This window comes from Streptomyces sp. MBT53, from assembly GCF_016654115.1.
Lineage (GTDB): Bacteria > Actinomycetota > Actinomycetes > Streptomycetales > Streptomycetaceae > Streptomyces.
In genome coordinates, this window is sequence record NZ_JAEQAZ010000057.1 from 1 (window position 1) to 42,970 (window position 42,970).

General features: G+C 69.9%; 38 protein-coding genes. 20 read left to right on the forward strand and 18 right to left on the reverse strand.

The window, feature by feature from the left end:
- The first annotated feature begins 354 nt into the window (after positions 1–354).
- On the forward strand, positions 355–984 hold the full coding sequence (locus tag JHN45_RS22065; RefSeq protein ID WP_200715369.1) for an XRE family transcriptional regulator: 630 nt from the start codon (positions 355–357) through the stop codon (positions 982–984).
- Between the two features lie 16 nt (positions 985–1,000).
- On the opposite strand, the gene JHN45_RS22070 is transcribed toward JHN45_RS22065, so the two are convergent.
- Entirely contained in the window at positions 1,001–2,026 is a 1,026-nt protein-coding gene (locus tag JHN45_RS22070; protein WP_200715370.1) for an ATP-dependent 6-phosphofructokinase, read from the reverse strand.
- Positions 2,027–2,249: 223 nt separating this feature from the next.
- On the opposite strand from JHN45_RS22070, the gene pta reads away from it, so the two are divergent.
- From pta to pyk, 3 genes are all read left to right on the forward strand, one after another.
- Entirely contained in the window at positions 2,250–4,349 is a 2,100-nt protein-coding gene (gene pta / locus JHN45_RS22075; RefSeq protein WP_201050171.1) for a phosphate acetyltransferase, read from the forward strand.
- Entirely contained in the window at positions 4,346–5,557 is a 1,212-nt protein-coding gene (locus JHN45_RS22080; protein ID WP_200715372.1) for an acetate kinase, read from the forward strand. Before pta ends, JHN45_RS22080 begins: the two co-directional genes overlap by 4 nt.
- A 73-nt stretch (positions 5,558–5,630) precedes the next feature.
- Complete coding sequence (gene pyk, locus JHN45_RS22085) at positions 5,631–7,061, forward strand: pyruvate kinase (RefSeq protein WP_201050172.1); 1,431 nt, start codon at positions 5,631–5,633, stop codon at positions 7,059–7,061.
- 78 nt (positions 7,062–7,139) lie between these two features.
- On the opposite strand, the gene JHN45_RS22090 is transcribed toward pyk, so the two are convergent.
- The 5 genes from JHN45_RS22090 to JHN45_RS22110 all read right to left on the reverse strand — a co-directional run bounded on the left by JHN45_RS22090 (position 7,140) and on the right by JHN45_RS22110 (position 12,022).
- Positions 7,140–7,622: a hypothetical protein gene (locus JHN45_RS22090; RefSeq protein WP_201050173.1), complete on the reverse strand. Its 483-nt coding sequence runs from the start codon at positions 7,620–7,622 to the stop codon at positions 7,140–7,142.
- Between the two features lie 92 nt (positions 7,623–7,714).
- Positions 7,715–9,040 (reverse strand): hypothetical protein, encoded by a 1,326-nt coding sequence (locus JHN45_RS22095; RefSeq protein ID WP_201050174.1) that lies wholly within the window; start codon positions 9,038–9,040, stop codon positions 7,715–7,717.
- Complete coding sequence (locus JHN45_RS22100) at positions 9,030–9,644, reverse strand: DUF6114 domain-containing protein (RefSeq protein WP_200715376.1); 615 nt, start codon at positions 9,642–9,644, stop codon at positions 9,030–9,032. Before JHN45_RS22100 ends, JHN45_RS22095 begins: the two co-directional genes overlap by 11 nt.
- A gap of 117 nt (positions 9,645–9,761) precedes the next feature.
- Entirely contained in the window at positions 9,762–10,397 is a 636-nt protein-coding gene (locus tag JHN45_RS22105) for a DUF6230 family protein (RefSeq protein ID WP_200715377.1), read from the reverse strand.
- 647 nt (positions 10,398–11,044) lie between these two features.
- Entirely contained in the window at positions 11,045–12,022 is a 978-nt protein-coding gene (locus JHN45_RS22110; RefSeq protein WP_200715378.1) for a tetratricopeptide repeat protein, read from the reverse strand.
- 229 nt (positions 12,023–12,251) lie between these two features.
- On the opposite strand from JHN45_RS22110, the gene JHN45_RS22115 reads away from it, so the two are divergent.
- Complete coding sequence (locus JHN45_RS22115) at positions 12,252–12,893, forward strand: TetR/AcrR family transcriptional regulator (protein WP_201050175.1); 642 nt, start codon at positions 12,252–12,254, stop codon at positions 12,891–12,893.
- A gap of 333 nt (positions 12,894–13,226) precedes the next feature.
- Here the strand turns inward: JHN45_RS22115 and JHN45_RS22120 are convergent, their stop codons facing one another.
- Complete coding sequence (locus JHN45_RS22120; RefSeq protein ID WP_201050176.1) at positions 13,227–14,927, reverse strand: methylmalonyl-CoA mutase; 1,701 nt, start codon at positions 14,925–14,927, stop codon at positions 13,227–13,229.
- A 211-nt stretch (positions 14,928–15,138) separates the two neighbouring features.
- On the opposite strand from JHN45_RS22120, the gene JHN45_RS22125 reads away from it, so the two are divergent.
- Positions 15,139–15,747 (forward strand): hypothetical protein, encoded by a 609-nt coding sequence (locus JHN45_RS22125; RefSeq protein WP_201050177.1) that lies wholly within the window; start codon positions 15,139–15,141, stop codon positions 15,745–15,747.
- Positions 15,748–15,790: 43 nt separating this feature from the next.
- On the opposite strand, the gene JHN45_RS22130 is transcribed toward JHN45_RS22125, so the two are convergent.
- The 3 genes from JHN45_RS22130 to JHN45_RS22140 all read right to left on the reverse strand — a co-directional run bounded on the left by JHN45_RS22130 (position 15,791) and on the right by JHN45_RS22140 (position 18,062).
- Positions 15,791–16,129 (reverse strand): DUF3817 domain-containing protein, encoded by a 339-nt coding sequence (locus JHN45_RS22130; protein ID WP_200715382.1) that lies wholly within the window; start codon positions 16,127–16,129, stop codon positions 15,791–15,793.
- Between the two features lie 112 nt (positions 16,130–16,241).
- Complete coding sequence (locus tag JHN45_RS22135) at positions 16,242–16,751, reverse strand: MarR family winged helix-turn-helix transcriptional regulator (protein ID WP_200715383.1); 510 nt, start codon at positions 16,749–16,751, stop codon at positions 16,242–16,244.
- Between the two features lie 33 nt (positions 16,752–16,784).
- Positions 16,785–18,062 (reverse strand): MFS transporter, encoded by a 1,278-nt coding sequence (locus JHN45_RS22140; RefSeq protein ID WP_236583936.1) that lies wholly within the window; start codon positions 18,060–18,062, stop codon positions 16,785–16,787.
- Positions 18,063–18,150: 88 nt separating this feature from the next.
- Here JHN45_RS22140 and JHN45_RS22145 point away from each other — a divergent pair, with 88 nt between their 5' ends.
- The gene (locus tag JHN45_RS22145; RefSeq protein ID WP_201050178.1) at positions 18,151–19,134 is read left to right on the forward strand and encodes a DUF5937 family protein; all 984 of its coding nucleotides are present in this window, start codon (positions 18,151–18,153) and stop codon (positions 19,132–19,134) included.
- Positions 19,135–19,823: 689 nt separating this feature from the next.
- A complete protein-coding gene (locus JHN45_RS22150) occupies positions 19,824–20,816 on the forward strand; it encodes a glycoside hydrolase family 6 protein (protein ID WP_201050179.1) in 993 nt (330 codons plus the stop codon).
- A 29-nt stretch (positions 20,817–20,845) separates the two neighbouring features.
- Here JHN45_RS22150 and JHN45_RS22155 read toward each other — a convergent pair whose 3' ends face one another.
- Both JHN45_RS22155 and JHN45_RS22160 read right to left on the reverse strand, forming a co-directional pair.
- Positions 20,846–22,801: a kelch motif-containing protein gene (locus JHN45_RS22155; RefSeq protein WP_201050180.1), complete on the reverse strand. Its 1,956-nt coding sequence runs from the start codon at positions 22,799–22,801 to the stop codon at positions 20,846–20,848.
- Between the two features lie 3 nt (positions 22,802–22,804).
- On the reverse strand, positions 22,805–24,589 hold the full coding sequence (locus JHN45_RS22160; RefSeq protein WP_200713176.1) for a glycosyltransferase family 2 protein: 1,785 nt from the start codon (positions 24,587–24,589) through the stop codon (positions 22,805–22,807).
- 232 nt (positions 24,590–24,821) lie between these two features.
- On the opposite strand from JHN45_RS22160, the gene JHN45_RS22165 reads away from it, so the two are divergent.
- Complete coding sequence (locus JHN45_RS22165; protein WP_201050181.1) at positions 24,822–25,787, forward strand: phosphotransferase enzyme family protein; 966 nt, start codon at positions 24,822–24,824, stop codon at positions 25,785–25,787.
- Here the strand turns inward: JHN45_RS22165 and JHN45_RS22170 are convergent.
- A complete protein-coding gene (locus JHN45_RS22170) occupies positions 25,784–26,077 on the reverse strand; it encodes an MTH1187 family thiamine-binding protein (protein ID WP_019073144.1) in 294 nt (97 codons plus the stop codon). The genes JHN45_RS22165 and JHN45_RS22170 overlap by 4 nt on opposite strands.
- On the reverse strand, positions 26,074–26,433 hold the full coding sequence (locus tag JHN45_RS22175; RefSeq protein ID WP_200713174.1) for a DUF3817 domain-containing protein: 360 nt from the start codon (positions 26,431–26,433) through the stop codon (positions 26,074–26,076). The genes JHN45_RS22170 and JHN45_RS22175 overlap by 4 nt, the downstream gene beginning before the upstream one ends.
- Positions 26,434–26,556: 123 nt before the next feature.
- Between JHN45_RS22175 and JHN45_RS22180 the strand changes: the two genes are divergently transcribed.
- The 5 genes from JHN45_RS22180 to JHN45_RS22200 all read left to right on the forward strand — a co-directional run bounded on the left by JHN45_RS22180 (position 26,557) and on the right by JHN45_RS22200 (position 29,628).
- A complete protein-coding gene (locus JHN45_RS22180; protein WP_201050182.1) occupies positions 26,557–26,880 on the forward strand; it encodes a DUF6191 domain-containing protein in 324 nt (107 codons plus the stop codon).
- A 100-nt stretch (positions 26,881–26,980) separates the two neighbouring features.
- Positions 26,981–27,613, forward strand: coding sequence for an AIM24 family protein (locus tag JHN45_RS22185; protein WP_200713179.1), 633 nt, complete (start codon positions 26,981–26,983; stop codon positions 27,611–27,613).
- A gap of 1 nt (position 27,614) precedes the next feature.
- Positions 27,615–28,265: an AIM24 family protein gene (locus JHN45_RS22190; protein ID WP_200713172.1), complete on the forward strand. Its 651-nt coding sequence runs from the start codon at positions 27,615–27,617 to the stop codon at positions 28,263–28,265.
- Positions 28,262–29,059, forward strand: a complete 798-nt coding sequence (locus tag JHN45_RS22195; protein WP_201050189.1) for an AIM24 family protein — start codon at positions 28,262–28,264, stop codon at positions 29,057–29,059. Before JHN45_RS22190 ends, JHN45_RS22195 begins: the two co-directional genes overlap by 4 nt.
- 92 nt (positions 29,060–29,151) lie before the next feature.
- Positions 29,152–29,628, forward strand: a complete 477-nt coding sequence (locus JHN45_RS22200) for a MarR family winged helix-turn-helix transcriptional regulator (RefSeq protein ID WP_200713170.1) — start codon at positions 29,152–29,154, stop codon at positions 29,626–29,628.
- A 53-nt stretch (positions 29,629–29,681) separates the two neighbouring features.
- On the opposite strand, the gene JHN45_RS22205 is transcribed toward JHN45_RS22200, so the two are convergent.
- The 3 genes from JHN45_RS22205 to JHN45_RS22215 form a co-directional block, all read right to left on the reverse strand.
- Positions 29,682–30,944 (reverse strand): MFS transporter, encoded by a 1,263-nt coding sequence (locus JHN45_RS22205; protein WP_201050191.1) that lies wholly within the window; start codon positions 30,942–30,944, stop codon positions 29,682–29,684.
- Between the two features lie 120 nt (positions 30,945–31,064).
- Positions 31,065–32,021: a methylmalonyl Co-A mutase-associated GTPase MeaB gene (gene meaB, locus JHN45_RS22210; protein ID WP_200713168.1), complete on the reverse strand. Its 957-nt coding sequence runs from the start codon at positions 32,019–32,021 to the stop codon at positions 31,065–31,067.
- Positions 32,022–32,065: 44 nt separating this feature from the next.
- On the reverse strand, positions 32,066–33,268 hold the full coding sequence (locus JHN45_RS22215) for an acetyl-CoA C-acetyltransferase (RefSeq protein WP_200713167.1): 1,203 nt from the start codon (positions 33,266–33,268) through the stop codon (positions 32,066–32,068).
- Between the two features lie 149 nt (positions 33,269–33,417).
- Here JHN45_RS22215 and mce point away from each other — a divergent pair, with 149 nt between their 5' ends.
- The 3 genes from mce to JHN45_RS22230 all read left to right on the forward strand — a co-directional run bounded on the left by mce (position 33,418) and on the right by JHN45_RS22230 (position 39,044).
- A complete protein-coding gene (gene mce, locus JHN45_RS22220; RefSeq protein ID WP_019073152.1) occupies positions 33,418–33,858 on the forward strand; it encodes a methylmalonyl-CoA epimerase in 441 nt (146 codons plus the stop codon).
- Positions 33,859–34,066: 208 nt separating this feature from the next.
- Positions 34,067–37,915: a polarized growth protein Scy gene (scy, locus tag JHN45_RS22225; RefSeq protein WP_201050193.1), complete on the forward strand. Its 3,849-nt coding sequence runs from the start codon at positions 34,067–34,069 to the stop codon at positions 37,913–37,915.
- Positions 37,916–38,108: 193 nt separating this feature from the next.
- A complete protein-coding gene (locus tag JHN45_RS22230; protein ID WP_019060749.1) occupies positions 38,109–39,044 on the forward strand; it encodes a cellulose-binding protein in 936 nt (311 codons plus the stop codon).
- Between the two features lie 53 nt (positions 39,045–39,097).
- Here the strand turns inward: JHN45_RS22230 and JHN45_RS22235 are convergent, their stop codons facing one another.
- Complete coding sequence (locus JHN45_RS22235) at positions 39,098–39,664, reverse strand: TetR/AcrR family transcriptional regulator (RefSeq protein ID WP_201050195.1); 567 nt, start codon at positions 39,662–39,664, stop codon at positions 39,098–39,100.
- 97 nt (positions 39,665–39,761) lie between these two features.
- Here JHN45_RS22235 and JHN45_RS22240 point away from each other — a divergent pair, with 97 nt between their 5' ends.
- The 3 genes from JHN45_RS22240 to JHN45_RS22250 are packed head-to-tail and all read left to right on the forward strand — an operon-like array spanning position 39,762 to position 42,879.
- On the forward strand, positions 39,762–41,126 hold the full coding sequence (locus JHN45_RS22240; RefSeq protein ID WP_201050197.1) for an MDR family MFS transporter: 1,365 nt from the start codon (positions 39,762–39,764) through the stop codon (positions 41,124–41,126).
- Positions 41,127–41,135: 9 nt separating this feature from the next.
- Positions 41,136–42,107: an ABC transporter ATP-binding protein gene (locus JHN45_RS22245; protein ID WP_201050199.1), complete on the forward strand. Its 972-nt coding sequence runs from the start codon at positions 41,136–41,138 to the stop codon at positions 42,105–42,107.
- A gap of 1 nt (position 42,108) precedes the next feature.
- A complete protein-coding gene (locus JHN45_RS22250; RefSeq protein ID WP_201050201.1) occupies positions 42,109–42,879 on the forward strand; it encodes an ABC transporter permease in 771 nt (256 codons plus the stop codon).
- Positions 42,880–42,970: the final 91 nt, after the last annotated feature.

A 42,970-nucleotide genomic window follows, 5' to 3' on the forward strand; every position in this document is an offset into this window, starting at 1 on the left:
CCACACACCCGAGGCCGGCAGAACCACCCCCACCCCCTCGGCCAGTGCCCGCCACCCACGCAAATGGCAAGGTAGATCGGCATATTCACCGCCCCTCGGCGACCATCCGGCACCCTCGGCCGCCACGCACCGTGACCGCGCGCGCCGGCCCCAGCCGCGTTCGGGCTCCTCCTCGCGACCGGATCCGTACGTTCATACAATCCGTAATCCTGGCCGAACAGACCGTAGTCACCGCACTCGGGCGCCCCTAGCTTGTGCCCCGTGCGCCGACCCCCAGCTCAACACAGCCAGTCCACGCCGCCCACTCCGCCGTTCAACGCCCCCGCCGCCCGCAGGCTCCGGACCGCTCTTGACATGGGTCCCGAACACGTCGCGTACGGGATGCGTGTGTCGTTCGGGCTGCCCTATGTCACGCCGGACCTGGTCATCGCCTGGGAGCGTGGGCTCACCGCGCCGTCCGGTCCCGAACTCACCGCGCTCGCGGGCGTGTTGTGGTGTTCCGCGAGTGAACTCATCGGCAAGCCACGCACGCTGCGTGAGCACCGTCTCGCCTGTGGCCTCGCGCCGGAGGACATCGCCCGTGGCGTCGGGCTCGAACTCCTCGTGTATTTACGGATGGAGGAGAACGACGAGTGGCGCGGCACCGAGCGCCAGTCCGCCGCGCTCGCCGATCTGCTCGACCTCTCGCTGCCCGACTTCATCAGCGTCACCGGACGCGACGCGAAACTCGCGGAGTTGCTGCGCGGCGCCATGACCACTCGCTGGCAGGCCGCCGTACGGCCGATCGGAAAAATGGTGCCCCTGGACCGGCACGTCCTGGAGGAGTCTCTGAAGGAGCTGCACCAGGAATACCAGGGGCGGATGGTCGCCACTCTCAGCTGGGCCGGCGGCAACTCGCCCGGCGACGCGAGCGAGGCCGGGCGCGACTTCCTCGACCAGATCATCAGCCGTTTCTGGGCCGTGGTCGAGAGGAGTACCTACTGAGCGAGCCAGAACAGACCTAGAAGACCGACTCCGCCTCGTCCATGCGGTCCTTCGGGACCGTCTTCAGCTCGGTGACCGCCTCCGCCAGCGGGACCATCACCACGTCCGTGCCGCGCAGCGCCGTCATCCGTCCGAACTCGCCCCGGTGCGCGGCCTCCACCGCGTGCCAGCCGAAGCGCGTCGCCAGCACCCGGTCGTACGCGGTCGGTACGCCGCCGCGCTGGATGTGGCCGAGGATGACCGGCTTGGCCTCCTTGCCGAGGCGGCGCTCCAGTTCGTACGCCAGTGCCGTGCCGATGCCCTGGAAGCGCTCGTGGCCGAACGCGTCGATCTCGCCCTTGCCGTAGTCCATGGAGCCCTCGGCCGGGTGCGCGCCCTCGGCTACGCACACGACGGCGAACCGCTTGCCGCGGGCGAAGCGTTCCTCGACCATCTTGACCAGGTCGGCGGGGTCGAAGGGGCGCTCGGGCAGGCAGATGCCGTGGGCGCCCGCCGCCATCCCGGACTCCAGCGCGATCCAGCCCGCGTGCCGGCCCATGACCTCGACGACCATCACTCGTTGGTGGGACTCCGCCGTGGTCTTCAAACGGTCCATCGCCTCCGTGGCGACGCCCACCGCCGTGTCGAAGCCGAAGGTGCGGTCCGTGGCCGAGATGTCGTTGTCGATCGTCTTGGGGACGCCCACCACCGGCAGCCCGGCCTCGAACAGCATGTGCGCCGCCGTGAGCGTGCCCTCGCCGCCGATCGGGATCAGCGCGTCGATGCCGAAGGCCTCGACCATGTCCTCGGCCCGTTCACAGGCCTCGCGCAGCCGGTCGCGCTCCAGCCGGGAGGAGCCGAGGATGGTGCCGCCGCGGGCGAGGATGCCGCTGACCGCGTTCAGGTCGAGGGTGCGGTAGCGGCTCTCCAGCAAGCCCGCGTAGCCGTCCTCGAAGCCGATCACCTCGTCGTCGTAGTGATCGACCGCTCGGTGCACGACCGATCGGATCACTGCGTTCAGGCCGGGGCAGTCGCCGCCTGCGGTGAGAACTCCGATGCGCATCGTGCTGTGTCTCCTGCTCGCTGTTGATACCGGTGAGCCGGATCCGATTGTTTCACGTCCCTCAGGGCGATGCCGCTCCCGCCGGACCGAGGGGCGCCTTAACCACCCCCGGAGGTATTGTCAAGAGGGTTCTGCTCACCTCGGTGGGCGATTTTTATGACCACCGAAACAGCCACCGAAACAATCACCGAAACGACCGCCGAAACGAAGCGAGGTAGCACGCGTGACCCGCAGCGTGTACGTGACCGGGATCGACCGCGGCGACGGCCGTCAGGTCGTCGAGCTGGGGGTCATGGAGCTCCTGACCCGCCAGGTCGACCGGGTGGGGGTGTTCCGTCCCCTCGTCCACGACGATCCCGATCGGTTGTTCGAACTGCTGCGCGCCCGCTACCGGCTCTCCCAGGACCCGGCGACCGTCTACGGCATGGACTACCACGAGGCGTCCGCCCTCCAGGCCGAGCAGGGCACCGACGAGCTGGTGTCGACGCTCGTCGAGCGCTTCCATCTCGTCGCCCGGGACTACGACGTCGTCCTCGTCCTCGGCACCGACTTCGCGGACACCCAGTTCCCGGACGAGCTGGCCCTCAACGCCCGTCTCGCCAACGAGTTCGGCGCGTCCGTGATCCCCGTCGTCGGCGGACGCAAGCAGACCTCCGAGTCCGTGCTCGCGGAGACCCGCAACGCCTACCGCGCCTACGACGGCCTCGGCTGCGACGTCCTCGCCATGGTCACCAACCGGGTCGCCCGCGAGGACCGGGAGGAGATCGCCCAGCGCCTCACCACCCGGCTGCCGGTGCCCTGTTACGTCGTACCGGACGAGCCCGCGCTCTCCGCGCCGACCGTCGCGCAGATCACCCACGCCCTCGGCGGCCGGGTGCTGCTCGGGGACGACTCGGGGCTGGCGCGCGACGCGCTGGACTTCGTGTTCGGCGGGGCGATGCTGCCCAACTTCCTCAAGGCGCTCACCCCGGGCGCGCTGGTCGTCACCCCGGGCGACCGCGCCGACCTCGTCATCGGGGCGCTGGCCGCGCACAGCGCCGGCACCCCGCCGATAGCCGGCGTCCTGCTCACCCTGAACGAGGTGCCGAGCGACGAGATCCTCACCCTCGCCGCCCGCCTCGCCCCGGGCACCCCAGTCGTCTCGGTGACCGGCACGTCCTTCCCGACCGCCGCCGAACTCTTCTCCCTGGAGGGGAAGTTGAACGCGGCCACCCCGCGCAAGGCGGAGACCGCGCTCGGTCTCTTCGAGCGGTACGTCGACACCGGCGACCTGCTCCGGCGGGTCTCCGCGCCGAGCAGTGACCGCCTCACCCCGATGATGTTCGAGCACACGCTCCTGGAGCGGGCCCGCTCCGACAAGCGCCGCATCGTCCTCCCCGAGGGCACCGAGCCCCGTGTCCTGCACGCCGCCGAGGTGCTGCTGCGCCGGGGCGTCTGCGAGCTGACCCTGCTCGGCCCCGAGGACCAGATCCGCAAGAAGGCCGCCGACCTCGGCATCGACCTCAGCGCCGCCCAGCTGATCGATCCCCAGACCTCCGAACTCCGCGACCGCTTCGCCGAGAAGTACGCCGAACTCCGCGCCCACAAGGGCGTGACCGTCGAACTCGCCTACGACGTCGTCGCCGACGTGAACTACTTCGGGACGTTGATGGTGCAGGCCGGGCTCGCCGACGGGATGGTCTCGGGCGCCGTGCACTCCACGGCCGCCACCATCCGGCCCGCCTTCGAGATCATCAAGACCAAGCCGGACGCCGACATCGTCTCGTCGGTCTTCTTCATGTGCCTCGCCGACAAGGTGCTGGTGTACGGCGACTGCGCCGTCAACCCCGACCCGAACGCCGAGCAGTTGGCCGACATCGCCATCCAATCCGCCGCCACCGCCGAGCAGTTCGGGGTCGCCGCGCGGATCGCGATGCTGTCGTACTCCACCGGTACGTCCGGCTCGGGCATCGACGTCGACAAGGTGCGCGAGGCCACGGAGCTGGTCCGGCTGCGGCGGGCCGATCTGCGGATCGAGGGGCCCATCCAGTACGACGCCGCCGTCGAGCCGAGTGTCGCCGCCACCAAGATGCCGGAGTCCGAAGTCGCGGGCCGCGCAAGCGTGTTGATCTTCCCCGACCTCAACACCGGCAACAACACCTACAAGGCCGTGCAGCGCTCGGCCGGCGCGATCGCCGTCGGGCCGGTGCTCCAGGGGCTGCGCAAGCCGGTCAACGACCTGTCCAGGGGCGCTCTTGTCTCCGACATCGTGAACACCGTGGCCATCACGGCGATCCAGGCCCAGAACCCGAAGATCTCGAACGAGAAGGCCTCCCAGCAGTGACCGCGACCCGTGTCCTCGTCCTCAACTCCGGCTCATCGTCGGTGAAGTACCAACTGCTCGACATGCGCGGCGGCGAGCGGCTGGCCCTGGGGCTCGTCGAGCGCATCGGCGAGGAGACCTCCCGGCTCAAGCACACCTGCGTGACGACCGGCGCCGTACGGGAGTTGACCGCCCCTGTCGCCGACCACGAGGCCGCCCTGAAGGCCGTAGCGGAGCAACTCGCCGCGGACGGGCTCGGGTTGGACTCTCCCGAACTGGCGGCCATCGGGCACCGGGTCGTGCACGGCGGGATGACCTTCACCGCGCCCACGGTCATCGACGACACCGTCCTCGCCGAGATCGAGCGGCTGATCCCCGTCGCTCCGCTGCACAATCCGGCGAACCTCGTCGGGATCCGGACCGCGATGGCGTTGCGGCCCGATCTGCCGCAGGTGGCCGTGTTCGACACCGCGTTCCACACGACGATGCCGGAGTCGGCCGCGCGGTACGCGATCGACGTGGCGACCGCGGACGCGTACCGGATCCGGCGGTACGGGTTCCACGGGACCTCGCACGCGTATGTGTCGCGGGCGACGGCGAAGCTGCTGGGGAAGGCGCCCGAGGACGTGAACGTCATCGTGCTGCATCTCGGGAACGGGGCGTCCGCGTCGGCGGTCAGAGGTGGGCGGTGCGTGGACACCTCCATGGGGCTGACGCCGCTGGAAGGGCTGGTGATGGGGACCCGGTCGGGAGACCTGGATCCGGCCGTCATCTTCCATTTGATGCGTGTTGGCGAAATGTCCACCGATGAGATCGACACTCTTCTCAACAAGAAGAGCGGTCTGATCGGGTTGTGCGGGGACAACGACATGCGCGAGATCCGGCGCCGGATCGACGAGGGCGACGAACGGGCGGAACTCGCCTTCGACATCTACATTCACCGTTTGAAGAAGTACATCGGTGCCTACTGCGCGGTACTCGGCCGGGTGGACGCGGTCGCCTTCACGGCGGGGGTCGGGGAGAACGCGGGCGCGGTGCGGGAGGCCGCGGTGGCGGGCCTGGAGCTGCTGGGGCTGGAGGTGGACGGGGCACTGAACGCCGTACGGAGTGACGAGCCGCGGCTGATCTCGCCGGAGTCGTCGCGGGTCGCGGTCGCGGTGGTGCCGACGGACGAGGAATTGGAGATCGCCACACAGACCTATGCACTGGTCGGAAATTACAACGCCTGAGCGCATGCCCGCCCATTTGTATCTTCCGCCAGACGGAATATTCCGTAGCGAAACAAACCGATAGGATCGTCCCATGCGCCGTTCGAAAATCGTCTGTACTCTCGGCCCCGCGGTCGACTCCCACGAGCAGTTGGTGTCGCTGATCGAGGCCGGCATGAATGTGGCCCGCTTCAATTTCAGCCACGGCACCCACGCCGAGCACCAGGGCCGGTACGACCGCGTCCGTGCCGCGGCCAAGGAGACCGGCCGTGCCATCGGCGTCCTCGCCGACCTGCAGGGCCCGAAGATCCGCCTGGAGACCTTCGCCGAGGGTCCCGTCGAGCTGGTGCGCGGTGACGAGTTCACCATCACCACCGAGGACGTCCCGGGCGACAAGACCATCTGCGGTACGACGTACAAGGGCCTGCCCGGTGACGTCTCCCGCGGCGACCAGATCCTGATCAACGACGGCAACGTCGAGCTGAAGGTGCTGAGCGTCGAGGGCCCGCGGGTGAAGTCGATCGTCATCGAGGGCGGCGTCATCTCCGACCACAAGGGCATCAACCTGCCTGGCGCGGCCGTGAACGTGCCCGCGCTGTCCGAGAAGGACGTCGAGGACCTGCGCTTCGCGCTGCGGATGGGCTGCGACATGGTCGCCCTGTCCTTCGTGCGCGACGCGAGCGACGTGTACGACGTCCACAAGGTGATGGACGAGGAGGGCCGCCGGGTCCCCGTCATCGCCAAGGTGGAGAAGCCGCAGGCGGTCGCCAACATGGAGGCCGTGGTCGCGGCCTTCGACGCGGTGATGGTGGCCCGTGGCGACCTCGCCGTGGAGTACCCGCTGGAGAAGGTCCCGATGGTGCAGAAGCGCCTGGTGGAGCTGTGCCGGCGCAACGCCAAGCCGGTGATCGTGGCGACCCAGATGATGGAGTCGATGATCACCAACTCCCGCCCCACGCGCGCCGAGGCCTCCGACGTGGCCAACGCGATCCTGGACGGCGCGGACGCGGTCATGCTCTCCGCCGAGTCCTCGGTGGGCGCCTATCCGATCGAGACCGTGCAGACGATGTCGAAGATCGTCCAGGCGGCCGAGGAGGAGCTGCTCAGCAAGGGCCTGCAGCCGCTCGTGCCGGGCAAGAAGCCGCGGACGCAGGGTGGTTCGATCGCGCGTGCCGCGTGCGAGATCGCCGACTTCCTCGGCGGCCGGGCCCTGGTGGCCTTCACGCAGTCCGGTGACACCGCCCGCCGGCTGTCCCGCTACCGCGCGGCCCAGCCGATCGTCGCGTTCACCACCGACGAGGGCACCCGCAACCAGCTGACGCTCAGCTGGGGCGTGGAGTCGCACGTGGTGCCGTTCGTCAACAGCACGGACGAGATGGTCGACATGGTCGACGGCGAGATCGCGAAGATCAACCGCTTCAACCCGGGCGAGACCGTCATCATCACCGCCGGTTCGCCCCCTGGTGTGGCCGGCACGACGAACATGCTCCGCGTCCACCACCTCGGCGGCGGCGAGGGCAACTGACGTACGCCTGAAGGATCTTGTACGGCGCTGAGGGTGTCCCCTGTGATCAGGGGGCGCCCTCGGTTCCTGTCTGTCGGATCAGGCCGTCGACGGTGCTCCGACCGTCTCGCGCAGCCATGTGTGGGCGCGCAGCTCCGGGTGGGCGGTGGTGATCAGCCGGTACGCCTCGGCCTTGGCCCGGTCGGTGAGCTGCCGCAGTTCGGTCCAGGTCAGCTCCGCCACCCGCGGCGCGTAGTTCGTCGTGAGGGTGACGGTCTCCCCTCCCCGGCTCAGCGAGAACACGTGACCGGACACGCTCGTCTCCACCGCGATGTCGCCGCGGGTCTCGAGCTCTCTTCTCGCGTACTCCAGCATGAGAGCGAAGTCGACGACGGGCAGTCCCCGCGTGCTCAGGCCGAGATCCACGCCGTGGACGACCAGCCGTACGTCCGCCCGGAAGAAGCTGACGGAGAAGTCCGCGCCGGTCAGCTCCGGGTGTTCCGGCCGGTACGGGTGCTCCAGCGGATGCGCCGGGGACCAGAAGGGGTCGTCGGCGTGGGGCACGAAGGAGAAGGCGATCATCTGTCCTCCCGTCGAACGGAGCAGTGCCCCGCCGAGACGTACTCGGCGGGGCACTGCTCCTTCGCGGCTCCCGAACGGGCTTGTGGACGGGCTCAGTTCTGGTAGCTGCGCAGACCGGGGACGGTCAGCGTGCCGCCGAACTGGCCGGCCTGGACCACCTTCACGTTGGTGAAGTAGATCAGCGGGATGTTCAGCGGCGGCGGGTTGTCCGGGTCGAACGTGATCGGGATCAGTCCGAACAGGTTGCCCGAGATGGACTCCGTGTACATCACGGTGTCGCCGTCGCGGATCGTGGAGGTCGAGCCGGAGGCCGCCTGCACGTGGTACGTCTTGCCGGACTGCTTGTCGTCCACCGTCTGGTGCAGGTCGCCGATGTCGGTGCCACCGGAGATGACGTACTTCAGGACCTTCTTGACCTTGCCGCTGGCGGTCTTCACCTCGACGATGCCCTTGTAGTCGGCGCCCTTGAGCAGCAGCGAACTCGCGTTCAGGTACCAGGGGTCGTCGGGCAGCAGCACCTTGTTGTCGACGCCGCTGAGGTCGTCGGTGGCGACCGGGCAGTCCGAGGTGTCGGTGCTCGCGCTCGCGGACGGGCTCGCCGTGTCCGAAGCGGTGGCGGTGGACGTGGCCGTGTCCTCGGCCGCCTTCGTCGCCGTGTCGGTCGTGTCCTTCACGGTGTCGTCGACCGTGTCGGTGACCTTCTTCGTCGTCTCCTTGACGGTGTCGGACGCGCTGGAGGAGTCGTCCGTGGACGTGTCCTTCGTGGCGCTCGCCGAGGCCGACGCGGTCGGCGTCGGCGTGGCGGTCGCCGTGGCGTCCGAACTCGACGAACCGCCGGTGAGGATGCCGGTGATCGCGTCGCCGATGGTGTCCAGCAGGCTTTCGCTGCTCGCGGTCGCCGAGGGCGTCGCGGTGGCGGTGGAGCCGGACGAGGTGGTGCCGGACTCGGTCGACTTGCTCGCCGAGGCCGAAGCGGTCGGTGTGGGCGTGGACTTGTCGTCGGAACCCGAATCCGACGAGGACGTCGTGCCCGAGTCCTTCGTGGCGGAGTCCGTCGCCGTGGCCGACGGTGTCGTCTCGTCCTTGGTCGAGTCCGAGGACTCGCTCGCGGACGCGGACGGCGTGGCCGAGGCGCTCTCCGTCGACTTCGCGAGAGCCGCGACACAGTCCTTGTACTCGTCGGCCGTCAGACTCTTCGACGACGGCGAGGTCGTCGAACCGTTGTCGGCGAGAGCGAGCGAGGACGTGAAACCCAGCCCCACGATCACGGCGGTCGGCATCGCCACCGTGGCTATCGCCTTGCCGGCGGGCATGTGGAGCCTGGTGAGCAACGGCTTCTTGGGCGCCGCGTGCCGCGGCCCGGTTCTCACACGGGACGCGTCCACGTCAGTCCCGTGGGTCACCTCGTCAGCCGGCACTGTGCCTCCCGTTCGCCCCGTTGTTCACCGGGCTCGTTCCTGACAGATCCTTGGGCTCGTCCGCGTCGTCGGCGGACTCGTGCGGCACAGACTCGTGAGGCGCGGCTTCGTAGTACGACGCGGACTCGTGCGGTGCGGCCTCGTGCGGTGCGGCTGCGGGTGCGCCGCCTTCTCCCTGTGTGTCCTCCACTGCCGCCTGCGGCTGCGGCGGTGCGCCCGGCGCCCACGACACGGCCAGCGCTCCGCCGACCATGGCGAAGAGGAAGCCGATGAGGAAGCCGCCGAGGTTGGACACGGGGATGGACACCAGCGCCAGCAGAATCGCCGCGACACCCGCGAAGGTGCGCACGTGCTTCTGGAACCAGAGACTGAAGCCCAGGACGACGAGCAGCACGCCGATGATCAGGGACCCGGCGCCCGCGGTGGTGGCCATCGCCAGCGTCAGATGCCCGATCTGGAGATGCGCGTACGGGAAGTAGGCGATCGGGAGTCCGCCGAGCATGACGTACAGACCGGCCCAGAACGGCCTTGTGCCACGCCAGGCGCGGAACTGCAGCCTCCGGCGGGTGAACTGACCGGGTGCGGCAGGAGTCTCGGCGCTCATGGAAAACAGCTCCCTGGTACGGCGTTGCTGTGGTGGAGAGTTGCACCTCGTGTGAAGGTGCGGGTGGAAGGTGGACGGGCGGGGGCGCCACCGGCTCCCCCGCCCGCCGTCAAGTGCCTAGTAGCACTCGTGGGTGCCGGTCGAGACCGACATCTTCAGCCCGCTGAGCTTGAAGGTTCCGGCAGTGGTGGCCCACGCCGTCTGCTTCACGTCGGTCAGCGTGGCCGACTCGGCCTGCTGCGCGAATCCGTACGGGTTGGCAGCCTCGCTGCCGCCCTTCATGCCCGGACCCTTGGTCGCGCTTCCGGCGGCCACACCGATGTCGATGTTGTGGAACACCGCGTCGGCGGCGAGGTCCTGGACGTCGATGTACAGGTTCTCGGCCTGGACGGGCGTACCGCTGCCGCCCGCCTTCAGCATGAGGCTGACCGATCCGAAGATCGGGATGTTCGGGGTGACCACCGACTGGCACATGTTGGTGATCGAAGCGGACTTGAACGCCGAGACGGCGACGGGGTGAGCCGTCTTGCTGCCGTCCAGGTTGTAGCCCGAGTCCAGGGCTCCGTACTGCGTGAAGCCCGTGCCGTCGAGCTGGTCGGCCGTCACCTTGAACGACTGGCCGGAAACTGCGAACGACGCGGCAAGAGCGCCCTGCGCGAGGGCGACACCTATACACGCCGTAGCGGCGACGCTGGGCACCATGACCACAGCGAAGCGCTTCCATCTCGTCCCGCCACGCACCTGGGACTCCATATTTCCTCCTTCTCGGACGTACATCTCCTGGCCCTGACTGCCCCCAGATGGCGGCTCAGCCGGGCAGGGATGGGAGAAGTGCTACGTCCTCGGGAAGGGGAGCGCCTGTACCCGGAGGCGCGAACCCGCGCACCGATCACCGGCGATCACCCCCGAGCGACAACCACTGGTCGCGCCTGACGCACATCACGCACAACCTTGCTGGACAGGCTCCGCCTCGCGGCGAAGACCCCCCTGCCCAAGAGCCGACTCCATTGTTTCCGGCTCTACTCGGTGGGGACCCAGGAGACCCCGTCGACCCGACCGGCTGTCGGGGTACGGAAACGGACCGAGCGTCGCCGATCGTGGTGCATTCTCGCCGCCCGCACAAGGGGCTTCGTTACTGGGTAGTAACGACCGGATAACCGAACAACGACCCGCCGGTATCGGCTGACGACGCTGGGTGTCATCGTGGGCCAGGACAAAACCGTTGATCTTCGGACGGAATCCGACAGAACAACGGCTCCGGCTTACTCCAAGTAACAGCGACCGCGATTACCAAGATTTGGTAAAGCGCGGTCGCAGTGACACTCCGTCGGCAAATATTTCACACCGGCAACACCGTTCCCGAGGTTTACCGACTGGTCAGAACCGGCCTCGCGCCCCGCTCAGAACAGCGCCCGAGCCAGCGCCCGCCGGGCCGCCGTCACCCTCGGGTCGTCGGCCCCGACGACCTCGAACAGCTCCAGCAGCCGCAGCCGTACGGTGTCCCGGTCGTCACCCACCGTGCGGCGCACGGTGTCGATCAACCGGCCGAAGGCGTCCTCGACATGACCGCCCACCAGATCCAGGTCGGCGGCGGCGATCTGCGCCGGCACGTCACCCGGCTTCTCGGCGGCCTCGGTCCGCACCTGCTGCGGGTCGAGCGTCGACACCCGCTGCAGCAACTCGGCCTGCGCGAGCCCGAGCTTGGCCTCCGAGTTGGCCGGGTCGTCGCTCAGCACGTTCCTGTAGGCCTGTACGGCCCCACCGAAGTCCCCCGCGTCCAGGGCCCGTACGGCGGCTTCCAGCAGCCCGTCGTAGGGTCCCGCCGGCACCTCGGAGACGGCCTCGGGGCGGTCGCCCGGCACGGCGTCCGGGTCGACGGTCAGCCCGGTGAGACCGAAGCGCTGCTCGGCGACCTGGATCAACTGGTCGAGGGTCTGGCGGATCTGCGGCTCGGTGGCGGCCCCCTGGAAGAGCGGCAGCGCCTGCCCGGCGACCACCGCGAAGACGGCCGGGATGCCCTGCACCCCGAACTGCTGCATCAGCATCTGATTGGCGTCGACGTCGATCCTGGCGAGGACGAAGCGTCCGTCGTAGTCGAGGGCGAGCCGCTCCAGGATCGGGCTCAGCTGCTTGCACGGCTCGCACCACTCGGCCCAGAAGTCGATGACGACCGGGACCTCGGTGGACCGCTGCAGGACCTCGCTCTCGAAGCCCGCCTCATCTACGTCGATCACAAGGTCGGCCGGCGAGACGGCTCCGCCACCGCCCTGCCTGGCGGATTCGGCGCGCGCCTGCTCCGCCTTGGCCTTGGCCTCCTGGGCCGCCTTCACCGCGGCGAGGTCGACGACTCCGCTCATGGACATGTTCCGTGGCTGCATGCGTCTATCCTCCCCCGTCCGCCCGTGTGAATGAAAAGCGTTGTGAAAGCCGGTCCGGTCAGTGCTGTTCGGTCGGTGTTGTTCGGCAGGTGCTGTCCGCGTCGGGTCCCCACCCCACGCCCATGGTTTCGCTACGGGTCGTAGCGTAATCGTGCCGGGTGCCTCGCGGAAAGGGATACCCCGTGATCTCCCTCACTGCACCACAGGAACCGCCGGTTATGGTCAAGGGATGCAGAGCCGCACTCCCGTCCCACGCGCCGCGGGCCGCCCCCGCAGCACCACCGCGGACACCGCGATCCTCGCGGCCACCCGGGAGGCCCTGGTCGAACTCGGCTGGTCCAAGCTCACGTTGGGAGACGTGGCGACCCGCGCCGGGGTTGCGAAAACGACCCTCTACCGCCGCTGGGCGGGCAAGAACGAACTCGTCGTCGACGCCGTCGCCGAACTCTTCGACGAACTGGAACTCCCCGACCGCGGCACCCTGGCCGCCGACATCGAGGGCGTCGTCCTCCAGTTCGCGGCGATCCTGGCCCGCCCGGAGGCCAAGAGCGGACTGATGGCGGTGGTCGCCGAGTCCGTCCGCGACGACGCCCTGCGCGAACGCATCCGCGAATCGATCGTCGACCGGCAGAAGTGCCTGGTCGTGGAGGGCCGGGCCCGCGCCCAGGCCCGCGGCGAACTGCCCCCCGAATCAGACCCCTTGGAAGCCGCCCGCACCGCCGACCTGATCTTCGACGTGGTCGCCGGCGCGGTCGTCCACCGCACCCTGGTCAGCGCGGAACCCGCCGACGAGGACTGGGTCCGCAGCTTCACCCAGGTCCTGCTGCTGGGCCTCACCTCACTGAGCGGGGCTCAACCGCCTTCACGCTAGCGCCGGTCCGGCAGCACGGCAGCTCAGGTGCCGCACGTGGGCAGTGGCTGTCGCCGCGGGCGATGCGACGGGGGCGGTCCCCGCGCGAGGCCGCCCGAGCACGGAGAAGCCGACGAGCGACGGCAACGCCACCCCGGTCCGGCAGATCAGACCGCAGGAAAGCAGCAGCTGACGCCCCGCGCGACGCGAGGGACCCCGCGAGGCCGCCCGAGCGCGGAGAAGCCGACGGGTGACGGCAACGCCGCGCCGGGTCCCCCGCGCCCTCAAGGCAGTTGAGGAGCGCGGCCGACGACCCGCCGCTGCGGCAGGATCCGCAGGACGGGCCCTGGCGCCCTAGAAGCCGGCGGGCTCGGTGTAGACGCCCCACTCCTCCCGCAGCACCCCGCAGATCTCGCCCAGCGTCGCCTCGGCCCGCGCCGCGGCCAGCATCGGTCCGATCATGTTCGACCCGTCCCGCGCGGCGGCGAGCATCGCCTCCAGGGCCGCCCCTACGGCCGCCTCGTCCCGCGCGCCCTTCCGCGAGCCCAACTCCCGGATCTGCTCCCGCTCCACCTCGTGGCTGACCCGCAGGATCTCCAGGTCACCGGTGACCGATCCGTGGTGCACATTGACGCCCACGACCCGCTTGTCGCCCTTCTCCACGGACCGCTGGTACTGGAAGGCGGCCTCGGCGATCTCACCGGTGAACCAGCCGTCCTCGATACCGCGCAGGATGCCCGAGGTGATCGGCCCGATCGGGTGCCGCCCGTCCGGGTGGGCGCGCAGCCCGCGCTCCCTGATCTGCTCGAAGATCTTCTCGGCGTCCGCCTCGATCCGGTCGGTGAGCTGCTCGACGTACCACGAACCGCCCAGCGGATCCGCCACGTTGGCGACCCCGGTCTCCTCCATCAGCACCTGCTGCGTGCGCAGCGCGATCTCCGCGGCCTGCTCGCTGGGCAGCGCGAGGGTCTCGTCCAGGGCGTTGGTGTGCAGCGAGTTGGTCCCGCCGAGCACCGCCGCGAGCGCCTCAACTGCCGTACGGACGACGTTGTTGTACGGCTGCTGCGCGGTCAGCGAGACACCGGCGGTCTGGGTGTGGAAGCGCAGCCACTGCGCCTTGTCGGACCGCGCGCCGTAGACGTCCCGCATCCAGCGGGCCCAAATCCTGCGCGCGGCACGGAACTTGGCGATCTCCTCGAAGAAGTCGACGTGCGCGTCGAAGAAGAAGGACAGGCCGGGCGCGAACACGTCCACGTCGAGGCCCCGGGACAGGCCGAGTTCGACGTACCCGAAGCCGTCGGCGAGGGTGTACGCCAGCTCCTGCGCGGCCGTGGAGCCCGCCTCGCGGATGTGGTAGCCGGAGACGGACAGCGGCTTGTAGGCGGGGATGCCGGTCGCGCAGTACTCCATGAGGTCGCCGATGAGGCGCAGGTGCGGCTCGGGCTGGAAGAGCCACTCCTTCTGGGCGATGTACTCCTTGAAGATGTCCGTCTGGAGCGTGCCGTTGAGGACGGCGGGGTCGATGCCCTGGCGCTCGGCGGCGACCAGGTACATGCAGAAGACGGGGACGGCGGGCCCGCTGATGGTCATCGAGGTCGTCACGTCGCCCAGCGGGATGTCCTTGAACAGGACCTCCATGTCGGCGGCGGAGTCGATGGCGACCCCGCAGTGCCCGACCTCGCCCAGCGAGCGCGGGTCGTCGGAGTCGCGGCCCATGAGGGTCGGCATGTCGAAGGCGACGGAGAGCCCGCCGCCGCCGTTGGCAAGGATCTTCTTGTAGCGCTCGTTGGTCTGCTCGGCGTTCCCGAACCCGGCGAACTGCCGGATCGTCCAGGTCCGCCCCCGGTAGCCCGTGGCGTGCAGCCCGCGCGTGTAGGGGTACTCACCGGGCCACCCGATCCGCTCGAAGCCGTCGTACGTGTCCCCGGGGCGTGGACCGTACACCGGCTCGACGGGGTCCCCGGAGAGCGTGGTGAAGTCGGCCTCACGCTTACGTGCGGCGTCGAACCGGGCCTGCCAGCGTCGGCGGCCCTCTGCGATGGCGTCAGCGTCCATGCTTCGAATTTACTAGGACGTCCTAGTAAATGTCGAGGATCGCCGTCGCGACGGTCCGCACACCTTCGCCCGTGGCTCCCGGCTCCGGGCTCCGGGCACCGGGCACCGGCGCGGGACCCGGACTCTGGCAGGGTTGCTTCGGCCAGGCGCGCCCTCGGCAAGGCCCACTGGCCGGACGCGGGCGTGAAGGATGAAGGGGAGGCCAGGCGCGGTGCCGCGTTTTACGGAGTTCGAGTTCGGTGTGTCGTGGGTGATGGGGTTCTTCCACCAGGACTGGACCCACGACGGGGACACGGCCGCCGAGGTCGTCGCGAACCACCTCGCGGGGTGGAGCGACGAGGCGGCCCTGGCGGTGCGCCGTGACGCGCGGACCCTCGGCAACCTGCCCTCGGAGACGCTGGAGGTGCTCTGGAACGCCGGGGCGGAGTACCTGCCGAGTTTCGAGACACGGCTCGGCAGCGGGGCGGAGTGGACGCGGACGGTCGTCGGCCTCTGCGATGCGCGGCTGTCCACGGAAACCGGCGTACACCCGCTCGCGGGAGCGGACACGGAGGACGGCACGGCCTGCCTCGACGCGGTCGTCGCCGAGATCGAGGAGACCCGGTTCCTGGCGGACGAGGTGCGGGCGGCGCTGGTCGACTGCGCCCGCCGCTGCACTCCGGAGCTGGCGTTCCGGGTGCTGTTGAGAGCGATGCTCCGCGCCACGCGAGGCGCCTCGCTGTCCCCGGACCGGTACGGGCGCCTGGAGGCCGTCGGAACGGCCCTCCAGTACGGCGAGTTCGTGGTGGACAACGTCAGGTTCCTGGTCGAGGAGCCCTGACAGCGGCCCACGGGCCCGCACTCGGCCGAGTACGGGCCGGTCGCTACGCCTTCGCGGCCACCGGAGTCGGCTCGACAATCTTCGACTCCAGCTCGTGGCTGATCTTGCGCTCGACGAAGAAGGCCGCGGTCGGAATCGTCCCCGCGAGCAGCACCCAGAGCTGCTTGCCGACCGGCCACTTCGCCTTGGAGCCCAGGTCGAACGCGAAGAGGAGGTAGACGACGTACAGCCAGCCGTGCGCGATGGCGACGACCTCGGTGAAGCTGCCGGCGCCGTCGATCTTGAGGAGGTACTTGGCGATCATGCTGAGGCACAGCAGGACCAGCAGGACACCCGTGACGTACGCCATGACGCGGTAGCGGGTCAGCACGCTCTTTTTCATGAGGACGAGCGTAACGACCGGTTCCGGGCGATCTTTCCCCGGGTCAGTGCTCGTCTTCTGCCCGGGTCGGTCCTCGTCCGTTGCCCGGGTCAGTCCTCGTTCTTCGCCTGGGTCAGTCCTCGTCGAAGTCCGCCGCCGCGACCCTGAGCGGGCGCAGCATCGCGAAGATCTCGCCGCACTCCTCCTCGTCGTAGGCGCTCAGCCCGAAGTCCATCTCCATCAGGTCGCGGGTCGCCGCGTCGCAGACCTCGCGGCCCTTGTCGGTGATGGAGGCGAGGGTGCCGCGGCCGTCGTTGGGGTTGGGGCGCTTGGCGACCAGGCCGGACCTGGCCAGCCGGTCCACGGTGTTCGTCACGGACGTTGGGTGCACCATGAGCCGCTCGCCGATCTTGGACATCGGCAGCTCACCCGCCTTGGAGAAGGTGAGGAGCACCAGCGCCTCGTACCGCGCGAAGGTCAGTCCGTACGGCTTCACGACCGCGTCGACCTCGGCGAGCAGGATCTGCTGTGCCCGCATGATCGAGGTGATGGCGGCCATCGACGGTACGTTTCCCCAGCGCTGCTTCCAGTGTTCGTCGGCGCGGGCGATGGGGTCGAAAGGGAGACTGAGCGGCTTCGGCACGTCACCAGACCTTACCGGCCGGTCACATCGTGGTCAGCCCCGTCTCGTCTTTCGGTCCGCCGAGGGTCCGTCGGCGGTCTCCCGGCGGTCACCTGGCGGTCCCCCGGTGGTCCTGCGGGCTTCCAGCGCGAGCAGGGCGCAGCACACCGTGCCGAGCGCCCCGGCCCCGACGACCGCCCCGCGCACCCCCGCGAACTCGGCGGCCGCACCGGCCAGGGCCATGCCCACGCCCTGGATGGTCATCAGCCCGGCGGTGAGCAGGGTCATGGCCCGGCCGCGCAGTTCCTCGGGAACGTCCCGTACGAACCACTGGTCGAGGCCCAGCGTGTACGCGGACCCGGCGCCCGCGATCACCAGCAGCACCAGGGAGAGGGCGAGGCCCGGCCGGGAGGCGTAGGCGAGGTAGGGCAGCAGGGTGCAGCAGACCAGCGGGAGGGCGATCCGCTCGCGGATGGCGGGGCGGAGTCGGGAGCCGGCGTACAGCTCGCCGGCGATCGTGCCGACGGGCAGGGCGCACATCAGCAGCCCGAGCCCGGTCGAACCGGCGCCGAGTTCGGCCGCGTAGGGAGCGGCGAGCGCCTCCGGGGCGACGGAGAACATCGCCGGGAGCCAGAACAGCAGGAGCAGCGCCCGCACACGCCGGTTCGCGAGCACCTGCCGGGCGCCCTTGAGGGAGTCGGCCAGCAGGGCGCCCCCGCCGCTCGCCCGGGCGGGGCGGCGCCGCGTGCCGAGGCGCAGCAGGGTCGCGGAGGTGAGGAAGGTGCCCACGGTGATCAGCAGGGCGTGGCGCGGAGAGACGGCGGTGAGCAGCAGGCCGCCCAGCCCGTATCCGACGAGCAGCGCGCTCTGCGACACGATCCGCAGCAGCGAGCGTCCCAGCACGAAGAGGTCGCCGTCGCCGAGGATGTCGGCGAGCGTCGCCATCCGGGTGCCCGCGAACACAGGTGAGACGACGGCGAGGGCACAGCGGAGCAGCAGCAGTACGGCGATGCCGGTGCCCGGCGCCACCATCGCCGCGACGCAGCCCGCGCACACCAGGTCGCAGACCACCAGCACGCGCCGGGCCGGGTAGCGGTCGGCGACCCCGGCGAGCAGCGTCCCGCCGACGAGATACGGCAGGAACCCGACGGCGAACGCGAGCGCGCTCATCAGGGGCGAGCCGGTGAGGTCGTAGACGAGGACGGAGAGCGCGATCTCGGTGACGACCACGCCGAGCAGGGACAGCGCGTGCGCGGCGAAGACGAAGCGGAACTCGGGGACGGCGAGGACGCGGCGGTAGCCGGTAGGCGGCGCGGATGGGGCTTGAAGCATGGGGAGCAGCGTGCTCGGCGGCACCTCCCGCCCATAGAGTTTCGGACAGGGCCGAATCTTCTGGCCCGGTTCTTGGGGGGGGCGAGACATGCCGTCGCGACTGTATTTCGGGGAGGACGACTTCCTCCGGTGCCGGTTCGCCGTGTCACCGCTCTGGGAGACGCAGGAGGTCGTACGCACGCTGAAGCGACCGGAGCGGCACGGGTATCACGCGTCCTGGCTGCGGCGGACCGGTACGGCGGCGGCCGCTCTCGATCTCGCGCCGCTGTGGCTGCTGATGCCGCAGACCGGGCACTGCCCCGACTGGCTGTGCCCACCGCCGATCGGTCCGGCGGCCACCTTCGAGGAGGAGATCGCCGCCGTCCGCGCGGTCGATCCGGCCGAGGCCCGGGAGGACACGGCGAGGTCGCTGGCGGACACCCCGGGCGCGCTGGAGTCCGCGCGCGGCCGGGCCTGGCTGCGTGAACCCGCCCGCATGATCGAGGAGTTGGCGGACGCGATGGAGTCCGTCTGGCACACCTTGGTCGCACCGGACTGGCCACGGCTGCGCGCCCTGCTGGAGGCGGACATCGCCTTCCACTCGCGCCGGCTCGCCGAGGTAGGGCTGGGCGTGCTGCTCCCTGAGATCAGCCGGCACTGCGCCTGGGACGCCGGGACGCTGACCGTGGACTTCCGCGGCGAGCACGAGCGCCATCTCGGCGGTCAGGGCCTCGTCCTGCTCCCGAGCGTCTTCATCTGGCCGAACATGGTGAGCACCTTCGAGCCACCCTGGCAGCCGACCCTGGCCTACCCGGCCCGTGGCATCGGCGCACTGTGGACCGACCCCGCCGACCACACCCCGGACGCGCTGCTACGCCTCCTGGGCCGCGGCCGAGCCACCGTACTGACCGCCCTCACCGAACCGTCCTCCACAACCGCCCTCGCCCACCGCCTCCACCTGGCCCCCTCATCGGTGTCCGCCCACCTGACGGTCCTGCGCGACGCGGGCCTCCTCACGGCACGACGCTACGGCCACCAGGTGCTGTACGAACGGACCGCGCTGGGCGCAGCGCTGGCAACGGGCGGGGGCTGACCGGCGCGCCGGGGCCGGGCGCGGTACGGCACGGCACGGCAACACCCGACACTGCGCGCCGACGGACGGCGTCGGGAAACAGCGCCGGCCCCACGCGGCGCCCGACCGACGCGCCAGCCGGGCGCGGCACGGCAACACCCGACACTGCGCGCCGACAGACACCACAGGAATCCGCGCCGCCCTCGCACGGCGGCCGACCGACGCACCGGCGCCTGACCCCGTGCGCGAACGCGCACCGCCGGGAATCCGCGCCGGGCTCCGGGCGTCAGCTGAGCAGCGCACCAGCGCCTGCCTCAGCGCACGAACAAACACCACCGGGGATTCCACACCCACCTCGGACGGCGCCCGACCCCCACGCCAGACCCGGCGCAGTGCGGCAACACCGGACACCCTGCGTCGACGAACCGTGTCCGGAATCCGCGCCACCCCTCGCGCGGCGGCGCCCCACGGACCAGCGCCTCACCCGGCGCGCGAAGAACGCCCGCCGGAAGTCCGCGCCCACCACCTCAGGCACCGGTCGACCGGCGCACCACCTCCCGCCCCCGCCCCCGCGCATGAACGAACACCACCGGCAGCCCGCACCCACCTCCCGCGTCGGCCGACCGGCGCGCCAGGGCCCGGCGCGGTGACGGATCGTCCACAATTAATGACGAATCGTCACTTAATGTCCCCTCGCGCAAGGGAGCGGCATGTCCCGGCTGATCCGCACGTTCGCGGTGGTCTCGGTGTTCGGGCTCGCGGTGGGCTGTTCGTCCGCCGGCGATGTCGACGAGGCGTCCGTCGCCGGTGCCCGGTCCAAGGACCCGGCGCACGCCACGTCCTTCTGGGTCGACCCGGCGAGCCCGGCGGCCGAGCAGATCCAGATGTGGGAGCAGGAGGGGCGTAAGCACGACGCAGCGCTGCTCGAGCGGATCGCCGATCAGCCGACCGCGCTGTGGCCGGCGGGCGAGCTCGACCCCGGCCCGGTGATCCGGGCGGCGACGGCGTCCGCGCGTCAGGAGGGGCGTACGCCCATCTTCGTCGCGTACGACATCCCGCACCGGGACTGCGGTCAGCACTCGGCGGGCGGGGCGGCGGACGCGGACGCCTACCGGGCCTGGATCGGGAAGTTCGCGGAGGCCCTGGGCGACTCCAAGGCGCTCGTCGTGCTCGAACCGGACGCCGTCGCGCACATGGTGGACGGGTGCACCCCGGGCGAATACCAGGGCGAGCGGGAGCAGTTGCTGAGCGAGGCGGTCGTCCGGCTGAAGCAGCAGTCGGGTACGACGGTGTATCTCGACGCGGGCAACCCGGCCTGGATCCGGGAACCTTGGAAGCTGGTCGAGCCGCTGAAGCGGGCCGGGGTCGGGGAGGCGGACGGGTTCTCGCTCAACGTCTCCAACTTCCAGACGGACGCCGTGACGAAGAAGTACGGCGTCCAGTTGTCGAAGGATCTCGGCGGCAAGCACTTCGTCGTCGACAGCAGCCGCAACGGCAACGGGCCGCTGGCCGGCGCCTGGTGCAACCCGCCGGGGCGGGGACTGGGCACCCGGCCGACCACCGACACCGGCGAGCCTGCTCTGGACGCCTACTTGTGGATCAAGCGGCCCGGCGCCTCGGACGGCACCTGTGAGGGCGGTCCCGACGCCGGGCAGTGGTGGCCGGAGTACGCCCTGGAGCTGGCGCGCAACTCCAAGGCGTGACAAGGCAGTTCAGATCAACCGGGTCAACTTCACTGCACCTGGATCCACTTGGCCTCCGACGGCGTGCCGTCCGCGTCCGTCACGAACAGCATGTACCAGCCGGGCGGCACCAGCGCCCGGTCGTTCGGTACGTCCACCGTCACCGACTTGCCGTCCTTGACGAGGCCGAGTTCGATGGAGCGCTGCTCGACGTCCGTCGTGTGGGTGACCGAACTCGGCCGCATCAGACGGGCCTTGACGACCCGGTCGGGGTGGTCCGTGCGGAAGGTCGCCCGGTGGTGGCGGTCCAACGTCTGCGGACCGTCCTGCAGTACGGGCCTGTTGCCGCCGTTCTTGTGCAGCGCGGGCGGGGTGAAGATCTCCATGCGCTGCTCGAAGTGGCCGAGCTTGGTGTTGGCCTGGTCGTCGAAGAGCGGGTCGGAGCCGAAGGTGACGACGCGGCCGTCGGGCAACAGCAGTGCCTCGGAGTGGTAGTTGCGGCCGACCATGGGGGCGGCGGCCTCGCGGAAGGCGTTGCCCTTCGGGTCGTAGAACTGTGCCTTGAAGATGTTGCTGGCGCTGCGGCCGCGGTAGTCGGAGGAGCCGTTGGTGGTGAAGACCGAGTCGTCCGGCATGATCACGCTGTTCAAGTACCGGGTTCCCTGGGGGAGGTTGGGGCCGTCCTTGAAGACGGGGCTGTCCTGCTTCAGGTCGACCACGGCTGTGCGCGGGGTCGACTTCTTGGACTCGCCGACGCCTCCGCCGCCGAGGATCATCACCTTCTGGTCCTGGGCCGGGGGCAGCAGGAGCGAGGAGGAGGTCTCGGTCTCGTCGGGGTCGCGCAGGCCCGCCACCGTCGTGAACTTGTTGGTCTTCAGGTCCCAAATGCCGGGCTCACGGCCCTTGTTGGCGGGGCCGTAGCCCGCGTTGGACGCCGGGTAGAAGAGCTTGCCGCCCTTGGTGAGGAAGAGGGCCGGGTAGGTGGGGAAGTAGCGCTTGGGGCCGGGGGTCCACTTCTTGGTCTTCGGGTCGTAGATCTCGTTGTCGCCCTGGTCGATGACGCCGACGTCGTCGAGCCCGGAGACGGCGAGGACGCGGCCGTCGTCGAGGCCGACGAGGGTCGGGTACCAGCGGGCCTTGTCCATCGGGTCGACGGCGATGTACCGCTCGGCCTTCGGGTCGAACTCGTAGGCGGCGCGGATGCCTTGGTAGTCCTGCTTGTCGAGGGTGATCTTCTCGGAGAGGCCGTACGTGTTGTTCGCGTCGATGCCCTTGAGGCCGACGACGTCGTACTGGGCCTGGTTCTCGGTGACCGACATCGGGCCCGCCTCGGTGGCCTCGACGAAGACGCGGACCTCGCTCGCGGTGACCCTGGTCTGCCAGGGCTGCATCACACCGCGGGCGTTGTACGTGACCTTGAACTCGCGCTTGGCCTTGGGGACGGTGACGTCGAACCTGGTGACGTAGTCGACGCCGGCCGGTGAGCGGAAGACGGTGCCCTTCTTGAGGAACATCGGCTTGTTGGGGTTCTCGTTCTTCACGCGCATACCGCCGCCGGCCCGCTTGACCTCGCCGTCGAGGAGTTCGTAGCGGGCGGTGCCGCCGGCCACCAGCAGGTTGCCGCTGGGGAGTTGGCTGTGGCCGCCGCAGAAGAAGTCCACCGGGGTGGGGATCTTCTTGAAGGTGTTGGCCTTCGGGTCCCAGAGGACTGTGTCGAAGGATCCGGCGTTGAACTTCTTCTGCTCGTTGCCGGAGCCCGCGACGATCAGCACCTTGCCGGTGTGCAGGAGCGAGGCGTGGATGGCGTTGGTGCGGTACTCCTTCGGGATGTCGATCTGGTCCCAGGAGCCGTACTTGGCCATGTAGTCGGGCCGCGTGATCTTGTACTCGTGGTACTGCTCACCGGCGAATTCGAGGGCGGCCGGGGCGTTGAGACCGGCCAGGACGGCGATGCCGCCGATGCCGAGGACGGTCTTCCTGGTTTTCTGGGACGGCTGGTACGCCATGGTCTAGTTGCCCCCTGTCGTGGTGCCGGAGACGGACGGCCCGGCGCCGGTGGTGGCGAGAGCGGGTTCGACGGTGTCGAGGGTGCGCGCGGCGCCCAGCAGCGCGTGCCGCTCCCGGCGCTCCTTGACCAGCGAGCCGACCCAGACGCCAAGCGGCGCAAGGGAGATGACCGTCGCGAGGACGGCCCAGGTGCGCATGGCCGCGTGGGTGTGGTCGAGGACGACGGAGGCGGCCAGCGAGGTCGCCAGGAGGATCGCCCAGGAGAGATGGATGCGGAAGGTCATCACCCGGTCCGGGCTGGCGTCGCCGCCCTTGGGGGTGACGACGAACCGGCTGGGCCTGCGGACGATCGCCTCGCCCAGGGACTTGAGGTAGATCGGCGCGGAGAGCGCCGACATCGCCATGCCGGCGAGACCGCCCGAGCCCTCGGGTTCGTGCGGGGAGACGTTGTGCCGCCGGTTCCAGAGATACAGCCCGATCTGCAGCGCGGCGGCGTCGCTGTAGAGCATCAGCCAGACCGACGCGGCGACCTGCGTGCCGGAGGCCCCGAACCACAGGAACAGGACGCAACTCAGGATGCCCAGCAGCCAGTTGACGGCCGTCATCGGGTAGTAGACGAGCATCATCGTGTACGAGAACAGCCGCCCGGGAGGCATCGTGAACGGCGCCTTCCAGTACTGCTTGATGAGCGTCTCGTACGTGCCGCGCGACCACCGCATCTGCTGGGTGAAGAAGTCGGTCCAGGAGGCGGGCCCCTCCCCCACCGCGAGGACGTCCGGGGTGTAGACGGAGCGCCAGTGCGTGCGGGTCAACGGGTTGCGGTGGCGGTGGAGTTCGAAGCCGGTGGCCATGTCCTCGGTGATGGAGTCGTACAGCCCGCCGATCTGTTTGACGGCGGCGATCCGTACGACGTTGTTGGTGCCGACGAACATGGGGGCGCGGTAGCGGTTGCCGGCGCGCTGGATCAACGCGTGGAAGAGGAACTGCTGCGACTCGGCGGCCTTGGTGACGGGGTTGTGGTAGTTCCCGTACACCTGCGGTCCCACGACGAAGGCCACGTCCGGGTCGCGGAAGTAACCCATCATCCGCTCGAGGAAGTTGGGGAGCGGAACGTGGTCGGTGTCGACGGAGGCGAAGAACTCGTAGTCGCCGCCGTGCATCGCGATCCAGGCGTTGTAGTTCCCGTGCTTGGTACGGGCCTTGTGGACGCCCTTGGGGCGGTTCCACTCGGGAACCCCGTGCCGGGTGAAGTGCCGTACGCCCAACTCGGCGCAGAGCGCCTTGGCCTGCTCGTCGTCGCCCTCGTCCAGGAGCCAGACGTCCACAGGGCCGGTGTGGGTGACGTTGACCGCGCCTTCAAGCGTCGCGCGGACCATGGACAGGGGTTCCTTGCCCGGGACGTACGTCGTGAGGAAGGCGACGCGGGTGCCGGGGGCGGGGACGACGGGGACCGGGTCGCGGGCGACCAGCGTGGCGTGGGCGACGGAGGCGACGTTGACGACCATGAACAGCTCGATGAGGCCGATGGCTATCAGCATCGTGATGTCGAGCCCGACCATCCATTCCTGACCACCCTCGCGCTCCACCCAGTGGGTGGGCCAGACGAGATAGACGAGCAGGGCGGCGGTCAGCACCGGGGCGAGGCTCATCAGGAGGACAGCGCGTATTCGGTGGGGCTCGCGCGAGAGGAGCGAGGTGTACTGCACCTGGTACGACGCACCGGACGGCTCGGTGAGCGGTCCGGCCAGTCGGCTGTAGGTGTCGTAGTCGTAGCCCTCCGGCCGCACAGCGCCCTCCAATGATTGAGGAGTGATCGACGCCCGGGGACCGCCGGAACCGTTGGGTTCCGAAGATCGACCGGGCCGATAACCTCACACAAGTGGAGAATTGAGGGCGTGTCGAACTGGGTGCGTCCAGGTGGGTGGGGGGTTGACCCCGGCGGCGGTACGGGCGGAGAACCAGGGGCAGAGACGGCTCCGGGAGAATGCCGCGACGATCAGCACTCCGAAAGGCACCCGCATGCACGGCACCGCCGATCTCATCGCCGAGACCTACGCGCTCGGCGCCGGACCGTGGACGATGACACCCGTCACCCGGGGCGCGCTCGGCCAGATCTGGAAACTGTCCGGAGCCGGCACCTCCTGGGCGGTCAAGGAGCTCCTCTTCGGCTGCGACGAGGAACAGGTCCGCCGCGAGGCCGCGTTACGGCGGGCCGCCGAGCGGCTGGGCATCGCGTCGCCGCGGCTCATGCCCGATCGGCGGGGGGCGTACGTCTCCCGCCTCGGCTCGGGCTCCCCCGTCAAGCTGTACGACTGGATCGACGGCACCCGCGCGGACGCCTCCGACCCTGACGTCCTGGACTGGTTCGGGCGGACGATGGCCCTGCTGCACCGGGCGGGAGCGGGCGGGACAGAGCCGCCGAGCGGCTGGTACGAACGGTGCCCACGGGACGCCGAGTGGAAGGAGCTGCACACGAAGGTGGAGCGCGCCGGGCTGCCGTGGGCGGACGCGCTGGGCCGGTTCGTCGCCACCTCGGCCGTGGAGCTGGCGCGCTGGGTGACACCGTCCGGTCCCGACGGCCTGGTGACGTCCCACCTCGATCTGCAGCCGCAGAACGTGCTGGTCGGCCCGGACGGTCCCGTCCTCCTCGACTGGGACAACGCCGGATCGGCCTGCGCGGAACGGGAGTTGGCCCGCGCGCTGTTCGTGTGGTCGGGCGGGAACGAGGGGGACGTCGAGGCCGGTGCCCGGGTGGCGCGGGCCTATCGCGAGGCCGGCGGGAGTGCCGTCGTACGGGGGCCGGGGTCGTTCTCGATGCTCTTCGCGACCGAGCTCAACTACGTGCGGGTGCAGGCGGAGTGCGCGATCGACCCGACGGTGACCGCCGCGCAGCGGGAGTTCGCAAGCGGCCAGGTGGTCGCCGCGCTGGGCCGGGTACCGGACCTGGCCGCCGTGTCTCGGTTGTGCGCGGCGCTGGACGGCTAGTCCGCCAGGTGTCGTTCGACGGTCTCCACCTTGGAGGTGAGGCCGTCCGTCACTCCGGGGCGGATGTCCGCCTTGAGGACCACGGAGACGCGCGGGGCGCGTGCTTCCACGGCGGCGACCGCGCGCTTGACGACGTCCATGACCTCGTCCCACTCGCCCTCGATGGACGTGAACATCGCGTCGGTGCGGTTGGGCAGACCCGACTCGCGGACCACGCGGACGGCGTCGGCGACGTACTCCCCGACGTCCTCGCCGACACCCAGCGGTGTCACGGAAAAGGCGACGATCATGCCTGCACCGCCCCTTCCTGCTCCTGGCGGGCGCGGGAGGCGATGGCTGCGTCGACTGCATTCTCGGACTCGCGGCGGAGCTTGCGCTCGGCGAAGAAGCCGCCGGTGGGCAGGACGGAGAGGACGAAGTAGAGGGCGGCCGTCTTCGGTCCCCACTTGGTGCGGTTCCAGGCGTCGGCCCAGAAGAGGACGTAGAGGATGAAGAGGACACCGTGGACCATGCCCATGACGGGCACCGCGTTGAAGTCCGTGGTCCGCTTCAGGACCGAGCAGACGAGCAGCAGGAGGAAGGACACGGCCTCGGGGGCCGACACCAGGCGGAGGCGGCGGATTGCGGTGGCGGTCTTGATGTCCACAGGTCACCTTCGGTGAGGGAGACGTCCACAGCTTGTGAACGCGAGCACAAACGTTCACCCATTGTGGCAAACGGCCGAGCGGGCCGAGACTGGGGGTCCGTCGCCGACCCCCCGGGAGTGTCCGTGCAGTTCGTTTTCTTCATGACGCTGCCCGGCCTTGTGGTCCTGCTGACGGTCCTCGCCTTCCTCGACCAGCTGCTTCTGAAGGCAGGCCGGGCCGGGGTGCTGCCCTGGCGGAACGCCGGTCGGCAGGGGCAGATCTCCGCGACCGGCTTCGAGCAGCTGCACGCGAGCCTGTCGCCGGGCAAGCAGACCGAGTTGAAGGAACGGCAGAGCGCGCTGGTGATGCGGGACGACGAGGAGGACGGCGACCCGCCGTGGTCGACGGTCGACCTGCGGACGGGGACAGCCGTCATACGTCTCGGCTCGCCCCGCGACACGCCCTAGCTCTGCCCCGCTCTCCGCCCTAGGGGGCAGGTCAGGGTCGTTCTCCACCCACGGGCCCTGTCCGGGGGCGCGCCCCTGCGGTTACCTTCGCACGGTGGCGATGTTTCGACTCCAGGGCAGCAAGGTGCTCGCCGTCGACATGACCGGGGACGCCGTGAAGGCGAAGAACGGCTCGATGGTCGCGTACGACGGGCAGATGGCCTTCAAGAAGATGACCGGCGGCGGTGAGGGCATCCGGGGGATGGTCACCCGGCGGCTCACCGGCGAGCAGATGACGGTGATGGAGGTGAGAGGGCAGGGCACCTGCTGGTTCGCGGACCGGGCCTCCGAGATCAACCTCGTGAACCTCCAGGGCGACAAGCTGTACGTCGAGTCGAGCAACCTGCTCGCGACCGACGCGGGACTGAGAACGGGCACGACGTTCACGGGACTGCGCGGCGCCTCGCAGGGCAATGGGCTGTTCACGACGACCGTCGAGGGCCACGGCCAGGCGGCGATCATGTCGGACGGCCCGGCGGTGGTGCTGCGGGTGAGCCGGCAGTACCCGCTGACCGTCGACCCCGGCGCGTACATCGCGCACCAGGGCAACCTGCAGCAGTCCTTCCAGTCCGGTGTGACCTTCCGCACCTTCTTCGGGGAGGGCGGCGGCGAGGCCTTCCAGATCCGCTTCGAGGGCGACGGGCTCGTCTACGTCCAGCCCAGTGAGCGGAACACGATCGCGGGGGACGTGTGACATGACGTTCACGGAGATCAACTCGAAGATGATCCAGGCGACCGTCATGCCGGGTCAGCGGGTGTACAGCCAGCGCGGCGCGATGCTCGCCTACAAGGGCGACGTCTCCTTCACCCCGAACATCCAGGGCGGCCAGGGCGGCGTCATGTCGATGCTCGGCCGCCGCGTCGCCAACGAGGCCACTCCCCTGATGACCGTCGAGGGCAGCGGCACCGTGATGTTCGGTCACGGCGGCCACCACATCCAGATCATCGAGCTCACCGGAGACACCCTCTACGTGGAGGCCGACCGTCTCCTCGCCTTCGAGGGCACCCTCCGGCAGGGCACGATGTTCATGGGCTCGCAGGGCGGCGTCATGGGCATGGTCCGCGGCCAGGTCACCGGCCAGGGCCTGTTCACGACCACGCTCCAGGGGCAGGGCGCGGTCGCCGTGATGGCCCACGGCGGGGTCTTCGAGGTGCCGATCACCCCCGGCAGACCCGTCCATGTCGACCCGCAGGCCTACGTCGCCCACCACGGCGACGTCCGCAACAAGCTGTCCACGGCGCTCGGTTGGCGCGACATGGTGGGCCGGGGCTCCGGCGAGGCGTTCCAGCTGGAGCTGAGCGGCAGCGGCGCGGTCTACGTCCAGGCGTCGGAGGAGAAGCTGTGAGCCAGTACGCGGGGTCCGGCCCCACGGTCTACGACCCGATGACCCTGCCGGTCGACGACAACGTCAACAAGTACACCTTCTGCGTGGAGCTCAAGGGGAGCCAGTGGTTCCTGCAGAAGGGGAAGATGATCGCCTACTACGGCTCGATGGAGTTCAACGGCATCGGGCACGGGCGACTCGACCGACTTGTCCGTACGTCCTTCCATTCGCCTCTGCACGCGAGCGACTGGGTCGTGGCGGACGGCTCGGGCAAGATGCTGCTCGCCGACCGGGCCTTCGACGTCAACGCGTACGACCTCGAAGACGCCAACATGACCATTCGCTCCGGCAACCTGCTCGCTTTTCAGCCAAGTCTCGCTCTGAAGCAGTCGATTGTTCCCGGCTTTCTGACACTCATCGGAACCGGAAAGATCGTGGCCGCCTCCAGCGGCCCGGTGGTGTTCATGGAACCCCCGATCCGGGTCGACCCGCAGGCACTCGTCGGCTGGGCCGACTGCCCCTCCCCGTGCCACCACTACGACCACGCCTACATGACCGGCCTGATGGGCGGTCTACGTGCGATGACGGGCATCGGCGGGGCCTCCGGGGAGGAGCACCAGTTCGAGTTCGTGGGGGCGGGCACGGTGCTGCTCCAGTCCTCGGAGAATCTGATGCCCGAGCAGGCCACAGGGGTTGTGCCGCACGAGCCGGGGGTACCGGGCGGGGGCGGGGTGCGCACAGGCCCCTCACAGCAAGCGGGCGCACCGCGCCTTCCCGGACAGCTGGGGGATCTCCAGCGTCGCTTCGGGCTGTGAGCGGTAGTCTGCGGAGTGTGACGTCGAACGTGTGCGCGCCGTCACGCCACCCTCACTAGTTCGCCTTTCAACATTTTAGGTAGACTTCATTCATGGAGACCGAGACGGCCACGCGCTGGCTGACCGAAGAGGAGCAGTGCGCCTGGCGCACCCACCTGGAGGTCAACAGGCTGCTGACGTACCAACTCGAAAAGGACCTGCAGCCGTTCGGCCTGACGATGAACGACTACGAGATCCTGGTGAACCTCTCCGAGGCGGAGGACAAACGGCTGCGGATGAGCGACCTCGCCGCCGCCACGCTCCAGTCCAAGAGCCGCCTCTCGCACCAGATCACCCGCATGGAGAACGCGGACCTGGTACGCCGGGAGAACTGCGAGTCGGACCGCCGGGGACTGTACGCGGTACTCACCGAACACGGCCTGGAGACGATGCAGAAGGTCGCACCCCATCATGTGGCGTCGGTACGGCGACACTTCATCGACCTCGTGACCCCCGAGGGCCTGTCGGAACTCGACAAGACGCTGAAGCCGATCGCGGAGCATCTGCGGGGGCAACGGGGCCGTCCGTAACGGCAGTCGACCGAACGCGGGCGGGGTATGGACCCCGCCCGCGTTCGTCGTTGTCAGGCGCGCGGGGCTGTGTCGATCGCGGCTCCGGCGCGTGGGCGCGACCAGCCACGACGGACCGGCACACGGACCACGGAGCTCGCCCCCGCCACGACCGCCACCACCCCGGCGATCACAAAACAGACCCCCACCGGAACCCGCCCGATCAGCAGTCCCGTCACCACCGATCCCCCCGAACTCCCCGCGTTCACCGCCATGTTGACCCACGCCCCGGCCTGCGTCCGCACCTCCGGCGCAGCCACCTCGTCGGCCAGCAGATACGCGGTGGTCAGCGCCGGTGCGACAAAGAAGCCCGCACACGCCACCGCCACGGTGAGTGACCACACCCCCGCCGCCGGCCCGGCCGCGGCCAGCGCCAGTCCAAGACCGAGCGCCGACAACGCCAGCCGTACCCGCGCGGCCCGACGCCAGTCGACCGCACCGTTCAGCAGGCCACCGACCGCGCTGCCCGCCGACAACGCGGCCAGCACCCAGGGCACGACACCGTCGCCGTACCCCCGCTGTTCGGCGAAGGCCATCACCAGCAGGTAGACGGCGCTCAGCGCGAGCCCCGTCCCGGCGGCCACGACGACCGGGCCGAGCAGCCCGCGGACCCTGGAGAGCCTCAACCCCCGCCCGCCGCCTGCCGGAACGCGTACCCCGGCCAGCGCCGGTGACGTGACGAAGGCGAACGTCCCCGCGCCGATCAGCACCGCGCTGAGCAGGACCCCGGCGGCCGGCGGGGCGAAGCTCATCAGCGCGCCGATCGCCAACGGGCCGACGACGTACAGGAGTTCCTCGGCGACACCGTCGAGGCTGTACGCGCGCCGCAACAGCCCCTGGTCGCCGACCAGTTCGGCCCACACGGAGCGCATGGTGGGGCCAAGTGGGGGCGCGCACATGCCTGTTAGCGCAGCCACCGTGCCGAGCACCACCTCCGGTGTCCCGGGGCGCCAGGTCACCGCCGCGAGGACGCACAGGAGGGTGCCGTAGAGCAGGGCCATGGGGAGCAGGGCGCGGCGGGGGCCGTGGCGGTCGACCAGGGCCGCGCGCAGGGGCAGCAGCAGGACGGTCGCGGTGCCGAAGACGGCCATGACCGTGCCGGCCGCGGCGTACGAGCCGGTGGAGTGGACGACCGCGAGCAGCACGGCCGGGGAGACGGTGCCGTAGGAGAGCCGTCCGACGAGGGCGGCGGTGAACGTGCGGCGCGCGTACGGGACTTGGAGTACGGCGGCGTACGAAGGGCACGCCGGAGTCGGCGTGGAAGAAGGCGCGGACATGCGAAGAGTTCCTCAACTGGAGGCATGGGAAAGGGACGCCGGTGTGTTCGGCGTGCCCTATGCCATGAGGAGGAACATGTGGGTCAACGTAGCAGCGACGCAAGGACGTCGACCAGCGTATTAACCCTCCGTGATGCCCGCGATCAGTTCGTCCGCAGCGCGGTACGCGTCCAACTCCCCTGCCACGACCCGCTCCGCGAGCGCGCCGACGCGGCGGTCACCGTGCAGGTCGCCGATGCGGGCGCGCAGGGCCGTGACCGCGATCGTCTCGATCTCGCGCGCCGCCCGGGCCGCCCGGCGCTCCGCGAGAACCCCGTGCTCCTCCATCCACGCCCGGTGCTTCTCCAACGCCTCCACCACCTCGTCGATGCCCTCCGCGCGGGAGGCGACCGTCTTGACGATCGGGGGGCGCCAGTCACCGGGGCCCCGGGACTCGCCGAGACCGAGCATGTGGTTCAGCTCGCGGGCGGTCGCGTCGGCGCCGTCCCGGTCGGCCTTGTTGACGACGTAGACGTCGCCGATCTCCAGGATTCCGGCCTTCGCCGCCTGGATGCCGTCGCCCATACCGGGGGCGAGCAGCACCACGCTGGTGTCGGCCTGGGAGGCGATCTCCACCTCCGACTGGCCGACCCCGACCGTCTCCACCAGGATCACGTCGCAGCCCGCCGCGTCGAGGACGCGGATGGCCTGCGGGGCGGACCAGGCGAGGCCGCCGAGGTGGCCGCGGGTGGCCATCGAGCGGATGTAGACGCCGGGGTCGGAGGAGTGGTCCGACATGCGGACCCGGTCGCCGAGCAGGGCGCCGCCGGAGAACGGCGAGGACGGGTCGACGGCCAGGACGCCGACCCGCCTGCCCTGCTTGCGGTACGCCGTGACCAGCGCGGAGGTCGACGTCGACTTGCCGACGCCCGGCGATCCCGTGAGGCCGACGACGTACGCCCCGCCGGTCAGCGGTGCGAGGGTCGCCATGACCTCCCTGAGCTGGGGGGACGCCCCCTCCACCAGGGAGATCAGCCGGGCCACGGCCCGCGGCCGGCCTTCCCTGGCCTGGGCCACCAGCGAGGCGACGTCCTGCATCACGGCTCCGTTCGCTTGCGGATGTTGCGAGAAGGTACTGCTGCTCAGGCCTTGGGTACCCGCACGATCAGCGCGTCACCCTGACCGCCGCCGCCGCACAGTGCCGCCGCGCCGACCCCGCCGCCGCGCCGCTTGAGCTCCAGGGCCAGGTGCAGGACCAGGCGGGCGCCGGACATGCCGATGGGGTGGCCCAGGGCGATGGCGCCGCCGTTGACGTTCACCTTTTCCGTGGACACCCCGAGGTCCTTCATTGACTGCACCGCGACGGCGGCGAAGGCCTCGTTGATCTCGATCAGGTCGAGGCTCTCGACCTCCAGGCCCTCCTTCTTCAGGGCGTGCAGGATCGCGTTGGACGGCTGCGACTGGAGCGAGTTGTCGGGTCCCGCCACATTGCCGTGGGCGCCGATCTCGGCGATCCACTGCAGGCCCAGCTCCTGCGCCTTGGTCTTGCTCATCACGACCACGGCCGCCGCACCGTCCGAGATCTGCGAGGAGGTGCCGGCGGTGATCGTGCCGTCCCGGGTGAACGCGGGGCGCAGCTTGCCGAGCGATTCGACCGTGGTCTCGGCGCGGATGCCCTCGTCCTTGCTGAAGACGACCGGCTCGCCCTTGCGCTGCGGGATCTCGATCGGGGTGATCTCCGCTTCGAAGACGCCGTTCTGCTGGGCGGCCGCGGCCCGCTGGTGGGACAGCGCGGCGACCTCGTCCTGCTCGGGCCGGGCGATGCCCAGGCGCGTGTTGTGCTTCTCCGTCGACTCGCCCATGGCGATGTTCTCGAAGGCGTCGGTCAGGCCGTCGTAGGCCATCGCGTCGAGCATCTCGATCGCGCCGTACTTGTATCCCTCACGGGACTTGGGGAGCAGGTGGGGGGCGTTGGTCATGGACTCCTGGCCGCCCGCGACGATCACGTCGAACTCACCTGCACGGATGAGCTGGTCGGCGAGCGCGATGGCGTCGAGGCCGGAGAGACAGACCTTGTTGATGGTGAGCGCGGGGACGCTCATGGGGATGCCCGCCTTGACGGCGGCCTGGCGTGCCGGGATCTGCCCTGCCCCGGCCTGGAGCACCTGGCCCATGATCACGTACTGCACCTGGTCGCCACCGATACCCGCACGGTCGAGGGCGGCCTTGATCGCGAAGCCGCCGAGGTCGGCTCCGGAGAAGGTCTTCAGGGAGCCCAGCAACCGTCCCATGGGCGTCCGGGCGCCCGCGACGATCACCGAGGTCGTGCTGTTCGTTCCAGACATGAGGTGCGATCCCCTTCCAGCGTGTTTCAGCTGAGGAGTGAACGAGGGTTTACTTGAAATGTACTGAGCGGTAGACCACCCCGTCATCGGGCCGTCGGTGTGATCGCGCGCACGTTGCGTAACCACCCGGCGAGCGCTGCACTACATACATGCTGACGCGAATCGACCACATCGGGATCGCCTGCTTCGACCTCGACACCACAGTCGAGTTCTACCGGGCCACGTACGGCTTCGAGGTGTTCCACTCCGAGGTCAACGAGGAACAGGGCGTGCGCGAGGCCATGTTGAAGATCAACAACACGGACGACGGCGGCGCCTCCTACCTCCAGCTCCTCGAACCCACCCGCGAGGACTCCGCCGTAGGAAAGTGGCTGGCGAAGAACGGGGAGGGCGTCCACCACATCGCCTTCGGCACGGCCGACGTCGACACGGACTCCGAAGACATCCGCGGGAAGGGCGTACGCGTTCTGTACGAGGAGCCGCGACGCGGCTCCATGGGGTCACGGATCACGTTCCTGCACCCAAAGGATTGCCATGGCGTACTGACAGAACTGGTCACTTCGGCGCCTGTTGAGTCACCTGAGCACTGACCCTCGTACATATGGGCCGGTAGGGTTGGGGTCGGTCGTCGCTCGCAACCAGGGCAACGGCATGCCGGGGTCCGGTTTCGGGGGCGAGCGTCGGGGCAGCAGCCCGGGCTCCGCCGTTGATCTGACACCATTCCCCGGGAGCACCGTCCGTTGGATGGACGGCGCTCGTTGGAGTAAACCGCGACCAGGGGACGGATGGGACCGCGCAGTGCGGGGCTACGAACGCCAGGAGCGAGAGCCGGCGGCTGACGTCGACCACCTCTCTCGGTTCGAGGCCGAGATGGAGCGGCTGAAGACCGAGCGGGAAAAGGCGATCCAGCATGCCGAGGACCTCGGCTACCAGGTCGAGGTGTTGCGCGCCAAGCTCCACGAGGCGCGCCGCACCCTCATGTCCCGCCCGGCATACGAGGGCGGCGACATCGGCTACCAGGCCGAACAGATGCTCCGTAATGCCCAGATCCAGGCCGACCAGCTGCGCCAGGACGCCGAGCGGGAGCTGAGCCAGGCCCGCGCGCAGACCCAGCGCATCCTCCAGGAACACGCGGAGAACGCGGCCCGCCTCCAGGCCGAACTGCACCAGGAGGCCGTGACCCGGCGCCAGCAGCTCGACCAGGAGCTGGGCGAACGCCGGCAGACCGTCGAATCGCACGTCAACGAGAACGTGGCGTGGGCCGAACAGCTGCGCGCCCGCTCCGAGGCACAGGCCCGCCGGCTCGTCGAGGAGTCCCGCGCCGAGGCCGAACAGGCCCTGGCCGCCGCCCGCGCCGAGGCCGAGCGCGTCGCCGCCGAGGCCCGGCAGCGACTGGAGATGGACGCCGAAGCGGCCCGCTCGGAGGCCGAGCAACTGCTGCGCCGCGCCCGCACGGACGCCGAACGGCTGCTGAACGCCGCCTCCAGCCAGGCCCAGGAAGCCACCGACCACGCCGAGCAGCTGCGCAGCTCCACGGTCAACGAGTCGGACTCCGCCCGCCGGCAGGCCACCGAGATGAGCCGGGCCGCCGAGACCCGCATGGCGGAGGCCGAAACCTCACTGCGCGAAGCACGCCTGGAGGCCGAGAAGGTCCTCACCGAGGCCAAGGAGGCCGCGGCCAAGGCCCTCGCGAGCGCCGAGTCCGCCAACGAGCAGCGCACCCGGACCGCGAAGGAACAGGTCGCCCGGCTCGTCACCGAGGCCACCAAAGAGGCCGAGACCACCAAGGCCGACGCCGATCAGATCGTCGCCGACGCCCAGGCCAAGGCCGAGAAGATCGTCGCGGAGGCCGAGGAGAACGCCCGCAGCCTCACCGCCGAGGAGACCGCCTCCCAACTCGCCAAGGCCGCCCGCACCGCAGAGGACGTCCTCGACAAGGCGTCCGAGGACGCCAAGAACACCACCAAGGCCGCCACCGAGGAGGCCGAGCGGATCCGCTCCGAGGCGGAGGCCGAGGCCGACCGGCTGCGCGCCCAGGCGCACGACATCGCCGAACAGCTCAAGGGCACCGCCAAGGACGACACCAAGGAGTACCGGGCCAAGACGGTCGAGCTGCAGGAGGAGGCGCGCCGGCTGCGCGGCGAGGCCGAGCAGCTGCGCGCCGACGCGGTCGGCGAGGGCGAGCGGATCCGCGCCGAGGCCCGCCGCGAGGCCGTCCAGCAGATCGAGGAGGCGGCCAAGACCGCCGAGGAACTCCTCTCCAAGGCCCGCGTCGACGCCGACGAGCTGCGCCAGACCGCCACCACGGACAGCGAGAAGGTCCGCACCGAGGCCATCGAGCGCGCCACCACCCTGCGCCGGCAGGCCGAGGAGACCCTCGACCGCACCCGCAAGGAGGCCGAGCGGCACCGCGCGGAGGTCATCGAGCAGTCCGAGGGCATCAAGGCGGACGCCGAACAGGCCGCGCGCGACCTGCGCGACGAGACCGAGCGGGCCATAGAGGCACGCCGCGAGGAGGCCGCCGAGGGCCTGACGCGGCTGCACACCGAGACCGAGGAGCGGCTCGCCGCGGCCGAACAGGCCCTGACCGACGCCCGCGAGGAGGCCGAGCGGATCCGCCGCGAGGCCGCCGAGGAGACAGAGCGCCTGCGCGGCGAGGCCGCCGACCGCATCCGCTCCCTCCAGGCGCAGGCCGAGGCGGAGGCCGACCGGCTGCGCAACGAGGCCGCCGGCGACGCGTCCGCCTCCCGCGCCGAGGGCGAGGCCATCGCCGTACGACTGCGGTCCGAGGCCGCGGCCGAGGCCGAGCGGCTCAAGACCGAGGCGCAGGACACCGCCGACCGGGTCCGCGCGGAGGCCCAGGCAGCCGCCGAGCGCCTCGCGATCGAGGCGTCGGAGACCCTGGGCGCCGCCCAGGAGGAGGCCGTACGGCGTCGTCGTGAGGCCGAGGAGCTGCTCGGGTCGGCCCGTGAGGAGGCCGGGCAGGAGCGCGAGCGGGCCCGCGAGCAGAGCGAGGAGCTGCTCGCCTCGGCGCGCAACCGCGTCGAGGAGGCGCAGTCCGAGGCGCTGCGGCTGGTCGAGGAGGCCGACCGGCGCGCCACCGAGATGGTGTCGGGCGCCGAGCAGCACGCGCAGCAGGTGCGGGAGTCCGTCGCCGGGCTGCACGAGCAGGCCCAGGAGGACATCCAGGGCATCAGGTCGGCGGCCGAGCACGTGGCGGACCGCACCCGGCGCGAGGCGCAGGAGGAGGCGGACCGGGTCCGCGCCGACGCCTACAGCGAGCGGGAGCGGGCCACCGAGGACGCCAACCGCGTCCGACGCCGGGCGGCCGAGGAGACGGACGCCGCCAAGGCCCTTGCGGAGCGCACCGTTTCGGACGCCATCGCGGAGGCCGAGCGGCTGCGGACCGAGGCCGCCGAGCACGCCGAGCAGGCGCGCACGGAGGCGTCGGAGGCGATCGCGCAGGCCGACCAGGACGCGGCGCGGGCCCGGGCGGACGCCCGCGAGGACGCCAACCGGATCCGTTCGGACGCGGCGACGCAGGCCGACACCCTCATCACCGAGGTGACGGCGGAGGCGGAGCGGCTCCAGACGGAGACGGTCAACGAGGCCGAGCGGGTGCGTTCGGAGGCCGTGGCCAAGGCGGAGAAGCTGATCTCGGACGCGACCGGGGACGCGGAGCGGCTGCGTGCCGAGGCCGCCGAGACGGTCGGGGCCGCGCAGCTGCACGCCGAGCGGACCCGGGCGGAGGCCGCGCGGCTGCGGGCGGACTCGGAGGCGGCGGCCGAGCGGGTCACCAGCGCGGCGCGCGAGGAGTCCGAGCGGACGCTGGACGAGGCCCGCAAGGAGGCCAACAAACGCCGGTCGGACGTGGCCGAGCAGGTCGACACGCTCATCACGGAGACCGCGGCGGAGGCCGACAAACTTCTCAACGAGGCGCAGCAGCAGGCACAGAAGACGACGGCGGACGCCGAGGCACAGGCCGACTCGATGGTCGGCGCGGCCCGCACCGAGGCCGAACGGCTGGTGTCCGAGGGCACCGTCGAGGGCAACTCCCGGGTGGAGCAGGCCCGTACGGACGCGGACGAGCTGCTGGTCGGCGCACGGCGGGACGCCACCGCCATAAGGGAACGGTCGGAGGAGCTGCGCGACCGCATCACCAGCGAGATCGAGAGCCTGCACGAGCGGGCCCGCCGTGAGTCCGCGGAGACGATGAGGTCGGCCGGCGACCGCTGCGACGCGCTCATCAAGGCGGCCGAGGAGCAGCTCGGCAAGGCGCAGATGAAGGCCAAGGAGCTGGTCTCGGAGGCCAACTCCGAGGCGGGCAAGGTCCGTATCGCCGCGGTGAAGAAGGCGGAGGGTCTCCTCAAGGAGGCCGAGCAGAAGAAGTCCACGCTCATCCGTGAGGCCGAGGACCTGAAGGCGGAGGCGATCCGCGAGGCCCGGCGCACGGTGGAGGAGGGCAAGCGCGAACTCGACGTGCTGGTCCGCCGCCGCGAGGACATCAATGCCGAAATCTCCCGTGTCCAGGACGTCCTTGAGGCGTTGGAGTCTTTTGAGGCCCCGACGGCGGCCAAGGACGGCGGGGTCAAGGCCGGCGCCGCCGCGGGCGCAACTCGTTCGGGTGGCAAGTCCGTTGAGGGCTGACGAAGCCTAGGAACCTCCTGTGAGGTTCGGGCGTTCTGAGGCCTTTGCCCGACTCTTTGGCAAGCGGTCGGACGATTAGCCACTCAAAAGGGGTGTCATTCTCCAGATCAAACACGCATCCGCTCGATGACACACCGCTTCGGCCCCTAGGATTCCACCTATCACCTCACCGGTCTCATTCGACAGGAACCCCATGAGCGACACTTCCCCCTACGGCTTCGAGCTTGTGCGGCGTGGGTACGACCGCGCTCAGGTGGACGAACGCATCTCGAAGCTCGTCTCCGACCGTGACAGCGCTCTGGCTCGTATCACTGCTCTTGAAAAGCGCATCGAGGAGCTCCACCTCGAAACGCAGAACGCCGCGGCCCAGGTAAGCGACGCCGAGCCGTCGTACGCCGGCCTCGGCGCGCGGGTCGAGAAGATCCTCCGCCTCGCCGAGGAAGAGGCCAAGGATCTGCGCGAGGAGGCCCGGCGCGCGGCCGAGCAGCACCGCGAACTCGCGGAGTCCGCTGCCCAGCAGGTCCGCAACGACGCAGAATCGTTCGCTGCGGAGCGCAAGGCCAAGGCGGAGGACGAGGGCGTCCGGATCGTCGAGAAGGCCAAGAGCGACTCCGCGCAGCTGCGTGGCGAGGCCCAGAAGGACGCCCAGCAGAAGCGCGAGGAGGCCGACGCCCTCTTCGAGGAGACCCGCGCCAAGGCCGCGCAGGCCGCCGCCGACTTCGAGACGAACCTCGCCAAGCGCCGCGAGCAGTCCGAGCGGGACCTGGCGTCGCGTCAGCAGAAGGCGGAGAAGCGTCTCGCGGAGATCGAGCACCGCGCGGAGCAGCTCCGGCTGGAGGCCGAGAAGCTGCGCACGGACGCCGAGCGCCGCGCGCGTCAGACGGTGGAGACGGCCCAGCGCCAGGCCGAGGACATCGTGGCCGACGCGAACGCCAAGGCCGACCGCATCCGTTCGGAGTCCGAGCGCGAGCTGGCCGCCCTCACCAACCGTCGCGACAGCATCAACGCGCAGCTGACGAACGTGCGCGAGATGCTCGCCACGCTCACCGGCGCCGCGGTGGCCGCCGCGAGCTCCCCGGTCGAGGACGAGCCCATCTCCCGTGGGGTTCCGGCTCAGCAGTCCCGGTAGTCACGCAGTAGCTCGTACGGCTGAGGCCCGCATTCCCTCCGGGGGTGCGGGCCTCAGCCGTGTCCACGCAGCAACGGCAGATACACATCGTCGACGATCTCCACGAGCGTGGAATCGGCGACCGTTTCATGCGAGACGACCATCTCGTAGCGCAGCAGGTCCGCGGGGACGGTGACGGCCCGCCGGGGAAGGTCGGCGGTGGGGATCTCGCCGCGCTTCACGGCCCGCTGAAGCAGCGTCAGCAGGATGTCGTGCATGATGCCGAAGACCTTCGGGTCCAGGTCGGTCGCCTCCGCGAGCAGGCCCCGGAGGACGTCCGAGCCCAGTTGCCGCTGCCGCTCGATCATCAGCCGCAGCAGGGCCAGCAGGTCGGCACGCAATTCCCCGGTGTCGGGGACCTGGTCGACGATGAAGCCGGTGCGGTGCGGCAGGGCGGCCTTGACGAGTTCGGCGCGGTTGGCCCAGCGCCGATAGAGCACCTGCTTACCGGTACGGGCCCGGGCCGCGACGCCCTCCATGGTGAGCCGGGCGTATCCGACCTCGGCCAGCTCCTCCCACACGGCGTCCAGGATGTCGGCCTCCAGCGCGGCCCCGCGCCGCCGCGTCTGTTCTCCGACCATCACGGACACCTTCCACCCAGGAGACCTTGCGTCTCTTATCAAGACCAGCCTATCGTGGACGAGATAAGAGACTCAGCGTCTCTAAGGGGGACTCGCCTTGCCTGCCACCACCGTCCGCACCACCGAACGCCTGGACCCCGCCGTCTGCAAACTCGCCGGCATCCTCGTCCTGGGCGCCCTCGCCCCACTCCTCGACAGCACGATCGTCTCCATAGCCCTGCACACCCTGGGCCACGACCTCGGCGCCTCGACGACGAGCCTGCAATGGGTCAGCACCGCCTACCTCCTCGCCCTCGCCACGGTCGTCCCGGTCTCCGGCTGGGCGGTCGAGCGCTACGACTCCCGCCACGTCTGGCTCGGCGCGCTCACCCTCTTCCTCACCGGATCCCTCCTCTGCGGACTCGCCTGGAACATAGGCTCGCTGATCGCCTTCCGGGTCCTCCAGGGCATAGGCGGCGGACTGCTCCTGCCCGTCCTCCAGACCCTGGTGATGCGGGCCGCCGGAGGCCGCTCCCTGGGCCGCCTGATGACCGCGATCACCCTGCCCGTCGTGGTCGTACCGATCCTCGGCCCGGTCCTCGGCGGCCTGCTCGTCGGCCACCTCAGCTGGCGCTGGATCTTCTACGTCAACCTGCCCGTCTGCCTCCTGGCTCTCGCCCTGGCCTGGCGCGGCGTCCCCAAGGACACCCCCCGCCCCGGCCACCACCTGGACCTGACCGGCCTCCTGCTCCTCTCCCCCGGCCTCGCCACCCTGGTCTACGGCCTGTCCGAGACCGGCGTCGCCCGCGCGACCGCGATCCCGGCGGGCGCCGTACTGATCGCCCTGTTCACCCGCCACGCACTCCACGCCCGCGACCCCCTCGTGGACCTCCGCCTGTTCAAGGACCGCGCGTTCGCCGTCTCCTCCCTCCTGACGTTCATGAACGGGCTCACCCTCTTCGGCGGGATGTTCCTGCTCCCCCTCTACTACCAACAGGTGCGCGGCGAGGGCGTGATCGCGGCCGGACTGCTGCTGGCGCCGCAGGGCCTGGGCAGCCTGCTGGCCCGGGTCACCGGACCGCTCACCGACCGCCTGGGCCCCCGCCCGGTCGTCGTGTCGGGCATGCTCCTCTGCGCACTCGGCACTCTCCCCTTCCTCCTCCCGCACCCCGACGCCGCACTCCTGGCCCTCGCCCTGGTCGTGCGCGGATTCGGGGTGAGCGCGGCCAACATGGCGGTCATGGTGGGCGCCTACCAGGGCCTGGACCGGGCCCGCATCCCGCACGCCAGCACCAGCATCCGGATCGTGCAGCAGCTGGGCGGCGGCGTCGGCACCGCCGTACTGGCGACGGTCCTCGCGCACGACCAGAGCACGACCGCTTTCCCGCACGCGTTCGCCTGGGCGACGGCGTTCACGGTTGTTGCCTGCGCCGTCGGACTCTGTTTGCCCGTCCGGGTGGCATCAGCCCAACAGCGGTCCTAACGTGGCCGCATGATCGAGCTCGAGGGGCTGACCAAGCGGTACGGCGACAAGGTGGCGGTGAACAACCTCACCTTCGCCGTGAGACCCGGCATCGTCACGGGCTTCCTCGGCCCCAACGGCGCCGGCAAGTCGACGACGATGCGCATGATGCTCGGTCTCGACCGGCCGACCGCCGGTGACGTACGCATCGACGGCCAGCACTACGACCAGCTCAAGGACCCGCTGACGTACATCGGCGCCCTCCTCGACGCCAAGGCCATGCACGGCGGACGCAGCGCCTTCAACCATCTCCTGTGCCTGGCACAGAGCAACTGCATCCCGAACAGCCGGGTACACGAGGTACTCGACACAGTCGGACTCACAGCCGTAGCGAAAAAGAAGGCCAAAGGCTTCTCCCTCGGCATGGGCCAGCGACTCGGCATCGCAGGCGCGCTCCTCGGCGACCCCCGCATCCTCATGTTCGACGAACCGGTCAACGGCCTCGACCCCGAGGGCATCCACTGGATCCGCAACCTGATGAAGTCCCTTGCCGCACAAGGCCGTACGGTCTTCGTGTCTTCCCACCTGATGAGCGAGATGGCGCTGACGGCCGATCACCTAGTCGTCATCGGCCAGGGCCGCCTCCTCGCGGACACCTCCATGGCGGACTTCATCCAGCAGAACTCGCGGTCCTACGTCCGGATCCGCACCCCGCACCGAGAGCGGCTGCTGGACGTACTCCACCAGGCCGGCATCACCGTCGTCGAATCCGGCAACGGAACCCTTGAGGTGGACGGCGGCAAGTCCGAGCAGATCGGCGAGCTGGCGGCACAGCACCAGCTGGCACTGCACGAGCTGAGCCCTCAACAGGCCTCCCTGGAGGAGGCGTTCATGCAGTTGACCGCGGAGTCGGTGGAGTACCACGCGCATTCCGACACACCACTCCCCGTCGCACCTGCGGAGCAACAGCAGGGCTGGGGCGACGGCTGGAAGAAGGACTGACATGGCGGCGACCCAGGTCATCCGTTCGGAGTGGACGAAGATCCGCTCCGTGGCATCGACAGTCTGGACACTGTCCCTCGCGCTGGTGGTGACGATCGGGCTAGGCATGCTGATCTCGGCACTCTCGAAGAACCAGTTCAACGACATGAGCGAGAAGGACAAACTCTCCTTCGACCCGACCTTCATCAGCTTCGCCGGGATGAGCCTCGGCCAGCTGGCCATGATCGTGTTCGGGGTCCTGGTCGTGTCGAACGAGTACAGCACCGGCATGATCCGCACCTCCCTCGCGGCCGTCCCCCAGCGCGGCACCTTCCTCTTCGGCAAGATCGCGGTGGCCACCGGACTCTGCCTCGTCGTCGGCCTGGTGACCAGCTTCGTCACGTTCTTCCTCGGCCAGGCGATGCTCGGCTCCCACAAGGCGGAGATCGGCGACTCCGGCGTACTGCGCGCGGTGATCGGCGGCGGCCTCTACATGACCCTGATCGCGATGTTCTCCATGGGCGTCGCCTCGATGCTCCGCTCACCCATGCTGTCCCTCGGCATCCTGATGCCCTTCTTCTTCCTGATCTCCAACATCCTCGGCAACGTCTCCGCGACGAAGAAGATCGGCCAGTACCTCCCCGACCAGGCCGGCAGCAAGATCATGCAGGTGGTCACCCCGGTCGACGACTCCGCACCGTACGGCCCCTGGGGCGGCTTCGGAATCATGGCCCTGTGGGTGGCAGCGGCCCTGCTGGGCGCATACATCCTGCTGAAGCGACGGGACGCGTAGGACTACTCCTCACGCCGCAGGAGGCCCCCGCACCCCACGGACCCGCAGCCGCCGACGCACGGGAGCGGGTCGTGGCGGTACGGCGAGCCCG

Coding starts and splice junctions, on each gene's coding strand:
- JHN45_RS22065 (WP_200715369.1), top strand. CDS start 355: ATGGGTCCCGAACACGTCGCGTACGGGATGCGTGTGTCGTTCGGGCTG.
- JHN45_RS22070 (WP_200715370.1), bottom strand. CDS start 2,026: ATGCGCATCGGAGTTCTCACCGCAGGCGGCGACTGCCCCGGCCTGAAC.
- pyk (WP_201050172.1), top strand. CDS start 5,631: ATGCGCCGTTCGAAAATCGTCTGTACTCTCGGCCCCGCGGTCGACTCC.
- JHN45_RS22090 (WP_201050173.1), bottom strand. CDS start 7,622: ATGATCGCCTTCTCCTTCGTGCCCCACGCCGACGACCCCTTCTGGTCC.
- JHN45_RS22100 (WP_200715376.1), bottom strand. CDS start 9,644: ATGAGCGCCGAGACTCCTGCCGCACCCGGTCAGTTCACCCGCCGGAGG.
- JHN45_RS22105 (WP_200715377.1), bottom strand. CDS start 10,397: ATGGAGTCCCAGGTGCGTGGCGGGACGAGATGGAAGCGCTTCGCTGTG.
- JHN45_RS22110 (WP_200715378.1), bottom strand. CDS start 12,022: ATGCAGCCACGGAACATGTCCATGAGCGGAGTCGTCGACCTCGCCGCG.
- JHN45_RS22115 (WP_201050175.1), top strand. CDS start 12,252: ATGCAGAGCCGCACTCCCGTCCCACGCGCCGCGGGCCGCCCCCGCAGC.
- JHN45_RS22120 (WP_201050176.1), bottom strand. CDS start 14,927: ATGGACGCTGACGCCATCGCAGAGGGCCGCCGACGCTGGCAGGCCCGG.
- JHN45_RS22130 (WP_200715382.1), bottom strand. CDS start 16,129: ATGAAAAAGAGCGTGCTGACCCGCTACCGCGTCATGGCGTACGTCACG.
- JHN45_RS22140 (WP_236583936.1), bottom strand. CDS start 18,062: ATGCTTCAAGCCCCATCCGCGCCGCCTACCGGCTACCGCCGCGTCCTC.
- JHN45_RS22145 (WP_201050178.1), top strand. CDS start 18,151: ATGCCGTCGCGACTGTATTTCGGGGAGGACGACTTCCTCCGGTGCCGG.
- JHN45_RS22150 (WP_201050179.1), top strand. CDS start 19,824: ATGTCCCGGCTGATCCGCACGTTCGCGGTGGTCTCGGTGTTCGGGCTC.
- JHN45_RS22155 (WP_201050180.1), bottom strand. CDS start 22,801: ATGGCGTACCAGCCGTCCCAGAAAACCAGGAAGACCGTCCTCGGCATC.
- JHN45_RS22165 (WP_201050181.1), top strand. CDS start 24,822: ATGCACGGCACCGCCGATCTCATCGCCGAGACCTACGCGCTCGGCGCC.
- JHN45_RS22170 (WP_019073144.1), bottom strand. CDS start 26,077: ATGATCGTCGCCTTTTCCGTGACACCGCTGGGTGTCGGCGAGGACGTC.
- JHN45_RS22185 (WP_200713179.1), top strand. CDS start 26,981: ATGTTTCGACTCCAGGGCAGCAAGGTGCTCGCCGTCGACATGACCGGG.
- JHN45_RS22190 (WP_200713172.1), top strand. CDS start 27,615: ATGACGTTCACGGAGATCAACTCGAAGATGATCCAGGCGACCGTCATG.
- JHN45_RS22200 (WP_200713170.1), top strand. CDS start 29,152: ATGGAGACCGAGACGGCCACGCGCTGGCTGACCGAAGAGGAGCAGTGC.
- JHN45_RS22205 (WP_201050191.1), bottom strand. CDS start 30,944: ATGTCCGCGCCTTCTTCCACGCCGACTCCGGCGTGCCCTTCGTACGCC.
- meaB (WP_200713168.1), bottom strand. CDS start 32,021: ATGCAGGACGTCGCCTCGCTGGTGGCCCAGGCCAGGGAAGGCCGGCCG.
- JHN45_RS22215 (WP_200713167.1), bottom strand. CDS start 33,268: ATGTCTGGAACGAACAGCACGACCTCGGTGATCGTCGCGGGCGCCCGG.
- mce (WP_019073152.1), top strand. CDS start 33,418: ATGCTGACGCGAATCGACCACATCGGGATCGCCTGCTTCGACCTCGAC.
- JHN45_RS22230 (WP_019060749.1), top strand. CDS start 38,109: ATGAGCGACACTTCCCCCTACGGCTTCGAGCTTGTGCGGCGTGGGTAC.
- JHN45_RS22235 (WP_201050195.1), bottom strand. CDS start 39,664: ATGGTCGGAGAACAGACGCGGCGGCGCGGGGCCGCGCTGGAGGCCGAC.
- JHN45_RS22245 (WP_201050199.1), top strand. CDS start 41,136: ATGATCGAGCTCGAGGGGCTGACCAAGCGGTACGGCGACAAGGTGGCG.
- JHN45_RS22250 (WP_201050201.1), top strand. CDS start 42,109: ATGGCGGCGACCCAGGTCATCCGTTCGGAGTGGACGAAGATCCGCTCC.